This is a genomic window from Streptococcus sp. 21.1 (assembly GCF_016648635.1).
Taxonomy (GTDB): domain Bacteria; phylum Bacillota; class Bacilli; order Lactobacillales; family Streptococcaceae; genus Streptococcus.
The window spans coordinates 1-57,671 of the sequence record NZ_JACLQL010000009.1 but is presented as its reverse complement, the minus strand read 5'-3'; the positions used below and the strand labels follow the sequence as shown (position 1 = coordinate 57,671).

Genomic DNA, 57,671 nt, shown 5'->3' with positions numbered 1-57,671 from the left:
CTTAGCCATGACTCCCTTAGATGTAGAACAGATGGACTTATTAGAGCATTTTCAAAAGGGGATTACACAGGTTGATGCTTATGTTAAAGAGTTGTCTGAACTCAACAAAACGAGTTTGACGAAAACCTTGACGCTTGAAGACATTTCGGTTAGGGAATTTATTGAAGACATTTACGATCAAACCTTGTCACTAGCTCAAACCAAACAAATCAATGTAGCATTTGACAAGAAGGAGATTAAGAAAGCAATCATAGGCCATTGGGACAGGTCCTTGTTGAATCGAGCTTTTATGAATATTGTTTCAAATGCCGTAGAGCATACACCCAGTGGCAGTCAGTTGCTCCTGACCGCTAGGGTAGAAGAAGATGAATTCAAGTTTATCTGCCTTGATTCTGGTTCTGGATTTTCCCTTGAATCTCTTGAAAAGGCTACTCAGCTCTTTTATCAAGAGGATAAAAGCAGACAGAGCCGCAATCATAGTGGTCTTGGTCTGACTATTGCTAATGATATTATTCGCTTACACCATGGTGGTCTTGCTCTTTCGAATGACGATAACACGCATGGTGCTAAAGTGACTATCACTTTACCCCTTTAAATACAGATGACTCCTAGTCGCCAGATGAGGAGTTTTTTGCTATACTACTAAGAGTAAAAATGTAGAAAGATTTGTGGGGACAGGATTTTATCTTGTTCCCGAAGAGGTATTAGTGTCATGTCTCAATCAAAAGCAGATTATATTAACGTGATTGGAGCTGGATTGGCCGGCTCTGAAGCAGCTTATCAGATTGCTAAACGTGGTATTCCGGTAAAACTATATGAAATGCGTGGAATCAAAGCAACACCTCAGCATAAGACAACAAACTTTGCAGAATTGGTTTGCTCTAACTCTTTCCGTGGAGATAGTTTGACCAATGCTGTAGGGCTTCTTAAAGAAGAAATGCGTCGTTTGGACTCTATCATTATGCGTAATGGAGAAGCTCATCGTGTACCAGCTGGTGGTGCCATGGCGGTTGACCGTGAAGGTTATGCAGAAGCAGTGACAGCTGAAATTGAGAACAATCCATTAATTGAAGTTATCCGTGAAGAAATCACAGAAATTCCTGATGATGCCATTACAGTTATTGCTTCAGGTCCTTTGACTTCTGATGCTTTAGCTGAAAAAATTCACAAGCTTAACGGTGGAGATGGTTTCTATTTCTATGATGCCGCTGCACCGATTGTTGATAAAGCGACTATCGACATGAACAAAGTCTACCTTAAGTCACGCTATGACAAGGGTGAAGCAGCTTACCTAAACTGTCCAATGACCAAGGAAGAGTTCATGGCCTTCCACGAGGCCTTGACAACAGCTGAAGAAGCTCCTTTGAATTCTTTTGAAAAAGAAAAGTATTTCGAGGGCTGTATGCCTATCGAGGTTATGGCTAAACGTGGTATCAAGACAATGCTCTATGGTCCTATGAAACCAGTTGGTTTGGAGTATCCTGAAGATTACAAAGGGCCACGTGATGGTGACTTCAAGACCCCTTATGCGGTTGTTCAGCTTCGTCAGGACAATGCAGCTGGTAGCCTCTATAATATCGTTGGTTTCCAAACCCACCTTAAATGGGGAGAGCAAAAGCGTGTCTTCCAAATGATTCCAGGTCTTGAAAATGCAGAATTTGTACGTTACGGGGTTATGCACCGCAACTCTTACATGGATTCGCCAAACTTGCTTAAACAGACCTTCCAATCAAAATCAACCCCTAACTTGTTCTTTGCGGGACAAATGACTGGTGTTGAAGGTTATGTTGAATCGGCTGCCTCAGGTTTGGTTGCCGGCATCAATGCTGCCCGTCTCTTTAAGGGCGAAGATGAACTTATCTTCCCTCAAACAACAGCTATCGGGAGTCTTCCATATTATGTGACTCACGCTGAAAGTAAACATTTTCAACCAATGAATGTTAACTTTGGTATTATCAAAGAGTTGGAAGGGCCACGTATTCGTGACAAGAAAGAGCGCTATGAAAAAATTGCTGAGCGAGCTCTTAAAGATTTACAACCTTTTATTCAAGCTTAGACAACATTAAAATCCCTTACCGAATACGGCAAGGGATTTTAATGTTTAAAAGTATTCAATTAACCAAAGAATTTCTTAGCGATTTCTTGACCTTGTTTGATTTTAGTCCATTGTTGTGGTGTTGCCAACTCATTACCTGAGTCACATGAGGCGAAACCACATTGGTGAGAGAGGAAGAGACGTTCTTTTGGAAGGATTTGACTCGCTTTTTCAAGCAAATCGAGGACACGCTCTTCGTCATCAAGGTCAGTAGTTTTAGAAGACAAAAGTCCTAGTACAACTTCAGCTTTGCTGTCTTTGAGGGCTTCGAGAGCTTTGATATCACCAGCGGTGTCGCTATCCCACTCAAGGAAGAAACGGTCATAGTGTTGCTCTGCCAAGAACTTCTTAGCGATGGCTTCGTAAGTTCCTTCGGCAGCAGAACGGCTTTCATAGTTACCACGACAGTTGTGTGTCCAAACCGTTAAACCAAGTTCGTGAGCATAGTCTACAACCTCGTTATTGATAGCTACAAACTCATCAGCCAATTCTGCTAAATCAGAATTACCTTCCGCAAAGAAACTTGCAGGGTTTGATGGGTCAAAAAGTTCCCAGAGACAGTCATCAAATTGAACAATTTTTCCACCGACAGCCTTGTATTCTTCCAAGAATTCTTTATAGGCATTAATGATACCTTTTTTGAGGTCTTCATTTGTTTCGTAGACTTGTCCAGGACCAGCCAAACGGTCAAAGATAGCAAGTTCAGTGTAGGCATGAGCAGGTCCCCAGATAGTTTGTTTGGTATCTTCATCACCAGCTTCAGCTTTTACCAATTTGTAAATATCTAGGTAATGGTGGTTCTTACCTGAGAGCGGCTCAGTGATGCGAATACCGATATCTTTACGTGTTTCATATTGACCACCATCATGGTCTTTAAAAGTGTAGCCATGCTCAGCAATGTAGCGTTCAATTCCTTTAAATCCCCAGACAAAGTCTAAATGCCACATAGAACGTCCAAACTCACCATCAGTAAGGATGTCAATACCGTTAGCTTTTTGGTCAGCCACAATTTGCTTAATATCTGCAGTTTCAGTTTCTTGATAACCAGGAAGGGCATCATAGAAAGGATACTGGATGTCGTCACGTTGCTCGATTTCGTCCTTATATTTACGGAGATCTGCAGGACGAAGAAGAGAACCTACTAATTGGAATTTAGATTTTGTCATTGTATTTACCTCGAAATGTCTATTTATGTCTATAGTACTTCTTATCTAGACTAATGAAAAATAGTTAATTTTTTGCTGAGGTTATAGTTTTAGGCTATATATACTTTATCTCTGCAAAATGATGCTTCCTATGGTAAAATGGAAAAAAACGATGAAGGTTGAGAACATGCAAAAAACATTCTTTATTATTAAACCAGATGCTGTTAAACGCCATCTAATTGGTCAAGTGCTTGATCGTATCGAACGTCGTGGTTTCATTATTGAACGAATGGAAATGCTGATGCTTGACGAAGAACGTCTTAAAGAACATTATGCTCAATTGGTTGATAAACCATTTTTCCCTAGTATTTCTGAATTCATGATGAGTGGCCCAGCAGTTATTGGTATTATGTCTGGCCCAGGTGTTATCAAGTCATGGCGTGATATGATGGGAGCAACTAATCCTGGGGATGCTACTCCAGGAACGATTCGTGGAGACTTTGCAACTGCACCAGATGGGGACATGGTTCCGAATATTGTTCATGGTTCTGATTCAGAAGAATCTGCGGCTCGAGAAATTCAGATTTGGTTTGGTGAGTAAGATGGATTTAGTAAAGATTCAATCTGATTTAGCTAAGGGTGGACTGTTAATTGATGTCAGAAGTCCAGAAGAGTATGCAGAAGGTCATGTTAAGAATGCCCTCTTGATTCCTCATACACAATTTTTTTCTGCTGAGATTCCAGCTGAAAAAGACGCTTCAATTTACCTCTATTGTAAAATGGGGCCTCGTGCAGAATTTGCTGCATCAGTTCTTAAAGAGCGAGGTTATACTAAGGTGACTAACTTGGGTGGCTTGGACGATATGGAAGCACTAGGTTTTGAATTTGAAGAATAATAGGAATAAGGTCACCCAAGGGTGGTCTTATTTGTTTTCAGAAAAGTTTGATAATTACTTGACAACGTTTTCATAAAGGAGTAGAATTTTTATTGAGTTAAGACAAAGCCTATGAAAATGACTTTGCCAGAACTTGACTAACTTAGCGTATTCCAATTGAGATAAGGCTGGGTATTAAGCCAGTGACTCTAATTGGTAGAGGAGGATTTCGTATGTCAAAAGTTGCTATTGTTACAGGTGCAGGTCAAGGTATTGGTTTTGCGATTGCAAAACGTTTGGTTGAAGATGGTTTTAAAGTCGGAGTATTGGACTACAACGCTGAAACTGCAGAAAAAGCGGTTGCTGAATTGTCAGCAGACAAAGCATTTGCGGTTGTAGCTGATGTATCTAAACAAGCTGAAGTAGCAGCTGCTTTCCAAAAAGTTGTTGATCACTTTGGTGACTTGAATGTTGTTGTTAATAATGCCGGTGTGGCACCAACAACACCACTTGATACTATTACTGAAGAACAGTTCCAACGTACATTTAACATCAATGTCGGTGGTGTTATCTGGGGTGCTCAAGCTGCACAAGCACAATTTAAAGCACTCGGTCATGGTGGTAAAATCATCAATGCAACTTCTCAAGCTGGTGTCGTTGGTAACCCTAACTTGACTGTATACGGTGGTACTAAATTCGCTGTGCGTGGTATTACTCAAACTTTGGCGCGTGACTTGGCTGAATCAGGTATCACTGTTAATGCTTATGCACCAGGTATCGTTAAGACTCCAATGATGTTTGACATTGCTCACGAAGTTGGTAAAAATGCTGGTAAAGATGATGAATGGGGTATGCAAACTTTTGCTAAAGATATTACTCTCAAACGTTTGTCAGAACCTGAAGATGTGGCAGCAGCAGTTAGCTTCTTGGCTGGACCTGACTCAAACTACATCACAGGTCAAACAATCATCGTTGATGGTGGTATGCAATTCCATTAATATTAAAAAGGAGAGCGGAAGACTCTCTTTTTTTTTTTGCTTGATAAAACATAATGTTTCTGATAATATAATTGTGATTAATTACGCTTTAAAAGGAGCCTTTCTATGTCAGATATTTTACACTATATTATAGAGCACCCATTTTTTAGTCTCATTCTATTGGGAATTGTTGTACTAGCCTTCGGTTTAGCTCCATTTTCAAGTAGTTCTACAGAAAACAAGCGCTCGGCAATTATTAATAAGCACTACAACGATACTTTTAAGAAATAAGAAGGAGTAAATGCGGTCAGAAAGCAGATATTAGAGATAGGCAAAAGCTTGTCTTTTTTGTATAATAGAAGGTAACGATTAGTTTTTTTATAGTCACAAGTAAGAACTAGGAAAGATAAAAATGCCAAATATTGAAGAATTAAAACAACGACAGGAGAAGATTCGTAACTTCTCTATTATTGCCCATATTGACCACGGTAAATCAACCCTTGCTGACCGTATTTTGGAAAAGACTGAGACAGTATCAAGTCGTGAGATGCAGGCGCAACTCCTTGATAGTATGGACCTCGAGCGTGAACGTGGTATCACTATCAAACTCAATGCCATTGAGCTTAACTATACAGCTAAAGATGGCGAAACATATATTTTCCACCTTATTGACACACCAGGACACGTGGACTTTACTTATGAAGTGTCACGTTCTCTTGCTGCCTGTGAGGGTGCAATCTTGGTGGTGGATGCTGCTCAAGGGATTGAAGCGCAAACACTTGCCAATGTTTACTTGGCCCTAGATAATGACTTGGAAATCTTACCAGTTATCAATAAAATCGACCTTCCAGCCGCAGATCCTGAACGTGTACGTACAGAGGTTGAAGATGTTATCGGACTAGATGCCTCAGAAGCTGTGCTTGCATCAGCTAAAGCTGGTATCGGTATCGAAGAGATTCTCGAACAAATTGTTGAGAAAGTTCCTGCACCTCAAGGTGAAGTCGAAGCGCCTCTCCAAGCCCTTATCTTTGACTCTGTTTATGATGCCTACCGTGGGGTTATCCTCCAAGTGCGTGTGGTTAACGGAATGGTTAAACCAGGCGATAAGATTCAAATGATGTCTAATGGCAAGACCTTTGATGTTACTGAGGTTGGTATCTTCACGCCTAAAGCTGTTGGCCGTGACTACCTTGCGACAGGTGATGTTGGTTATATCGCGGCCTCAATCAAGACTGTTGCGGATACCCGTGTCGGTGATACAGTAACACTTGCGGATAATCCAGCAGCAGAGCCACTCCATGGCTATAAGCAAATGAATCCAATGGTCTTCGCTGGTCTTTATCCAATTGAGTCTAATAAATACAATGACTTGCGTGAAGCTCTTGAAAAGCTCCAATTGAATGATGCCAGTCTTCAATTTGAGCCTGAAACGTCTCAAGCCCTTGGTTTCGGTTTCCGTTGTGGTTTCTTGGGTCTTCTTCACATGGATGTTATCCAAGAACGTTTGGAACGTGAGTTTAACATTGATCTCATCATGACAGCACCATCGGTAGTTTACCATGTTAACACTACTGACGGTGAGATGCTTGAAGTATCTAACCCATCTGAATTCCCAGATCCTACACGTATTGATGCCATCGAAGAGCCTTATGTTAAAGCTCAAATCATGGTTCCTCAAGAGTATGTTGGTGCGGTTATGGAGTTGGCACAACGTAAACGTGGTGATTTTGAAACCATGGAATACATTGATGATAATCGTGTGAACGTTATCTATCAAATTCCACTTGCTGAAATTGTCTTTGATTTCTTTGATAAATTGAAATCATCTACACGTGGTTATGCAAGCTTTGACTATGAATTGTCAGAATACCGCCGTTCACAATTGGTGAAAATGGATATTCTCCTTAATGGTGACAAGGTCGATGCCCTTAGCTTCATCGTTCATAAGGAATTTGCCTACGAGCGTGGAAAACTTATCGTTGATAAGCTTAAGAAAATCATTCCACGTCAACAATTCGAAGTGCCTATCCAAGCGGCTATCGGTCAAAAAATTGTTGCCCGTACAGATATCAAAGCCCTTCGTAAAAACGTCTTGGCTAAGTGTTACGGTGGTGACGTTTCACGTAAACGTAAACTCCTCGAAAAACAAAAAGCCGGTAAGAAACGTATGAAAGCTATCGGTTCGGTTGAAGTACCACAAGAAGCCTTCTTATCAGTACTTTCAATGGACGAAGATGAGAAATAAGAGTAATAGTCAGAATGTGATGTTCTGGCTATTTTTGTAATAAAAGTTATGATAAAGATGATTTTAAAATTCCCCTTCTCAAAGCGTGGAAGGATTTATACTGCGACTATACTAATGCTTTTCTTTTTAGGGAATATATATACAAAGCACAAATTTCATGAAAAAGCTGTAGAAGAGTTACAGATGGCTCTAAAAGCTGATAAAGTAACTTCCAATGAGATTTTTGGTAGACGTCAACAATATGTTGCAATTAGTCATGAAGAACCCACTTACTATAATTCTGAAGATAATGTAGCTACTGAGATGATTGGTAGAAATCATTTTGTTCGCTATTACGACACCATGAGTAGTCTCCATCAAGCTCATTTGGTAGTTTATGATATCAACAAAAATTTTGAAAAGAAAATTATTAATTTGACCCCATATTTGAAGAAAATAAAAGATTTTAAAGATATTAAGGAGTTGGCTGTGTCTTTAAGATCGATTGATGGTTATGATTATGTTTTCTTGGAGAATTCTCAAAACGATAAGCAATTTGCTTACAATTTAGATACGAATCAATTTTTAACTATAGACCTACCAGATTATTCTTACAGTAAGGAGGAAATGCTTTATTTTGGTGATAAGAGTTCTGCTCGTAATCAGATGAATGATAGCAACATGTGGGGATATTTAAAGAGAGAAGGAAACTTGGATGAGCTTTTAAGGAAGTCACCAGCCCCAGAGGACAGCTATTTATCTGCTCAGCTAAACCTAATTATAGAAATTGATAATGTAGACATTTCCAAAGAGGAGAATCAGATTAATCTATTTAATGACAATCCCGAAGTCAAACATATTTACGAAGAAGCTGTAAATCAGACAGCAACAAATGGTAATACCTTAAAGAAATTTAAACTATTGACCCGTCAAGGCAAGGAAGGAGATTTCCCAGCTGGTCCAACTGAACCAGTGAAAAGGAAAGAACCTGATAAACCAAGCGAACCAAAGAAAGTTCCAGAATTTAATGTTTTTCCTGATTCTATTTTTCCTGTTAAAACTTTAAGTTTCAGTGAGATTCTGAACAAAAAGGCTCAACAAGATTATCAGAAAGACTATCGAGCTTACGAAAAAGCACGTCAAAAAGTTCAAAAGGATTACGATAGGGAATATAAAGCCTATAAAAAGAAATTGGCTCAATATGAGTCCTATAGAGATAGAGAGTACGACAAACAATCACAAATCTATTTTTCTCCTGAAGAGCAGACCAATGATATTTTACATTGGTTGGGAACAAATGGAGAGCAAGCAATTGTAATTTCTGTAGAGGACGGTGCTGGTATTAGGAAGGAAATTCATTCTTTTGCTGATATTAAGGAGTGGGTAGATAAACATGATTACGATAACACTATAAAATCGGACTTTAGAGATTATAAAGAAGCTAAATAAGGATTCATGGGCTTTTAGTCTTATCAAGAAACCCATTACAAGCATTTTTCTCAGCTTTAGGCTATAATAGATAAAAAGGAATCTTGGGAGGGCCACTATGGATATCATGAGTTTTATTCCCAGTCAGCGACAGGCTATTTTGGAGCGTTTTCAGCAAGTGGAGGCCTTGGGATTAGGCGCAGTTCGTATTGAATTGAAGGTTGCTAATCCTGTTGGCATCATCTATGAGTGCTTTATTTTGGCAGGGGAGAATTATTTTTCTGATCAAGCAGTGGTATCCTTCCGCATTCTCTATGAAAAGGACTTGGAACGCATTTCTTTGGATGTCGTAGATATCCCTGGTCGCTCAAGCTTGTCTAATTATCTCCAGTTAATAGAGATTTTTGAAGGCTTGCAAAATTATCTTAATCGAGAGTTTGCTAAGGTAAAAAATTCATGAACATCTGATAGTAATCGGGTGTTTCTTTTTGCGATGGAAGTTCAAAATTTCACAATCTTTTTTTCACAAGATTGTCTGAAAACTGTGCTATAATGATAACAGAATTGTGAAGTGATAAAAGTTTGTGAAAAAACGAGCAGACTTTGACACTTTGTGACTTATACTTGAAAGGAAAATTGGCTCTATCATTTTAGGGCCAGAAGGACTGTGTTCATGTCAGAAGAAAAGCAATTGTATGGTGCGGATTTAGTGGTTGATAGTTTGATCAACCATGATGTTGATTATGTCTTTGGGATTCCAGGTGCAAAAATCGATAGGGTTTTTGATACTTTGGAAGATAAGGGACCTGAATTGATTGTTGCCCGTCATGAGCAAAATGCTGCTTTTATGGCTCAAGGTGTTGGACGTATCACAGGGAAACCCGGTGTAGTATTGGTAACATCTGGTCCAGGTGTCTCAAATTTGGCTACTGGTTTGGTAACAGCGACAGATGAAGGAGATCCTGTTCTTGCTATTGGTGGTCAGGTTAAGCGTGCAGATCTTTTGAAACGTGCCCATCAATCAATGAATAACGTTGCTATGCTTGAACCGATTACCAAGTATGCTGCTGAAGTACATGATGCTAATACACTTTCTGAAACGGTTGCTAATGCCTATCGCCATGCTAAGTCAGGGAAACCGGGTGCAAGCTTTATTTCAATTCCTCAAGACGTGACTGATGCTCCGGTCAGTGTTAAGGCTATCAAGCCTATGACGGATCCAAAACTTGGTTCAGCATCTGTTTCTGATATTAACTATCTCGCACAGGCGATAAAAAATGCCGTATTGCCAGTCTTACTTTTAGGGAACGGCGCTTCATCAGAAGCTGTAACTTACTCTATTCGCCAGATTTTGAAACATGTTAAATTACCAGTTGTTGAAACTTTCCAAGGTGCTGGTATCGTGTCACGTGACCTTGAAGAGGATACTTTCTTTGGTCGTGTAGGTCTTTTCCGTAACCAACCGGGGGACATGTTGCTTAAGAAGTCGGACTTGATTATTGCCATTGGTTATGACCCAATTGAGTATGAAGCACGTAACTGGAATGCTGAAATTTCAGCACGTATTATCGTAATTGATGTTGAACCTGCTGAGGTGGATACTTACTTCCAGCCAGAACGTGAATTGATTGGCAATGTAGAAGCAACCTTAGACTTGCTCTTGCCAGCTATTCAAGGCTACAAATTACCTGAAGGATCAGTTGAGTATCTTAAAGGGTTAAAAAATACAGTCGTTGAAGATGTTAAATTTGAGCGTCAGCCCGAAGAAGGTACCGTACATCCACTCGATTTAATTGAAGTTTTACAAGAACAAACAGATGATGATATGACAGTTACCGTTGACGTTGGTAGTCACTATATCTGGATGGCTCGTTATTTCAAATCTTATGAACCACGTCATTTGCTTTTCTCAAATGGGATGCAAACTTTAGGGGTTGCTCTTCCGTGGGCCATCTCTGCAGCTTTGGTTCGTCCTAAGACAAAAGTCATTTCTGTTTCTGGTGACGGTGGTTTCCTCTTCTCAGCACAAGAATTGGAGACAGCAGTTCGATTGAAATTGCCAATTGTTCATATTATCTGGAACGATGGCCATTACAATATGGTGGAATTCCAGGAAGAAATGAAGTACGGTCGATCATCTGGGGTTGACTTTGGTCCTGTAGATTTTGTAAAATATGCTGAGAGCTTTGGAGCGAAAGGTTATCGTGCAACAAGTAAAGAGGAGTTTTCTAGCTTACTCCAAGAAGCCTTGGCTCAAGCTGTAGATGGACCAGTCCTTATTGATGTTCCAATCGACTATAAAGATAATATTAAACTCGGCGAAACTATTTTGCCAGATGAATTTTACTAAAAAGAGGGTGTAGACATGTCTGAAGCCATAAAATTATTTCAATATAATACTTTGGGAGCCTTGATGGCTGGGCTTTATGGAGGTACTTTAACAGTTGGTGAATTGTTGGAGCATGGAGACTTGGGTCTTGGAACATTAGATTCTATTGATGGGGAGTTGATTGTTCTTGATGGTAAAGCCTATCAAGCTAAAGGCTCTGAAGGTAAAGTCGAAGTGGTAGAAGTTTCTCCAGATGAAAAAGTTCCCTATGCAGCAGTCGTACCTCACCAAGCTGAAGTTATCTTCCGTCAACGTTATGAAATGACTGATAAAGAACTTGAGGATCGTATTGAATCTTACTATGATGGGGTTAATCTCTTCCGTTCTATCAAAATTAAGGGTCATTTTAAACACATGCACGTGCGCATGATTCCTAAATCAAATGCGGATATTAAGTTTGCTGATGTTGCCACTCGCCAACCTGAGTACGAGGTAGATGATATTTCAGGTACCATCGTTGGTATTTGGACGCCAGAAATGTTTCACGGTGTGAGTGTTGCTGGTTATCACCTTCATTTTATTTCAGACGACTTGACATTCGGTGGTCACGTTATGGACTTTGTTATTGAAAATGGTATTATCGAAGTTGGACCAGTTGACCAACTCGATCAACGTTTCCCAGTTCAAGACCGTCAGTATCTCTTTGCTAAATTCAATGTCGATGAGATGCGTGAAGATATTACCAAGGCTGAATAAAATATTTTAAAGATATCAATCGATTATAGTTAGAACTTTCCTAGATGATTAGGAAAGTTTTTTTGTTTTTATAATTATTTCGATATCGAAATAGTTGACAGATGTAACGAACAGTGATACAATGACTGTAATGTTTCGATATAGAAATAAAAAGGAGACAAAAATGGATAAGATGACAGGAGGCTACCAAGCTTTACAGATACGCTTGTTGAACGGGCGTATCTTTCAAAAACTCTTGAGCAAGGAACCAGATGCTCAATACCGTAGTGAACAGGGGAAAATTTTAACAGTCTTATGGCAAAAAGAGCAAGGAAGGGCAACTGCAACTGATATTGCTCTAGCGACGGGACTAGCTAATAACACATTGACTAGCATGATAAAGAAGTTGGTCGAGCAAGGCTTGGTTAAGATTGAACAGAGTGACCAGGACAAGCGCAAGAAGTTTGTAGTCTTGACGGAATTAGGTTGGGCGCAAAAAGAAATTGGAGATCGCGTCAGTCAGGAACTGGGAGAGATATTCTACCAAGGCTTTTCGGATAACGAAATCCAAGAATTTGAGGAGTATCAAGAGCGTATAATCTCAAATCTAAAAGCTAAAGAGAAAGAACTTTAAAAAAATAGGGAGTACCTTATGAAAGCAGTTGTTGTGAGCAGTCCAGGTGGACCAGAGGTATTAGAAGTTGTCGAACGACAAAAACCAATTTTGAAGGCCGGTTGGACCTTGGTGAAAATTCAAGGATTTGGCATCAATCACAGTGAAATTTTTACCCGTCAGGGTTTATCGCCGTCAGTTCAATTTCCTCGTGTGTTAGGAATTGAGTGTGTCGGTCTTGTGGAACAAACGACACGACCGGATTTGAAGATTGGACAGCAAATCATTTCCATTATGGGGGAGATGGGGCGAGCTTTTGATGGAGGTTATGCAGAGTATACACTTCTCCCAAATGAGCAAATTTATCCAATCAAGACAGAACTTGATTTGGAAAGCTTGATTGCCCTTCCTGAGACATATTACACAGCTTTTGGTGCTTTTCTTAATCTCAAGATTGAGGAGAAAGATTGCGTGTTAGTTCGCGGGGCAACTAGTGGTGTAGGAATTGCCTTTGCTAGACTGCTTAAAGGAAAATTTCCTGAGATTCACTTGGTAGGAACTAGCCGAAATTTAGCTAAGGAAGACCAATTGAAGGCGGTCGGATTTGATCAGGTGATTTTGGAGAAGGATGGCGTCTTGCAAAGTGAGGAGTCTTTCACAAAAATTCTAGATCTAGTGGGACCTCGCCATATCAAAGATAGTATCCATCACTTAAGTGAAGGAGGAATTATCTGCTCTTGTGGTCAATTAGGTAGCCAGTGGACCTTGGCTGATTTTGATCCAATTGTTGAATTGTCGAAGAATGTTTATTTAACGACCTTTTATTCGGGGAATGTTTCAAATGAAAAGCTCCAAGAGTTGATTGATTTTGTGGAATTGTATCAAGTGGATGTCCGGCCTGAGAAGGTTTATAGGCTAGAAGAGATACAAGAAGCGCACACCTATCTTGAAAGTAGCCAGTCATTTGGGAAAGTAATTGTGAAAATTGAGGAATAATATGATTGAATATAAAAATGTAGTCCTGCGCTACACGGATACAGACATTTTAAAAGATGTCAATCTCTGTATTGAAGATGGAGAATTTATGGTCCTTGTGGGACCTTCAGGGTCTGGAAAAACCACCATGCTCAAGATGATCAATCGTCTTTTGGAGCCGACAGATGGCAATATTTATATGGATGGAAAACGCATCAAGGACTATGATGAACGAGGGTTACGTCTTTCTACTGGTTATGTTTTGCAGGCCATTGCCCTCTTTCCAAATCTAACTGTCGCTGAGAATATTGCTTTAATTCCAGAGATGAAAGGGTGGACTAAAAGCCAAATAGCCTCTAAAACTGAAGAACTCTTGGATAAGGTAGGTATGCCTGCTGCAGAGTATGCAAATCGCAAGCCAAGTGAGTTATCTGGTGGGGAGCAACAACGGATTGGGATTGTGCGGGCCATCATTTCAGAGCCAAAGATTCTATTGATGGACGAGCCCTTTTCAGCCTTGGATGCCATTTCCCGCAAACAGCTACAGGCTCTTACCAAAGACTTGCACAAAGAATTTGGTATGACGACTATTTTCGTGACTCATGATACAGACGAAGCCTTGAAATTAGGCGATCGGATTGCGGTGCTACAAGAAGGAGAGATTGTGCAGGTGGCGGATTCTGATACCATTCTAGCCCAACCGGCCAACGACTTTGTTGCGAATTTATTTGGAGGTGCTCACCATGTCTAAACTACTTGCAACCTTTCAAGAACGTTTTGGAGACTGGCTCACTGCGCTGGGGCAACATTTGCAACTGTCCTTACTAACCTTGCTCCTTGCGATTTTTCTGGCGGTCCCTCTGGCTATTTATTTAAGTAGTCGCAAGAGAGCGAGCAACTGGGTTTTACAGGTAGCTGGAATCTTCCAGACCATTCCTTCCATGGCCCTTTTGGGGCTATTCATTCCCATCATGGGAATTGGAACACTTCCGGCCTTGACAGCTCTCGTCATCTATGCCATTTTCCCCATCCTTCAAAATACCATCACTGGTTTGCAAGGGATTGACCCAAGTCTAGAAGAAGCAGGGGTCGCCTTTGGGATGTCAAAGTTGGAGCGCTTGAAGAAGTTTGAGATTCCCTTGGCCATGCCCGTCATCATGTCTGGGATTCGGACAGCAGCTGTGATGATTATCGGGACGGCTACCCTAGCTGCCTTGATTGGAGCAGGGGGACTCGGTTCCTTTATCCTTCTAGGGATTGACCGCAATAATGCCAGTCTGATTTTGATCGGTGCCCTGTCTTCAGCCTTCTTGGCCATCGCCTTTAACCTTCTTCTCAAATGGATGGAAAAGGCCAAATTGCGGACCATCTTTGCGGCTTTTGCGGTAATGGTTATCGGATTGGGAGTATCTTATACACCAAGTTTTCTTCCCAAACCGGAAAAAGAAAACCTGGTCATTGCTGGGAAGTTAGGTCCTGAACCGGAAATTCTAGCCAATATGTACAAGATTTTGATTGAAGAAAACACAGACATGACAGTGACTGTTAAACCAAATTTTGGCAAGACCACTTTCCTCTATGAAGCTCTGAAAAAAGGGGATATTGCTATCTATCCAGAGTTTACAGGGACCGTGACCGAAAGTCTCCTCAAGCCGGCGCCGCAAGTCGACCATGATCCAGAAGCAGTCTATCAAGCGGCTCGAGATGGGATCAAGAAACAAGACAACCTGGCCTTGCTCAAACCCATGGCTTATCAGAATACCTATGCTGTCGCGGTGCCTAAGAAAATTGCCCAAGAGTATGGTCTCAAGACCATTTCAGATTTGAAAAAGGTGGAAGGACAACTCAAGGCAGGATTTACCTTGGAGTTTAATGATCGAGAGGATGGGAACAAGGGCTTGCAGAAAGTCTATGGTCTTAATCTACAAGTATCCACCATGGAGCCAGCCCTTCGCTACCAGGCTATCCAGTCTGGTGAAATCCAGATAACAGATGCCTACTCAACGGATGCCGAGCTTGCTCGCTATGACCTTGTGGCCCTAGAGGATGACAAACAACTCTTCCCACCTTATCAAGGAGCACCCCTCATGAAAGAAGCTCTTCTTAAGAAACATTCAGAATTGGAAGGCATTCTAAACAAGTTATCTGGTAAAATCACAGCAGAGCAAATGAGCCAGATGAACTACCAAGTGGGAGTAGCAGGTAAACCGGCTGCCCAAGTCGCACATGATTTCTTGGTAAAAGAAGGTGTTATCAAGAAATAATGAAAAATTTGCACAAAAAGTAACTTTTTCAATTAACTTTTTTAGTTACTATTTGTCTGTTTTCTATCTTATTTTCAGATATAATAAAGATAACAAATTAAGGAGCCCTTCATGTCAATTAGTCAATATACCATCCCACAATTTATCGTTGATGCTTTTACAGATACCGTTTTTAAAGGGAACCCAGCTGCTGTTTGTCTTCTGGACGAATGGTTGTCGGATAATACCTTACAGAATATTGCCAAAGAAAACAATCTCTCTGAGACAGCTTTTACGGTTAAAAGGAACGGCTATTACGATTTACGTTGGTTTACTCCCGGTGGAGAAATCGATTTGTGTGGTCATGCTACTTTAGCAACTGCCTTCGTTCTCTTTCAATTTATAGAAGTGGATGTTGATAGTCTAACCTTTGCAACTCAGAGTGGGGAGCTTTTGGTAACCAAAAGAGGAGAGCTATATGAGCTGAATTTCCCAGTTTACTCGATGCACCAGGTTCCAGTAACAAGTGAGATGGAAGAAGCAATCGGTGTCCGTCCTCTTGAAGCGTGGCTTGGAAGAGATCTAGTGTGTATCCTCCCTCATGAAAATCATGTCATTGCTGCGACTCCAGATTTCGATAAAGTTAAAGCATTAGATGGCTTACTCCTAAATATCACAGCTAAAGGTAAAAACTATGATACCGTTACACGTAGTTTTGCACCAAAATTATCAATCATGGAAGATCCAGTTTGTGGTTCTGGGCATTGTCATGTCATTCCCTTATGGGCTAAAAAGTTAGGACAAGAAGAATTTAGAGCTTATCAAGCCTCTAAGAGAAGTGGTCATCTTATTTGCCGACTAGAAGGCGATAGGCTTTATCTTGCGGGAAAAGCTGCCCTCTATAGCCGTGGCGAGATTTATGTGACAGACTAGATGTTGTCTAGTATAAGCAATAACGATTAAAGTCATTATAGAAACAAAAGATGTCTAGCTGAGCTAGGCATTTTAAATTTTCCAAATTTTTTTGAAGAATTTTCAGAAAAGACTTGACAATTTCGAAAAATAGCGTATGATAAGACTATGAACTTTAAAAATAGTAATTTTACTATATTAACTCATGTCGACTACAGTTGGTATTGTGAAAAGACTAAATAGTTCTATTAACTATTCTATAGAGCGTTGCGTCCGAAAGTCATTCCTGACACGGCTCTTTAAAAACAAAAGGAGAAGATTATGAAAACAGAACCGATTCATCGTACCAGTATGTGGAAATTTAAGTTAAGTGCTTCCACCATGACTTTGATTCCCGCTGCCGTGGGGATTAACTATGTTGCCAAAGCCTTGGCGGAGGGGTTAAAGTTGCCCGTTTGGCTGGGGTCTTTGGGAACCTTTCTTGCCAGCATGTTGGCTGGGCCGGTTGCCGGTGCCATCAGTGGTTTCATCAACAACGTGATCTATGGGCTGACCTTATCGCCAATTTCAACCGTGTATGCGATTACCAGCATCGGAATTGGGATTGCTGTCGGAGTTTTGCACGCCAATGGGTGGTTCTCGTCAGCGCGACGAGTATTTGTTTCTGCTATTATTATTGCCATCGTTTCAGCTGTCATTTCAACGCCACTCAACGTCATCTTTTGGGGTGGTCAGACCGGTATCGCTTGGGGTGACTCATTGTTTGCGGTAATGGTCGCCAATCATGCACCAGTGTGGCTGGCCTCATTTACCGATGAGTTTGTCTTGGATATTTTGGATAAAGTCTGCGTGGCCTACCTGGCATTCTTCATCTATCGTCAGCTGCCGAAGCGGATGGTGCACTTCTTTAGCGGTGATAAATGATGACTGCTCAAACATTGATTTCTGGAGCGCCACGGGTCAAGCTCAAGTGGTACCAGGTGATCGATCCGATTACTAAGCTCTTGTTCATCTTGGACATGACGTTGTTGAGCTTTGCCAGTATGAATTTATTGCTTCAGGCCGGATTAATTCTTGTCGCAACATTGCTATTGTTATTTTCCAAATTGAGTTCTACCATCTTTAAGGCGCTAGGATTCAGCCTGTTTCTGATTTGTACCATGCTGATCATCCAAGGGTTATTTTACAGTCGGAATCAAACTGTGCTGTTTTCTGTGCTTGGGGTGTCGTTCTACAAAGAAGGCCTGATTTATGCCACCACTCTGGGTTGTCGAGTATTGGTGATTATTTTGACCAGTGGCTTTTTTATGGTGACCACGAGTATTTCAGAAAACGCGGCCTATTTGGAACTGTCCGGATTATCTTATAAAACCGTCTACGTTCTGATGTCGGTGTGTTATATTTTGCCGGAAATGATGCGCAATATGCGGAAAATCCAGCAGGCACAAAAAGTTCGCGGAACCAATCCGCAAAAAACGTTGATTCAGAAATTAAAGTCAGTCCTGCCGGTTCTAATTCCATTGGTGATTAAGACCTTGGATCAATCGATGGCGCGGTCGATTTCGCTCCAACTGAGAGGTTTTGATAATCCCAACCGGACTGTCAGAACCTCCCAGCGCGTGTATCGCCTGTCGCGGACGCTGCACATTGGTCTGACTGGATTGGCAATTTTATTGATTGGGTGGAAGATATGGAAGAAGATAAACGGATTGTAATTGAAAATTTGACCACCCGTTATCCGGGTACTGAGCAACCACAACTGCGTCAGATTAACGCGGAGGTTCATACCGGCCAGGTGGTTGGGATTATCGGGAATAGCCACTCCGGCAAATCGACTTTGTGCCGTGTGCTGGCAGGGGTCATTCCCAAAATTGTGTCTGCTGAGATTGAGGGCGACTGGCACATGTTTGGCCAGCGAGTGTCCGACAATTGGCCCGTTTATAATGCCATGAATGGAGTTGTACTGCAAAATCCAGCTGGCCAACTAAGCGGGTTGGCAGACACGGTTGCCGATGAAATCGCCTTTGACTTGATTAATCAGGGAATGGCTGAAGGACTGATTCAAAAACGGGTTGAAGAAGTTGCCACGCAAATGGGGCTGATTGAACAGCTGAATTTGCGTCCCGAGAGCCTTTCCGGTGGTCAGATCCAGCGGTTGGCAATTGCCACGGCAATTGTGTCTAATCCGGCTGTTTTGATTATGGATGATCCGACCAGTCAGATGGATCCCCTTGGCCGCCGGCAATTTTTCCAATGGCTAGCCCAAGTCAAAGAGACGACTGTCTTCATTGTCACCAGTGAAATTGACGATTTGTGCGAAGTCGCCGACGTTGTGTGGGTGCTGCACGAGGGTCAAATGGTAGCCCAGGGCAGGCCGGGTGAGGTGTTTAATCATTTGGCAGCTGACTGGCAGATTCCAGCCCCGACAATCCAGCAACTTGCTCAAAAAATGGATTGGCACTTGGCTGATGGCCGGTATCCGGTGAATGGCGCTGATCTGAAGGAGGCTCGTTATGCCCACAATTGAACTGAACCACTTGACGTTCACTTATCCGGAACGGTCCTTTAGCTTGGATGTTGAAGATAAACACTTCGCCGATCCGATGGTGGCGATTGTCGGCCAAAATGGTGCCGGCAAATCAACGCTCTTCAAATTGTTGACGGGCTTGCTGACACCACAAACCGGTGTGATTAAGATCGATGGAGAAAATTTTAATGATCTTAAACCAGTCGAAAAGTTACTGAAGGTTGGGATTACTTTTCAGAATCCTGACGATCAGCTTTTCAACCCGACCGTTCAACGAGAGGTGGAGTGGAGTGTCGCGCAGGTCATGGATGACCACGACACGATTACGAGGCGGGCTTTAGTGGCTCTAAAAAGAGTTGGCTTGGATGATAAAGCAGCTGAAAGTCCATATGACCTGTCATTGTCGGAACGCAAGCTGTTGAGCGTTGCCACAGTTTTGGCAGTGGATCCGGCGATTTATTTATTTGATGAGCCGATGATGTCGCTTGATTGGGAAAGCCGGCGCAAGTTGACCGCAATTTTCCATCAGTTGGCTGATTCGGGCCACCAAGTTGTGACCATCACCCATGACATGGATTGGGTCGCCGCCGAGTTTGAGTCGGTGTATGTTATGGAACACGGGAAGTTTGGCTTCGCCGGCAGTCCACGGGAATTGTTCAGCGATCACGAACTTGTCCAGCGAGTGGGATTACTACCACCGCGGATTATGGACATAGCGGAGTCGCTGGGTGATTCACAGACATATTTATCGGTTAATGATTATTGCCAGAAAAATCGAGATGTATAGAAAAAGTCACCTCTGCGGGTTTTCCAGGTTGAAGGATTAACTTCAGCTTCTGGCAAGAACTCACGGTTCTTTTCTACCATTTGTCAAGTCTATCAAGGCTTTAAGTAAAAAAAAGAGATAAGACAGTATCTATTCTGAGGTTACTGTCTTAATTTTAACACTTTTTGATCTATCAAGCCCAGTTCAAAAAAGAACAGCAGGAATTTGTTGCCCGTAAGTTGGATACCGTGGGATGGACCAAGTACCTCTCAATTAGTGTATTTTGGTGGCTAGCTTTTGGTCTTATTTACCAGTCAATTGGAGCTAATCGTCCTTATCGTGATTCTATTACTGATGCGACAAACGGTGTTGATCAGCTCTTGATGACAGCTGTTTACCGTGAACAATGGATTTTTTGGGCTGCTACTAATGTTTTCTCTATCTACCTCTGGTGGGGAGAAAGCCTTCAAATTCAAGGGAAATACTTCATTTATCTTATCAACAGTCTAGTTGGTTGGTACCAATGGAGCAAGGCGGCAAAGAAAGCTTAATACTTATGTTTATCAATTAATAAGAGGATTCCATAGGGTCCTCTTTTTGTTTTTTAACAGTGAAGCACAAGTCTTGCTTTTCTTTTTATTTATGGTATACTTGTTCTTGCACCAGATACAAGTTATCTAAAGGAGTTTATATGGATACAAAATTTTCAGTAGCCTTACATATCCTAACCATGATTAGTGAAAGCAAGGAAACCCTAAGCTCTCAAGCATTAGCTATTAGTGTTGGGACTAACGCGAGTTACATTCGAAAGGTAATCGCCTTATTGAAAAATGCTGGACTAATCCAGTCTCAGCAAGGAAAAACAGGCTATCAACTCAGTAAGTCCCCAAAGGAAGTGACCTTACTTGAAATTTATTTTGCAACACAAGAAGTCAGCCACATCAGCCTATTTCCTGTTCATCAAAATAGCAATCCGGATTGCCCAGTAGGGAAACATATTCAAGCTGCCGTTTCACCACTATTTGCTAGTGCTGAAGCTCAACTTGAGAAGGAACTAGCTCACCAAACCTTAGAAGATGTCATTAATAATCTTTATAAAGAGGCCAAACAAAAACGAAACTGATTTGCATGCAGATCAGTTTTAAAAAGACTAGACTTGTATCTCAATCGGATACAACAGAAATTAGAAAAGAGAAGACAATGAAAGCCGCACAACATACATCATACAACAAAAAGAATATCACACTGAACATCACAGAAGTCGCTACACCAAGTATCACAGACAAAGAAGTTTTGGTCAAAGTCACCGTTGCTGGTGTTAATCCTCTGGATAATATGATTTCCAGAGGAGAAGTCAAGATGATCGTCCCTTACAAACTCCCACAAACTGCGGGAAATGAAGTGGTCGGTATCATTGAAGAGACCGGTAAACAAGTCAAAAATCTCAAAGTCGGAGACCGAGTTTTTGGACGTCTCCCACTCGACCACATCGGTGCCTTTGCAGAATACGTAGCTGTCGATAGTCAGGCTCTAGCCAAGGTTCCAGACTATCTGTCAGACGAGGAAGCCGCTGCTGTGCCTTTGACTGCCTTAACCATTATGCAAGCCCTAGAACTCATGGGCGCTCAATCTAGCAAAACCATCTTTATCTCTGGTGGTACAGGCGGTGTCGGTGGCATGGCCATTCCGATTGCTAAGGGTAAAGGTTTGAAGGTCATTACCAATGGGGCTGGAGATAGCGCTGAGCGTGTATTGAAGCTAGGAGCAGATCGTTTTATCGATTACAAAACAGAGGATTATACAAAAACTGTTAGCCAGGTTGATTATGTCCTCGATACCCTTGGTGGCGCTAAGACTGAAAAACAAATGTCTATCATGAAAAAAGGTGGTCAGCTTGTGTCCCTCCGTGCGATGCCAAATGGTGACTTTGCCAAACGCATGAACCTGCCAAAATGGAAACAGATCCTACTTGGACTAGCCGGTCGCAAATTTGATAAGATGGCGGACAAATACGGCGTTCACTACCATTTTATCTTTGTAGAAAGCAATGGCGCTCAATTACAAGAGGTAGCTGACCTCTTTAGCAGATTGGAAATCAAGCCATCTATCGATACAGTCTATCCATTTGAAGAAGTGAATAGCGCCTTAGACAAGGTCGCTAATGGTCGCTCACGTGGAAAAACAGTCCTCAGCTTTAAGAAATAAAAAGGAAAAGACAATGTCATATCTTACAACTAAAACTCAATACATCACTGTCCAAGGAAACAAAATTGCCTATCGCGAACTCAGTAAAGGCAAATCAAAACTGCCTCTTCTGATGCTGGTCCATCTGGCAGCAACCCTCGACAACTGGGATCCAAAACTCTTGGACTTGATTGCTGAAAAACACCATGTGATTGTGGTCGACCTACCTGGTGTCGGAGCCAGTCAAGGTAAAGTGGCGCCAACCATTCCTGGAATGGCTGAGCAGACAATTGCCGTTATAGAAGCCCTTGGTTACGATAAGATTAATCTTCTTGGCCTTTCTATGGGGGGTATGATTGCCCAAGAAATCATCCGAAACAAGCCTGATTTGGTCAACCGTCTCATTTTAGCAGGAACAGGACCTCGAGGAGGAAAAGAGGTCGATAAGGTCACAGGGAAAACCTTTAACTATATGTTTAAAGCTGGACTCGAGCGCATCGATCCTAAACGCTATATCTTCTATAACCATGATGAACAAGGAAAAATCGAAGCCTTGAAAGTTCTCGGACGAATGGGAATGCGAACCAAAGAATTTGCGGACAAAGACATGAGTGTGCCTGGTTTCTTGACTCAACTCAAAGCTATTAAACGTTGGGGGAAAGATTCTCAAGACGACCTAACATTTATCACCCAACCAACCTTAATCGTCAACGGCGACCAGGATATGCAGGTTCCAACGGAAAATTCTTATGATATGCATGAGAAAATAAAAGATAGTAAGCTCATCATCTATCCAAATGCTGGTCACGGTTCGATCTTCCAATATGCAGAAGAGTTTTCGAAAGAACTCATTGCTTTCTTGGAGGACTAATATGGTCAAAACCATTCTAATAACAGGTGCTACGGATGGTATTGGTAAACATTTGGCAAAGAAACTGACTAGTGAAGGCCATCATGTCATCCTTCATGGTCGCAATCCTCAAAAACTTGAGTTGGCGCTTCGAGAGGTTCGGGCCGTTTCCCTGAGAGGAAGAGTTTCAAGCTACTTGGCAGATTTTTCAAAATTAGATGAGGTTTATCGATTTGCGGAGGAAATCAAGCGTGACTTTCAAAGGATCGGTGTCTTGTTTAACAATGCAGGACTGTATGCAGGAAAAGAACGAAAAGTGAGTGCTGAAAATGTCGAATTGACTTTTATGTTATCCGTTATGGTTCCTTATATTTTAACAACTGAGCTAAGCCCCTTGTTAGAAAAATCGGCTGACGGCCGTGTCATTAATACCTCTTCCTATATGCATCATTTTGCCAAGGTCAAGGATTTGGACTTTGGTTTTGAGAAAGAATACAATCCAGGATTAGCTTATAATAATTCCAAGCTCTATACCATCTGGATGACACGTTATTTGGCAAGAGATTTATTTTTAAAAGGTTCAAATATCACTATTAATGCCTACCATCCCGGCTTGATTTCAACCAACTTAGGGAATAATTCTAGTGATGAAAAGACGAAAAAGTCTCTCTTTGGACGCCTGATGAAATCTCTCTCAAAAGATCTAGATCAGGGAATCGAAACAGGTTATTATCTCACCTTATCAGAAGAAGTCAGGGGCTTGACTGGCTACTACTTTGATGAAAAGAAAGTCAAGTCTGTATCTGAAAAAGGCTACACAATTGAAAAAGCACGGAAATTAATGGATTACTGCCAAGAAAAGGTCAAAATGTTTAAAGAAAAGCAGGATTTTTAATTCCTTATTGATTTCGTAAATACAAAAAACTCAAGTTTTATCAATGAAAACTTGAGTTTTTCTTATATGAGGGCTAACAAAATGGTAAGAATCAGGGCGATGCCAATCCGAATGACATGGTGGGCTGGATTGAAGTTTTCTTTGTGCTTGCCATTCCAATAGGCTCCGTAGCAAATCAACCCACAACCAATCAGCCAAATGAATAAAGCAACAATCGGCAAAAGGAAGTAGAGGATGAGAGAGAAGGTCGCAAGGACACTTCCGATGAGGAGAAATGTATTTCCTAGAGTGTGATTCCCTTTTTTAACTTCAGTAAGAGAAGCCAATAAGTGAAGAAGAGCAAAAGCAAGGGATAAGAAGACTGTGATGATGCTAAAGATTAGATAAAGTGACATAGATGTTTCCTTTCTAAGATATGATTGTCTGAGTGCTATTTTTTATGACTGATTTTATTAAGAATCATAAATGATACTAGAAGATTTAAAACGATAACCAGTAAAGTCAAAAAAGAGTAACCATAGAGTTTGACTGAAATTTCAATTTTTAGAAATGCGATGGAGAACAAGCTCGTAAAAATGCCCGTTAACAAGCCAGGAACATATTTTCGAAGGACAATTGTCTGAATCAGATGTCCGAAAATATGGTAGATATAAGCAATTACAATGGTTGCGTAAATAGTATAGTTGCTAAACTGGTAGCTAAGAAAAAGTGATAGAAGCAGGATCAGAAACTGCTCCAAGACAATGGCATTGAAAGTAAAAGGAGTGTAATAAGAAAGGAATCGAATATCTGGAAACTGTGCTGATAGTTTTTTGACAAAGGAGGGCATCCATATGATTTCCTCAAGTTCGTGAAGCATGAATAAGGCTGGAAAGAGAAAATAAAATTGAGTGAGGGTCATAAAAAAACTTCTTTCTAGTTTGAACCAACTTTCAGTATCTCCAAATAAAACTGGACAACTTCCTGCTCGCTATAGGACTTGCCTTTTTTCAACCACCAGCTGAGGGTTTCAATGAAATGGCTGACGACCAGATGCTTGAGATAGGAGTGAGGAATGTTGGGGTGTGATTGAATCAGTTCGTCGGCTACCATTGGATAGACGTCATGTTCCAGTTCTTTTCGCAGCTGCCGGATAAAATAATCGTTTTTTGAAAGCAAGAGACTGGTTACATGGTCTTGATTTTTCTTGAAATGCTGAAATATATGGGCCAAGTAGTCTTGTGGAGAGAGGTATTGAGCGCGCTCAAACAAATGGTGAAAGAGCTTTTGGCAGAGCTCATCCAGTAGTAACTCTTTGCTCTCATAATGGCTGTAAAAGGTCGAACGCCCTACATCAGCCAGGTCAATAATCTCCTGAACGGTGATGGCCTCATAATCGTTTTGGTTAAGTAAGTGCAAGAAAGCTTGATAGATAGCTTTTCTAGTCTTGGTAATGCGACGATCTTGTGCAGTCATATGGACACTATGAACAAACTGTTCAGTAACGTACACAGCGAACGGTTTGCCCCTATCCTTTCTGTTGATAGTATTGGATAATAGATAATGAACATGATGTTCATGAATCTATTATAACAAAGGAAGTAATATAATGAAGACAAAATATGCGGTTTGGTTGGCTTTTTTATTAAATCTAAGCTTTGCCATTGTTGAATTTATTGCGGGTGGAATTTTTGGTTCTAGTGCAGTTCTCGCTGATTCGGTCCATGACTTTGGAGATGCAATCGCCATTGGCATCTCAGCTTTTCTAGAGAGCATTTCCAATCGGAAAGAAGACAGCCATTACACCTTGGGCTACAAGCGTTTTAGCCTTTTAGGTGCCATGGTGACCGCTGTGATTCTGATGACAGGGTCTGGCATGGTGATTTTAGAAAATGTAAGCAAGCTTTTCCACCCACAACCCGTCAATGAAGAAGGTCTTCTCTGGCTTGGAATCATTGCCATCAGTGTCAATGTGCTGGCGAGTCTGGTCATTCGCAAGGGGCAAACCAAGAATGAATCCATTCTCAGCCTGCACTTTTTGGAAGACACCTTGGGTTGGTTGGCCGTCATCTTGATGGCCATTGTTCTCCGATTTACTGACTGGTATATCCTGGATCCGCTCCTGTCCCTTGCCATTTCCTTCTTTATTCTATCAAAAGCCATTCCACGTTTTTGGAGCACGCTCAAGATTTTCCTGGATGCTGTACCAGAAGGGGTGAACATCCAGAAGATAAAGACGGATTTGGCTGAATTGGACAATGTCGCTAGTATCAATCAGCTCAATCTCTGGACCATGGACGGCTTAGAGAAGAATGCTATTGTCCATGTTTGTCTGGAGCATGTCAAGCATATGGAGGTCTGTAAAGAGTCTATCCGCACCTTGTTTAAAGACTGTGGCTTTCAAAATGTCACCATCGAAGTGGATGAAGACCTAGCAACTCACCGCGCCCACAAGCGAAATATCGAAGAGCTGGAAGCAGAAAGTGAGCAGCAAAACCATCATTAAGGTTTGTTTTTAAACTCTTAAAGTCTACCTTTAAGAGTTATTTTGATACTAAGTTCCCTAAAGTAAGCCTTTTCATGCTAAAATAGAATAAACGTGAAACAAGGAGTATTTATGAGTAAGAGAGCTGTGTTGATGATGACCTTTGGGTCACCAGAAGAGATTACCTATGAAGGAGTAGCGGAATTTTTCACGAATATCCGACGTGGTATTCGTCCTGAACCACATGAAATTCAGACTTTATATGACAATTACGTACGAATTGGCGGAACTCCACTTCAAAGGATAACTAGAGAAGAAGTGGATCTGGTTGCTTCTGCTCTTGGAGAACACGCATCAGTATACTTTGCTAATAAATTTTCCCGCCCTTTTATCACTGATGTAATCAAAGAGATGGAGAATGACGGAATTGAAGAATGTTTGTGCTTGATTTTAGAGCCTCATTATTCTTACTATTCTGTCATGGGATATGAGAAATTTTTAGAAAGTGAGCAGATTAGGTTTCAAATTATCAAGGACTGGTACCGTGAACACGACCTACTCTACTATTGGGCTGATGAGATTCGAAATATTTTAGATCAAATTAGAGATGACAGCTATAAGGTGATTTTTTCAGCTCATAGTGTCCCAGTTTTGGCCCTTGATTTTGGTGATCCTTATATAGATCAGATTTATGACAATACTCGCTTGATTGTGGAAATTTTAGGCCTTGAAGAAGACCAGTATAACAATACATGGCAGAGTGAAAGTGATATTGGTATCCCTTGGATTAAACCTGATGTCTTAGAATACCTTCATGATGAGAAGGAGCACCCTGACCACTATATTTTTGTCCCGATAGCTTTTATTAGTGAGCATATTGAGGTTCTTTTTGATAATGATGTGGAGTGTAAGGAGCTTTGTCATGAGCTTGGTGTGACCTATCACCGTCCTCCTATGCCAAATAGCGATACTCGTTTGATTAAAGCCCTTCTTTCAACCATTCAGTCTCATATAGACGGTGACTATCGTTACTATCATCCTCAACTAGAGACTTTTGATGAGTTGGAAGCTCCTTCAAACATAGGACAGATTTTAGAAGAGGAAGAAGATATTCAGATGCCTGATTTCGTCAAAAAATTGATTGCTAAAAAAGGTCGAGAGAATGTCAAGATGCCATATCTAGTTAAGAAAATGCTTGAAAAGAAGTATGGGAAAAAATATGATTAAGTAACTAAATATGACCGTAATAGGGAGTGTTTGATGTGAGCGATTTCTTGTTAAAAAGTATATACTATCAGTAGCGAAAGAATAGAGGTTATTAAATGAGATCAGCAGTTTATACCAAAGCTGGGCAGGTTGGTCTAGCAGAAATTAATCGCCCGCAAATCGTGGCAGCAGATGATGCCATTATCAAGATAGTACGTACTTGCGTTTGTGGATCGGACCTTTGGAGTTACCGTAATCCGGAAATGGAAGAAGGACATAGAAATAGCGGTCATGAGGCTATCGGAATTGTCGAAGAAGTTGGTGAGGAAGTTACTACAGTAAAACCAGGTGACTTTGTCATTGCCCCTTTCACACATGGTTGTGGACAGTGTGATGCCTGTCGTTCTGGTTTTGACGGCTCTTGTGACAACCACCCAGGTAATAACTGGTCTGGGGGCGTGCAGGCTGAGTATATCCGTTTCCACTTTGCCAACTGGGCCCTAGTCAAAATTCCTGGGCAACCTTCAGATTATAGTGAAGGCATGCTCAAGTCCCTTTTGACACTGGCTGATGTCATGCCGACGGGTTACCATGCGGCGCGTGTGGCTAATGTGCAAAAAGGTGACAAGGTGGTCGTTATCGGAGATGGGGCTGTTGGTCAATGTGCTGTCATCGCGGCTAAGATGCGTGGTGCTTCACAAATTGTCCTTATGAGTCGTCACGAAGATCGTCAAAAAATGGCTTTGGAGTCAGGAGCGACAGCAGTTGTTGCTGAACGTGGCGAAAAAGGTATTGCCAAAGTCCGTGAAATCCTCGGGGGAGGAGCAGATGCAGCTCTCGAATGTGTCGGTACAGAAGCGGCAGTAGATCAAGCTCTTGGAGTCCTTCATAATGGTGGCCGTATGGGATTTGTTGGTGTTCCACACTATGAAAATCGTGCCATTGGATCAACCTTTGGACAAAATACAATGATTGGTGGCGGACCAGCCTCTGTCACAACCTATGATAAACAAGTTTTGTTAAAAGCTGTTCTTGATGGTGACATCAATCCAGGCCGAGTCTTTACGACAAGTTATAAATTGGAAGATATTAATCAAGCCTATAAAGATATGGATGAACGCAAGTCTATTAAATCTATGATTGTGATAGAGTAACGAATTAAGTCAATCACTTTTGATTGCGGAAAAGAATTTTATAATTGGAAATCTATTCCGAATGCACATGACATTGATATTTTCTTTGCGGATCCAGGATGTCCTCAGCAACGAGGTCTCATTGAACATTCTAATGGCTTATTAAGACGAAATGGACTACCTAAACAAATGGATCTTACGAATATTTCTCAAAATTATTTATCAGCTACAGCTGATAAAAGAAATAGACTTCCTAGGAAGTCTTTGAATTATCAAACACCATACCAAGTTTTTCTGAGTTACATGAAAAATCTAACTTAATTTGACAATTTAGGGAGATAAAAATAGGGAGTGGAAAAAGCCCAATCAGACAGATCTTCAAAGGAAGATTTGTTTTTTTTTTTTTAACTTTGGGTTGACAAATGTAAACCTTAGGAGTAGAATAACATTGTAAGGTTTACAAATGTAGATTTAGAAAGGAGAGGTCATGCAAATTTCCAATGCGGAATGGCGCATCATGAAGATTATCTGGATGGAAGGCAAGCAGACCAGCACGGATTTGATCGCCGTCTTGTCCGAGCGCTTTGACTGGTCGAAGTCGACCATCAAGACCCTCTTGCTCCGCTTGGTGGAAAAGGGGTGCTTGACTAGAGAAAAAACAGGCAAAGCCTTTGTTTACTCGGCATTGTTGACGCAGGACCAGAGTTTAGACTTGGTGGTTGAGGAGGTGAAAGACAAGGTTTGCTCAAAAAGAATTGTCCAGGTGCTTGAAAACTTGATTCAGGAGAGTGACTTTACGCTTGCAGATCTTAATCAGCTGCAGCAGGTCCTGGAAGAAAAGAAAGCAGAGGCTGTCGAAACAGTCCCTTGCAATTGTATGTAGTAGAAAGAAGGAAATTTCATGTTTGGATTGTTAATTAGTATTGTTTGTTTACTTGGGGTTGCTTTTATTGCTTGGTGGTTCTTTGCAGAGCATGAAAAGGTAAGCGGCCACGCTCGTCAGAAATTAGGTTATCAAGAAATTGAAGTCGAAGTCATGGGGGGCTATTCGCCTGAAACCATTGTCCTGAAAAAGAATGTTCCAGCCCGGATCATCTTTAATCGCAAGGATCCATCTTCATGTCTGGCTCAAGTGATCTTTCCAGATTTTGGCGTTCATGAAGATTTGCCTTTAGGTGAAAAACATGTCATTGAAATTACGCCAGAAAAAGCGGGCGAATATGGGTATTCATGTGGAATGAACATGATGCATGGTCAAATGATTGTGGAATAAAGGAGTTAGGTATGGTAGAAAAACAAAAAGCAGTTGTGGAAAACGGAGTGCAAAAGATCCGTATTACAGCAGAAAAGGGCTATAGTCCCAAAGAATTTCAACTTCAAAAAGGGATCCCTGCTGAAATCACCTTCCATCGGGTCAATCCTTCCGGCTGTTACAAGGAAATTTTGTTTGAAGATCAGGGAATTTTAGAGCCTTTGGAAGTCGGTGTGGATAAGGTGATATCCTTTACCCCGACAGAAACAGGGGACTTTGAGTTTTCATGTGGAATGAAGATGCAAAAGGGTTCCTACACGGTTGTGGAAAAACGCCGTCGTGTCTTAAGTTTACGGGGTCGCTTTTGGATTACTAGTATCTTTACCCTTCCTTTATTGATCTTGATGATCGGGATGTGGGCAGGATTTGTATCCCATCCAGTCAGTCGCTGGGGAACTTTTCTAGCGACAACGCCGATCATGTTGGTAGCAGGAGTACCTTTTATCAAGAGTGCCTGGGCCTCATTTAAGAAGCACCATTCCAATATGGATACCTTGGTAGCTCTTGGAACCCTGGTAGCCTATGTCTATAGTGTATTTGCCCTTTTTACTGGTCAGCCAGTATACTTTGAGGCTGCGGGTTTTATCATCTTCTTTATCCTCTTAGGGCAAATCTTTGAAGAACGGATGCGTAACAATGCCTCCGAGGCTGTGGAAAAATTGTTGGATTTGCAGGCAAAAACGGCTCAAGTTCTCCGTGATGGGAACTATGTCGAGGTGGCGGCAGAAGATATCCAAATTGGTGACTTGATTCGGGTCCGTCCTGGGGAAAAGATCGCAGTTGATGGGACGATTGTAGAAGGAAGTACGACCATTGATGAGTCGATGGTGACAGGTGAAAGCTTGCCTGTAGAAAAATCAGTTGGTGATGCAGTTATCGGCTCCACTATCAACAGCAATGGGACCATTCTCTTTAAGGCTGAAAAAGTCGGTAGTGAGACCCTCTTATCTCAAATTGTGGACTTTGTCAAAATGGCCCAATCCAGTCGTGCTCCCATTCAAGATTTGACGGATAAGATTTCAGGTATCTTTGTTCCAGTGGTGACGATTTTGGCCATTGCGACTTTCTGGGTTTGGTCCGTGCTTCTGGGCGCGTCGCTTCAAGAGGCCATGCTCTATGCAGTCTCTGTCCTCATTATTGCCTGTCCTTGTGCCCTTGGTTTAGCAACCCCAACAGCCCTGATGGTCGGAACCGGCCGTAGTGCCAAGATGGGGGTTCTGATTAAAAATGGAACAGTTCTTCAAGAAGTGCAAAAGATTCAAACCGTTGTGTTTGATAAGACAGGGACTATTACTATTGGTCAACCACTTGTAACCGATGTTGTAGGAGATGAAGCGCGTGTCTTGACACTGGCTGCTAGTCTTGAAACTTTTTCAGAACATCCACTAGCCCAAGCGGTGTTATCCCAAGCAGAAGAAAAAGGTTTGGTGTTATCCCCTGTGGAAAACTTCCAAGCGATTGAAGGAAAAGGGGTCCAAGGTCAGATCGACCAGCAGTTGGTGACCTTGGGAAATGGTAAACTTCATGACGGGACAGCGATGGATCCGGAGCTTGAAAAACGGATGGTAGAGTTGCAAGAGCAGGCCAAAACAGTGATCAGTTTGTCTGTGGATGGGCAAGTGATTGGCTTGATTGCCATTCAAGATGCTCCGAAGGCCAGCTCAAAAGAAGCGATCAAAAAGCTCAAAGAACGGGGCTTGAAAACGGTCATGTTAACGGGGGATAATGAACGGGTGGCCCAAGCTATTGCTAAGCAAGTGGGAATTGACACCGTCATTGCTGATGTCCTTCCTCAAGAAAAAGCTAACGCCATTCAAAAACTGCAAGAAGCTAGCAAGGTCGCGTTTGTTGGAGATGGGATCAATGATGCTCCAGCTCTCTCGATCGCGGATGTGGGGATCGCTATGGGATCTGGAACGGATATTGCGATCGAGTCCGGTGGCATCGTGCTCACGCAAAATGATTTGCTTGGCGTTGTGCGCGCCTTTGACATGAGTCAAAAGACCTTCCGCAGGATCTTACTCAATCTCTTCTGGGCCTCTATCTACAATATCCTTGGGCTTCCAATTGCTGCTGGAGTCTTTGTAGGACTGGGATTGACCCTCAATCCAGAACTAGCAGGTCTTGCCATGGCCCTTAGTTCTTTGTCTGTTTTGACTAGCTCTCTGCTTCTCAATGTTGCGAAAATTGATTAAATGAAATAAAAAGAAAGTGAGACAGAAATCGGTAATTCGTTAGAATTCGATTTCGTCGTCTCACCTCCGAACAGTTGAGTAGGGCTGTAAAAGCTAATGAAATTAGCGTAGTAGAGCCTACTCAACCACTGCGTCTTGCTCAACAATCCAAAAACAATTAAGAGGCTAGGACTTTTGTCCCAGCCTCTTTTTGTTCGATTTCCTACAGCTACAAGTCTTAGAGGTGCATGTAAATTATAACAAAATATCCTATTCTACTATAGTTTGTGAAAATTTCTCAAATTCAGCATCTGTTATGTAATAGGAATTGAGCATCTCTGAGCAGATTCTTATACATGTGACTCTCTTTGTGATAAATTAGTACTTTAATCGTTTTCATGAGAATAGTCAGAATAAATTTATTTTCAAGACGAGCTTAACATTGATGATTTCCAAGAGCTCAACCAAAACCCAATGTACAACGGTATCGCTGTTTACAACAAACGTGTCGATTACACAGAACAATTGCCAAAAGTGATTAACGAAGCTTGCCGTGCTGCTGTTTCTAAAAAAGATCCAGCTGTCGTTGAAATTCCAGTAAATTTCGGTTTCCAAGAAATCGACGAAAACTCATACTACGGATCAGGTTCTTACGAACGTCGCTTCGTCGCTCCTGCTTTGAACAAAGTGGAAATCAACAAAGCTGTTGAAATCTTGAACAATGCGGAACGCCCAGTGATCTATGCTGGTTTCGGTGGAGTTGGTGCTGGTGATATCATCACTGAATTGTCACGCATGATTAAAGCGCCAATCATCACAACTGGTAAAAACTTTGAAGTTTTCGAATGGAACTACGAAGGGTTGACAGGTTCTGCATACCGTGTTGGTTGGAAACCAGCCAACGAAGTGGTCTTTGAAGCAGACACAGTTCTCTTCCTTGGTTCAAACTTCCCATTTGCAGAACTTTACGATAAGTTGGATGTGATTCCATTTAAAGAGATGAATCGTTTCATCAAAGAAAATATGTAAGATGAACTAGCTCAAAATTAGTATTGCTAGTAAAAGAGTTTAGGAACATCTTGCTCTTTTATAAAGCAAATCGGAAAGGTAATTATGAAGAAAAAAACTCTTATTTTCAGTCTTTTAGCAACGCTTGGTCTTGTTTGTGTAGGTGGTTGGTATTTTATTTCCCAAAACCAAACGCAGGCCGTAAAAGCAGAAGCAAGAAAAACATTTATTCAATCAAGTCGTCCGACCATTTTTTTCCATGGTTGGGGCTCAAGCAGTCGTGCGGAAAGACATATGGCCAATGCAGCAAAAGACGCTGGTGTGACTAAAACTATCATTGATGCCAAGGTGGATAAGGATGGGCAAGTTACTCTGGACGGCTCTATTCCCAAAGGTGCCATCAATCCTATTGTCCTAGTCAATTTTGACAATAATCGAGGTGCTAGCACTCAGGACCAGGGCGACTATGCCTACGCTGTCGTCAAAGCTCTCCAAGATAACTACGCAATTACTGAGATGAATATGGTTGGTCACTCATACGGCAATATGGCCATCGTCTACTATATGCTCCAACACGGCAGTGATACCAGTCTGCCTAAACTAGTCAAGCAGGTGGATATCGCCGGACACTTTAACGGGATCATCGGCATGAATGAACCGGAAAATAACTCTCTAGATGGCGAAGGAAAGCCAACTAGCATGACCGAGTCATATGAAGAGCTCTTGTCTCTTGGAGACAACTATCCTCAAGGACAAGTTGAAGTCCTCAACATCTATGGCAATACAGGTAAAGAGAGTGATGAGCGCGTGACCAATCTATCCAGTCAATCCCTAGCCTATCTGCTTAAAGGTCATGTCAAATCCTACCAAGAAAAGGAAATCACAGGTCCTAACGGCCAACACAGTAAACTCCATGAAACAGCTTTGGTTGATAAGCCTTTGATTGCTTTCTTGTGGGGGAAATGAGTTGATAAGAATACAAAAGATTCTAGTAGAAGCTGTCTACTAGATTTTTTTAATACAATGATTGGGTTGGCAAAGAAGAGAAGTAAAAGAACGAATCCAATTTTATCTGACATTTCATGTAAAGAATGTTAAAATAAAGATAAGATAATGTAATCGTTTACATTAATTGAGTAATGTTATACATATATTCAGAAAATGGATTTTAACAGTCGCTTGTTTTTCTTTTGTTTACTCTAGTTTATAGGGGGTAGTGCTATGAAAAAGAAAATCAATCATTGTTTACTTTTGTTTCTCATAATATTTACAGCCTTGTTTTTGATGGGGTTCAGAAAGATGAAGTCTAGTGATTATAACAAGGTCAGAGGGGTTATTGTCGAGAACTGTAATAAAGTAGGTCTGCATGGTAAGGTTACTATTACTAAATTGTATTGGACAGCCTTAGAAATACCAACTTACCACGTGACTTATACCTATTCTGAGAAAACTTACGATGACCAGAAAGTAGTTTTAGAGCAGAATACGGCTATTTATGAAGACAGGTCAAGTGACTCTTATGGCAATGTTCCAGAATATAAGGAATCGTTTTTGAAGCAGAAATCTGTCCAAAAGGTTGAAAAGAAAATTGAAAAACAATTGAAGAAACAAAAACTCGGTCTTCCTATTAGTTCATTTAGTTTTCTATCTAACTTCAGTCATGATGAAAAGGAGAAAAATCTGGATACCTTAGCCTCAGACAATCTCAAAGAAGGTAAGAAGGACTTTGCAGGTTACTATCAAATTCCATACCAAACCTTGATTGATAAAGAGTTGATTGAGATGGTCATTTATATCGATGAAAAGACAACAGTCAAATCACAAGATATGAAAGAAGCTGCTAAAAAGTTGGATGCCAGGGACCTTCCAAATGGTGAATATAGTTTTTATCAATCTAATTTTGAAGATGGACCAAATAATTCAGTCGATTACAATTTTAAAGTTAAAGACGGGAAAGTCGTTTTTTATGAAGACGAGAATCTAGTATTAGAAGATGATGATTAAAGATGGAAGGTCGAAAAAATAACTAGGTTGAGGAATGATAAGTCTTAATTATATTTCTATCCCTAGTTATACACTATTGGAGGTAGTGCTATGAAAAAGAAAATCTATCGCATTCTATTCTTGATTCCCTTGCTGCTATCAGTTTTGGTTTTGAGCGGTTGCAAGGTGATGATGCCTAGTGATTACATAAAAATTAAGCGAATCATCATCGAAGATTGTAACAAAGTGGGTCTTCATGGCAAAGTTAACATCACTGACTTACATTGGACTCCACTAGAAAGTCCAACTTACTACGTATCTTATACCTATTCTGAGAACACCTACGATGGGCAAACAATTAAATTGGAAGAGAATAATAGGGCTATTCCTGAAAATAGGTCATCTGATTCTTATGACAGTATTCAATTTTTACACTATAAGGAATCGTTTTTGAAGCAGAAATCTGTCCAAAAAGTTGAGAAGAAAATTGAAAAACAATTGAAGAAACAAAAACTCGGTCTTCCTATTAGGTTTTTTAGTTTTCTATCTTATTCCAGTCATGATGAAAAGGGAAAAATATTGGATACTATTGCCTCCGAAAATCTTAAGGAAGGTAAGAAGGACTTTGCAGGCTACTATCAAATTCCATACCAAACCTTGATTGATCAAGAGTTGGTTTATATGACTATTTTTATTGATGATAATGCATCAGTCAAAGAACAAGATATGAAAGATGCGGCTAAAAAGTTAGATGCTAGTGATCTTCCGAATGGTAAATATAATTTCTTTTATTCCAATACCAAGGATGAAAATCAAGATTCAATCAGTTATTCTTTTAAAGTAAAAGATGGGAAAGTCGTTTTTTATGGGGATGAGAATCTAGTACTAGAAGATGATGATTAAAGGTGAGGAGATGAAGAAAAGTTATAAATTCTATTTATTTGTGATTATCAAGAATCTTCCTTCTCACGAGCCTTTAAAAAGTGGATAGGAGAGATTATTTCAGAGTATCGTGAATAGATTCTTAACATCAGAAGTTTTTGTCATAAACATTGGATGCTATCATCCAGTGTTTTTATTTTAAAAAAATTCAATATATCCTTGACAAGTGAGTAAACACTCACTAAGGAGGATGCATATGAAAACATTGCTACATTTACAAGATTTACAAAAATCTTTTGGTCAACAACTGGTGTTAAACCACGTTGGTTTTGAATTACAGTCTGGGGAAATCATTGGTCTAATCGGTCCTTCTGGTGCTGGTAAATCAACCATGATTAAAACTATGTTAGGAATGGAAAAGGCAGATAGTGGTATCGCTTTAGTCTTAGACCACACCATGCCTAATCGCCATATTCTGGGAGATATAGGCTATATGGCCCAGTCAGATGCTTTATATGATGCTTTGTCAGGACAAGAAAATCTGGAATTTTTCGGTCAGCTAAAAGGACTTTCCAAAAAAGACTTAACAACAGAAATTGCCCATGTGTCTCAGGTGGTAGATCTAACAGATCACTTAAATAAGGCTGTGTCTGGTTATTCCGGAGGGATGAAACGACGTTTGTCGCTGGCGATTGCACTTTTAGGAAATCCGCAACTTTTGATTTTGGACGAACCGACAGTTGGAATCGACCCCTCTCTTAGGAAGAAAATCTGGAAGGAATTAATCACGCTTAGAGACAATGGTGTAGGAATTCTGGTAACAACCCATGTCATGGATGAAGCAGAGCTGACAGATAAGGTCGGACTACTATTAGGTGGAAAAATCATTGCCTTTGATACACCATCCAAGCTAAAAGAATCTTATGGTGTTTCAAGTATTGAGGAAGTCTTTTTGAAAGCAGAAGGAGAATGAAATGAGAACCATTGCCATTGCAAAAAAAGTCGTCAAAGAATTGCTTCGTGACAAACGGACACTGGCCCTAATGTTTGTAGCACCAGTCTTTATCATGTGGTTGATGAACCTCATGTTTTCAGCAAGTACAACTGTAAATGTCAAGTTAGCGACACAAGATGTGCCAAGTAGTTTGGTAAGTAAGATGGACGACTTAGAACATGTCAGTGTCAAAACCTACAAAGACTTGGATCAAGCTAAAGAGGCTTTAAACGATGAAAAAGTAGATGCAGTTATCTCTTATAAGGATGGGGAATATCATGTAGCCTATGCCAATACAGATGCCTCTAAAACTTCGGTGACCCGACAAATATTACGCACCAGTATTGCCAGTGAAGGCACCAATCAATTATTAGCACGTGTGAAGCAATCCCTTCCACAATTACAACTAAAGGTAAAATCTCCTGAAATTAAGGAATCTTATGAATATGGTAACGAGGACACCGGCTTCTTTGCTAAAATGATTCCTGTTTTGCTTGGGTTCGTCGTTTTCTTCTTTGTCTTTTTGATTTCAGGGATGGCACTCTTGAAAGAACGTACTAGCGGAACCCTAGATCGTTTGTTGGCAACCCCAGTCAAACGTTCGGAAATTGTTTACGGCTATATGTTGTCTTACGGCCTTATTGCCATACTGCAGACAGGAGTAGTCGTTCTAGCAGCCATCTGGTTGTTGAACATTGAAGTTGTCGGAAGCCTGTTAAATGTTATAATAGTTAATGTGGTACTGGCTCTGGTGGCACTAGCCTTCGGAATTCTCTTGTCTACCTTGGCAAAATCAGAATTTCAGATGATGCAATTTATTCCTCTTGTGATTATGCCGCAACTCTTTTTCTCAGGAATCATTCCACTTGATTCAATGGGAGACTGGGCAAAAACTCTAGGGAAATTCTTGCCTTTGACCTACTCAGGTGATGCGATGAGTCAGATTATTCTTTACGGACGTGGACTTGGAGATATTTTACCAAATATTGGTGTTCTACTAGTCTTCCTTGTCGCTTTGACAGTTCTCAATATTGTCGGCTTGCGTCGTTACCGTAAAGTATAAAATATAAATATACGAGGATGAAAATGAGTGAGAGTGTTTTTGAGTCGTTTGAAGCTTATCTAAAGGGTGCAGACTATCCCAAGGGAAAGAAAAAAATCATGCAGGCGGCGGTCGATTTGATTTCTACTAAGAGTTACAATGGAACCTCCACCTTACAAATTGCTAAACATGCGGGACTTAGCCAAGCAACGCTCTTCAAGTATTTCAAGACCAAAGAAGATTTATTAACGGCTATTTTGCACCCTGTTGTTCCAGGACTTTTCGGTCGTTTTTTTGAAGAACTTTTAGCCTTAGAAACGACTGAAGAAAAGGTGCATTATCTGGTCCAAAATCGTATGGCCTATCTCAAAACGAATCGCGCTTTGATGAAAATTATTCTTCAGGAAATTTTTTCAAATAAGAAACTGAGAAAAGAACAACTTTATATTTGGAATACTCTTCAGGATAAATTATTAGTACTCCATAAGGAATTGATAGCAGATTCACGAGTGAATCCTGAAATCACGGTTCCTCAAATGGTTCGTATTTGTATAGGTCCCTTATTGGCCTACTTTGCCCAACTCTATATCGTTAGCGACAATAGTGACATAAGAGAAGAAGACTTAAATTTGTTGGAAAAACAGATTTTAGGTGGTTTGTGGAAATAAACGCCGACTGAAATGATATTTCTTAAAATAAAACACAAAAAGGACATGTTTCTGACTAAAGCAGATTTATGTCCTTTCTTTTCAGTTATGTACATTGTTTAATTGGTTTTTCTTTGTGATTCTTGGGAAGTAGTTCCTATGAAATCATATAATCAGTTTGAATTTTTGATATAATAATTCTTAAAATTTAGGAGGCAACAGATGATACATAAACATGAAATCCCAATTTTAGAGTTTGATGACAATCCTCAGGCTGTGATTATGCCGACCCATGAGGATTTAGACTTGAACTTGCCGGCTAGGTGCGTCTACGCCTTTTTAGAAGAAGAAATCGAACGCTATGCGAATGCTGTTGGCGCTGAAAAAGTTGGAGAGTTTGTCTCTGCGACCAAAAGTTATCCTATATTCGTTATGTCTTACAATGGGGAGGAGATTTGCTTGGCTCAAGCTCCAGTTGGTTCAGCTGCAGCTGCACAATTTCTTGATTGGTTGATTGGTTATGGCGTAAAACAAATCATTTCAACTGGAACTTGTGGCGTTTTGGTAAACATGAAGGAGAATGTTTTTTTGATTCCTACTAGAGCGTTGAGGGATGAAGGAGCGAGTTACCACTATGTAGCTCCATCCCGCTATATAGACATGAATAAACAAGCTCTGGAAGCTATTGAGAAAACTTTAAAACAAAAGAAAATCCCCTATGAAGAGGTCATGACATGGTCGACAGATGGTTTTTATAGAGAAACACCAGATAAGGTTTCCTATCGCATTGAAGAGGGCTGTAGTGTTGTAGAGATGGAATGTTCTGCACTTGCAGCAGTTGCTCAACTTCGAGGAGCTATTTGGGGATTGCTACTCTTTACGGCAGATTCCCTTGCAGATATTGACAATTACGATCAAAGAGCTTGGGGATCAGAGGCTTTTGATAAGGCTTTGGAGCTTTGTCTGGATATCATTGTTCAGATGTAATCTAGATTCAATAGAAAAAAAGCATGATTGTCTAGTCATGCTCTTTTCATGTATCAATTATTATTTCAAAATATCCCAAAGTTCTTGGGGAGTCTCAGTTACAAAATCTGGATTTTCTGCTAATAGGGTTTCGTTAGCCCCGAATCCCCAGGTCACCGCTATTGTTTTGATGCCAACTGTTTTTCCACCAATCAAATCAAACTTGGTATCACCAACAATGACGGACTGGTCTTTAGGGGCTTGATTTTCAGTAATGGCACGCTGCAAGACATCAGCCTTATGAAAAGCAGCAGGGGTAGATCCATAAATACCTTCAAAATATTCAGTAATACCAAGGTGTTGGCACATTTCTAGGGCAATGGGTTCATTTTTTGAAGTTGTGATAAAGATTTTCTTGTTAGGGTCTTTACTAAGTTGTTCAAGAACTTCCTTAATACCATCATAGAGGTGAGCTTCCAATTGTCCTTTGGTCTCATAATAGTCACGATAAATCTTGACAGCTTTGGCAGCACCTTCTTCACTAACCTCTTCTTTAAAGGTTACCTCGAGAGGTGGTCCCATAAAGGTACGAATTTTCTGATCACTAGGAACAGGAAGGCCTAGTCTTTCAAAAGTTTGAACAAAACCATTGTGAATACCCTCAGAACTATCAACGAGGGTACCATCTAGGTCGAAAAAAATATGTGTGAGTGTCATAGAATTCTCCAATATATTCTCTTTGGTTTATTATATCATGATAAAAACGGTTAAAGTGGTTAGGGCTATTTATCATTCTAAAGTTGACATGACTTTTTTATGTGTAACTGTTCGTTCTTGCTTATTTCCAAGTGCCTTGATGCGGGCTTCTAGGAGAATAGGACGTCCTTGAATACTTCGCGTATAAATAAGATCATATTTTCCTAGACTTTTTTGTATATGTCGAAGGAAAGACTCTGCATCTGCCTTTCGCTTTTCAAACATACTTGGAACGGCAAAAAATTCAGTTTGGTCCTTCACTTTGTGACAAGCCTTTAAGATATAGCGTTGATTTTCGATAGGAGCGAAAAATTCAGTCATAGTCTGAGCAAAGATTTCTTTTTCCCTCATGCTAGCACCCTTGAGATAGATGGCGTTATAAATCGCTTGTTTACTGTCTTTTACCACTCTAGGAGCAGATTCTTTAGTCTCAATCTGACCTGAATCCAGCAGAGCTTGATGGATAGCTTTGCCAAAAATTTCCAAACGTTTATAGGGGCTCTTATAGATAAAATATCTTCCCCAAAAGATAGCCAGTACAAGTAGCACAAGTAAGAATATAGGTAGGCTTTGATCAAACGGCTTCCCAACAATCAGATATCTTCCCAAATCAATAATAAAAAAAGTGGCAGCAAGGGCTTGGGAAATAAGAAAGGCCTTCATCCAATCATTAAGGTATACCAACGGTAGAAATTGTTTGTCGACCTCAACTTGGTTGACCACTTCCATTTCTTCGTATAGCGGGAGGGCTTGTTGCCAACGGTCTTTAAGCTCCTGACGTTTTTGAGATAGTGTAATGGCATTTTGATTAAGTTTTTCTAAACCCTTTCGGCTAAAAGTTATTTGATTGAGGTCAAGGCGATCAATACCAGATTCGATAGTAGGCTCTTGATAATGGAGGCCCAGAAACTGTGTCATACGCCGATCTAACAAATCTAAGTCAGGACTAAGTGCATACAACTGCAGCTCTAATGTCTCATCGTATTTTTCTTCCTCATCTTGAAAATCAAACCATCTCCTAGGTGATAAATTAATAGAAACCAAATGCCAGATATTACTCGTTTTATTAGGATTGTCTGGCCAGACACGGATGGCACGGCCTCGCATCTGATTACTTAGCATGAAGCTTCCAACAAAACTAGCTAAAATAAGGGAGTTAACACAAGGGGCATCCCAACCTTCGCCCAATAAAGACTTGGTCCCAATAATCACCTGAATATGTCCTTCTTGGAAAAGTTGGGTAAGGGCAGTCACTAAATCATGGTGAGAACCAGAAACACTCACCTTAAGATAGTCTTCTTGACTCAACTGTCCAATAACATCATAGGATAAACGAGAATTAGGAATGAGTCGCTCTAGATGTTCTTTAGCTGAAGTTGGAATAACCACTAAACTTCCTGTCAATACAGCCACAGGCACGGTCCAGGACTGTTCAATTATTTCTCTACGAATAGATTCAAAGTAAGAGAGCACACCTAGTTGTGTAAATTGTGCACTGTTATCGCCTAGATGAATTTGAAAATCCTTACGTATAAAGTCTGTCAAAACAAGTTGACGGAGATTATCTCCTAGAGACTGGTATTCTGCCTTAAAAATATCTCTAACAGCATTGAGTTTTCCCAATGATTGATTAAGCAGGACATCTTGCTTCTTATTCCGGATAAGTTTAACTTGATTTCTCTCGATAAGACCATTTGCTTTCAAATCACTCTTTAGCTGATTAAAGGCTTCCTCGGTAAATCCATACCAATTTGGGACCTGGAAAATCACGCCATTAAGCAAGGTTTCAAACCACTCAAGCGTAAAAGTTGGCAAGGTTTTTGCAGAGAGAAGTTCTTGAAAACGTTGAGGAAAAGGCAATTCTTTAGACCGTAAGAAAATCAGGGTAGCGGAAAGGTATTTAGGATTAGCCAATAGGTCATCATAGCCAATTTGGCCACTTAGTGCTGGACTAGACTGAATAGTGTTCGAAAAGTTTATATCTTTAGATAATTTAGTTAGAAAGTTAAGTTTCTGCTTATCAAACCGGTCTAATTGTGCACGTTCTTCCTTTGTTGGAAAGGCGAAGTAGACATAGTCCTGATGGGGACAGAGCGTCCCTTCCTTAACCAGTTCAGGCACTGTAATTTCTTCATCAATCTCACCACACATGCTTATATAACGTTCCCAAAGTGCAGGTTCTCCCTCGTATGGGGGTGTTGCTGTCAAAGAGATCATCTTTATATTTGGAAAAGCTTTATGAAAACTCTCTAAACTCTTCCACCATTCATTTCTTAAATGATGGCATTCATCCAGACAAAGAGTCCCTAAATCTTGGTCCCCAAAAGTTTTTCGAATATCGAAACCTTGAAAATCGAAATGCTCTTGTTGTGACTCATCATCTGTGTCCTCAATAAGACTATCGCCCACGACTTGGTTCATAGCACTGTGCAGTGCCTGATAGGTCGCAACCGTAATCATTTTAGGCCTTTTTAAATCCTGTGAAATGAGTTGTTCTACAAGATTGTCATCACTTAAAAAAGCTTGTTTAATCCGATCTACCCATTGTTGACGGATGGTAACTGTCGGAACTAAAATTAAAGTTGGATTACCAAAACGCTGTATAAATTCAATTCCTAAGGTTGTTTTACCAGAACCAGGAGCAGCCACCAAGTGAATCTTTCCATCATTCATAAAGCTTTCGGCTTTATCGAGAACACGCTGTTGGTACTGTCGCCATTGTCCCTTAAATGAAAGCTGATTTAACATAATTTCCCTCCAATGTTACTTATCATTATAACATAGATTAATTTTCCAAAATATTGCTCTACCTATGGAACATTCAAAACAATCTATTATTAAAATCAGTAATATTACAGAATCAACTATTCTTTGCTTAAACTAACAAGTAGTGATTGACATTAAAGAAGTTTTAAGATAACTTTAAAGTAACGATTTAATCCGATCTTATCGAGGAGTTGCCATGAAAAAAATAAATCTTCTTTATTTATTAGCCATTCTGGCCATCATATCTGGTCTTTTACTATATTACTTGCCAGACATGACGTCTGGACATAATGCAGAGTCAAATAATACAAGCCAAACTTTTAAGGAGAAGACGATTGTTCATGATTTTGGTACGACAGAGTTGAAAAAAGCTCCAAAACGTATTGTTATCCTCGACAACCTCTATGGTGAAATCTTGGATCCTCTCCATATCACTCCTGTAGGTGCAACAACTGGCCAAGCTGATAGTCAAGAATTTTCAACCCTCTTTAAGAAACAATACAAGGATGCCAAGGTGGTTTCAGTTGGTTGGCAGGGAAGTCCAGATTTGGATAAGATTGCTGAGTTAAAACCTGATTTAATCCTTATGACTGGCGAGCAGGAAAACCTCTACGAGGAGCTGTCTGAAATTGCACCAACTGTTGGCTACCAGATCAACACTGATGAAAATTGGGACTATCACGAAACCTCATTAAAGGTAGCAGAAATCTTCGACAAACGTGATGAGATGAAGAAGGACCTGGATAGAGTGGATGCTAGGGAGGCTGTTTTCGCAGAGAATGTCAAAGCTAAGTTTGGCAATCAAAAACTCATGTATCTGCGCGTGACAGACAATGACATCCGTTATTACGCTTACGGGCATTTTGGTTATCTTTATGATACTTATCATTTCAATCGTGCTGAAACCTTCAATCCAGATGATATGTTCCAAGTTATCGATCCAGATAAACTAAAAGACATTAATCCGGACCTACTGATTGTTCAAGCAGATTCTCAAGAGCTCCTAGAAAACAAACTTAAAAATAACCCTGTCTGGAGTAGCTTAAAGGCAGTTCAAAATAACAAGGTAATTTATGCTGATTACTCAACCTACATGCTGGGCTTTGGGATTGTCTCCCAAAAGGCCATAATGAAACAGATCTCTGATGAATGGGGATTAAATTAAACTAAAAACGACCGTGATGGTCGTTTTTTCTATGTTCAAAAGTAGTCTAACTGATAAACAAGTGTCGAATATGTTTCCTCAAGGCAAAATAGAGCTGAATGGTCATGGGAATCCAAATCAAGGGCTCGCATAGGATAACACCAAGGTAGCCCATAGAAGGAATAACCAAAAGAACAAAGAGAATTTTTCCAAAAAGCTCAATGAAACTAGAGGTTAAAGGTGTCAGTTTCTTACCTAGACCTTGTAGGCAATTTCTAAAAATAAAGAGCATACCTAGAATAGGATAAAAGAGAGAACTGATACGGAGGTAGCGACTGGCATTGTCAATAATCACAGCATTTTCAGAACCAGAGATAAGACCAGCCAAGAAGGGACTTGCTATATAGAGAAGGGCACAAGCAATGACAGACCAGGTGATAGAAACAAGACTTGATTGTTTTAAGCCAGCTACTATACGTTTAAACTGTTTGGCCCCGAAATTCTGAGAGGTAAAGGTTGTCACCCCAGCAGCAAGTGAGGTCAAAGGGAGAACTGCGAAAGACATAATGCGTCTTGCCGCGACTTGGGCACTGATGATAAGAGGTCCAAAGCCGTTAATGGCATATTGTAAGGTCACAGTCCCAATCGAAACAATAGAATTCATAAGTCCCATGGCCATCCCTTGTCCAAAGAGGTCCAAATAAAGGCTTGAATCAAGAACAAAGTCTGACTTGCTTGGTAGAAGGAAGGTAACTTTTTTCTTAATATAGTAAAGACAGAGAATTGCCGAAAGCCCTTGTGAGATGATAGTAGCTAAACCCGCAGATTGAACACCAAGATGAAGTTGTGTAATAAAGAAAAGGTCTAAAACGATATTGACTAGTGCTGAAAAAATCAGAAAATAGAGGGCGGTAAGACTATCCCCAACAGCCCTTAAAAGCCCGGCGCAAAGATTATATCCTAAGCTTACCCCAACACAAGACACAATCATAGAAATATACTGGTAAGATTGCCCGATAATAGAAGCAGGCGTTCCTAAAAATCTAAGCAAAGGATAGAGACCAAAATGTCCTAGAATCATAACCAAGGCACTTAAGCCTAACCCGATGACAACTGTGGCCGCCACAGACTGACGAAGTTTCCTATAGTCTTGAGCACCATAGTAACGTGCAATAACAACGCCCATACCATTTCCAACGCCAAGAGCAAAGCCGATAACCAAATCAAAAATAGCAGAAGAAGCTCCTACAGCAGCCAAGGCATCTGGACCTAGAAAACGACCCACAATCATGACATCAGCAGTATTGTAGAGTTGCTGGAAAATATTGGATATCAGAATTGGTAGAGCAAAGATTAAAAGAGACCTCAGAATTGGGCCTCGTAAAAGATCAACTGACGCATTTTTCATAGACTTATTATAGCAAGATTGTAATTGTGAAACAATGTTAAAAAGCCATCCTAGGATGGCTTTTGCATATTTTTTAGATAGCGGCTAAGCATTTGTGTCATATGGTTGTAGCCTGCCGCAATCATTGGAATTTGTAAGTAAATATAAGGTAGGGTGTACTGGCTCTTAGTCTCTGATATGAGGTGAAAGAGGATACCACCGAAGAGATAGAGGAAGGCATAGAGGCCTAGTGTTGCTCCATCTCCCATTCGTTTATAAGTGAAAGCATAGTAGAACGCACCACCAAGATATAGGACTAGGAGATAGCCTTGCATATAGGTCACAAAAAAGAGATGCAGGGTCCCATCGTGATAGATAGAGGTCGCAAACCTATTCCACAAAGGCTGAAACTTGTCTTTACTTGGACCGTTCCAGATGGACTGGAAGCTTCCCTCTGTCCAGGAGCTGATAAACTTGGTTCTGAAAAACCAACTGGCCTCATCGGGATGTGCTAGGAGGTATTGAACACGCTTATCAAAAAGATGATTGGCGCTTTTTTCAATCTTTTCGATATTGCCCTTTTTCTTAGCATAAATGTCACGGACATAGCCGGTATACCATCCTGGCATTCGTTTAGAATCGGGTTTGTCCTGTAAGCCCATGGCCAACCAAGCAATCTGAGGTGTTCCAGGAATTTTTTGATGAGTGGTAATCTCATAGTAACTGGTTGTCGCCTTATGCAAGGTCATAGGAAAGGCAAAGAAAGCCAAAACCAAAAGTAAATAGCGGTAACGTTTCTCTCTGAGTGTCATTAGTATCAAAATACCAGATAATGCAATAATGAGAATAATATTATTGCTCCTTACCCAGTAAGCCAATGATAGCATAACCACCGAAAGAATCGCATTCCTAGCCTTACCACGTTTTAAGTAACGTAGAAAGAAGAGAATGGCAAAACTAGAAAAAAACAAACCATACATAAGTCCATAGGCAAACATAATGTTGAAAACTAGAGGTAAAAAACCAAAGCTCATGATGACAGCCAAACGACTGACTAACGGTTTCGTAAACAGTTCATCCGTGATTTTCCATGTCGCATAGTTCATACCAATGACCATGCCAAGATTCAATACATAGAAAACCGAGATGACCGGCAAAGGAATCAGATAGAGAACCAAGCGTTCAAAACTAAGCAATCCTAACTGATGAGGATAGCGGTAGAAGTAGGCTCCTGGTTTAATTAAGGAGAAGTTGCCAGCATTAAACTGGACCGCCCCTTTAAAGACAGTACCTGCATCGTCTCGACCAGCAAAACTAGTCAGAAAAATCAAAAGTAGGCCAAAAATCATAAAGCAAACGGAAAAAAAGATGAAAATCTGCTTTGTTGTCAGTTCCTTTAAGATTTTGCGCCAGAAAAGTGTCAAAAGCAGAATGACACCACCTGAAACATAAACATACCAAGGAACGCTACTAATCTCTGCCCACTCAAAGTATCCAGTCATCATGGTCGTGCGAATGAGCAAAGCAGTCACAAATAATATGCCGAAGACTAAGAGCCCCACAGAGCGCCCTAACCATTCTAAAACAGAACTCGTATATGACATAAGAGCCTTCATACTGAAAGTCTCCTTTAATATTGGTAATTACCCTTATAGTTTAGCATAGTCGTCGGAAAAATGTAATGAAAACTAGAAGAAATAGGGGCGCTTACAAGAAATATACAAGTTATTGATTAAGGTTAGTAATAGTCAGTGATTTAAAAATGAAAAAGACCGAATAACGGTCTTAATTTTGAAGGCAAAACTTCGATAAATGCTGGCTCCAAATACCTTCTAGTGCTTTTAATTGATATAAACTTAGCTTTCTTTAAAAGGGATGCCAGTCTTATTTAAAACAGAAACAGCACTTAAAATTTTATTCTTGTCAATGGCTGAAGCATTAGAGTTGTCTAAAGCCTCGAAGGCTTCTAAAAAATGAATACAATCTCTTGCAATCTCAAGTCCCTTGGGATTGTTTTGTCGTAAGAAATTCATGGCTTGATAAAACTTAAAATTAAGTTTTTCAGTATAGAGATGGTTGTAAGAAGGGGATTTAAGGATGTTTTCTAATCCAGCGATTAATTTATTGGCATCCTTGAAATAGGCCTTTCTCGAAAAATAGCCAATCATATGAATCAAAATAGCGATATCTTCTTTTTTGGAGGATAGAAAACTTTTTTTATTGTTAGCCATAGCATCTAAAATCTTGCCAGAACGATACTTGACCATTTCATAAGGGCAATCAGCTAATATATAGCTAAGTACTGAATACTCAAAAATCCCCCATGTATCAATACGATTTAAATAGTTTAAAACAATTTCTAATTCGTCATCCGTAAGTTTGGAGGTTAGGCTCAGTGTTTGAAAATAACTTTGGTAGGATAGTTTATAGACAGTTTCGAGAATGGGATTATCTGAATAATCACCTTCAAAAGAAGATTCGACTAATTTAAAGCCATCATAATAATGACCATTGTTAATCTTGACTAAAATTTCGTCCGATAAAGACAGTTCTTTTAAGATAGACTCCCCATTGTAGTAGCGGAAGAAGTCATTCCAAGTGGCCCCTATACGGATGAGGAGACGGCCAAAGTTATTAAGACTAATACCAGATTTTCCATGCTCAAAAACCCCAAGCATTTGAGGAGAAATAATATTCCCAGCAGCTTCTTTTAAACTGTATCCCCGATCTAAACGCAATTGCCTGAAGGCTTGACCATAGCAAGAACGATTTTCCATAACTTAAATTTCCTTTTAAATCTTCTAAGTCTATTATATACCAAAAATCTGCAATTCTTAATAAGAAAAAAATATTTTCAAAAAAATATCTATATTCTTAGAATCTAGTAATATGAAAATATTTTTGCTTTTTTAAGTTTGATTCTGAGGAATTAGTTATAATAATTCTAAAAGTTTAAAAGTATATGCTGTGAATTATTTGATAATATCAGTATACTCTAACGAAAGCTATTGTCACACGATATATCATAGCTTCATTTTGGGTAACAATGAGGTGAAAGAGTTCTGAGATAATCTGTCTTCACCTCAATCTGGTTATTAGGAGAAATCATTATGGAAAAGCAAGAATGGTTTGAGTACTTCGAAGCAGTCAATGGTAGAAAGCCCACTCTAGAAGAATTCAGTAAAGTCAAGGCATCAGGATTTTTTGAAAAAAAGAAATCATCAGAAAAAGAGGAAAACATAACGCATCCTCAACAAGAGACGCCTTTATCTCCAAAACAAGTAAGAGAAAACTGGGTGAAGAATTTTGAATTAAATCATGGACGTAAGCCTAGCTTCGAAGAGTTTTTTGAAGGAGTTGAAGCACTGAAACAGCCAGCTACAAATCCTGTACATCAGACTGTAAGTACTCAACCTATCAATACAGGCGTTAATCAGACAAACTTTGGTTTTAGTCATCAAGTTGATCAGTCCATTGCCAATAACCAATCCCAATGTGGTGTCAATTCAAATCCACAAATGAATCCATTCTGCAGTGGACCAATATCACCTTCACAAGATACACCTCAATGGTCTGGGACAAGTCAGTCAAATCCTTATTTTACAAGGCCATCAAGTCCTTATTCTCAGACTAACTATACTAATACAGGACAAACAGCACCTCTAAATACTTATGCGATGACGGACTCATTCTGGTCTAATATCACCACCAAACATAAGTCTTTGTTGGCTCTTATGCTGATTGCTAATCTCTTCTTTGTCTTTTACGGTTTGAAGCCGGCAGAGGGTACAAATGCTAACGGTTATATCTATGAATCGGGAAGTGTTTTTCTACCTACAAAATACAGTACTGATTATTATGGCTCCAGCAACCTCGACACGACCAGAGAATTCTATAAACAGGTTAATAAAAATGTCGCTAATGAGCGCTATAAAAATTTATTGCCAATGGGGATTTCTGTTTTTGTTATGGGAGTCGCTGCCTTTGTGTTGCATGAGGATCAAGACTTCCAAACCAGAGTTTATGTGACCTATCTCAAGAAAGGGGAAAAATAAATGTACTACGAAACTTGGATTGGAATGATAGTGTCTTTGGTGCTTTTTCCTATTTTCTATTTTTATGCGGTCAGACCTGCAGATACACGATTTAATAATGCTTTGATTGAGCAAGGCGTCATTAAACATCGTGATCCACAATTATTCATGCAACAAACCCATTCTTTTTATTCAAGGAAAATCACATCTTTAAATGCTATTTCAAAGAAATTGGTAGAGCAGCCCTTTATCCTGCCCAAAACACCTTGCGGTCCCTTTCAAAACACTACAAAAGTTGAGCAAGAAATTTATCCTGACCTTATTATTATCACCGTTAAAAATGTGAGTAGAAAAGCCATTTTCTCGTTAAAAAGTTTAGGTGAATATAATGGCGAATACGTCTATGAATTTTCATTGGAAACGTTGAAGAAACGAGGTTTTAAAGAGACAGCCTTTGTTTACAATTTCATTTTGACTCGTATAGAAACTATTTTAAAGCAACTAGATGATAATGTTGAGGTCGAACGTAAGGTAATCGACTATACATCTTCAAGAAAGTAGGATAATATGGAAATTTCATTTTTTTTAATTTTTGTAGCTATCGTAGTGGGTATTTATTTTGTAATGCACTTGATAGAGGTTGGTGTTTTCAAAGTTAAGGATAGTATTGAAGATAGTATGATGAATGCCACTGCACATCGCAAACAAGAGGAGCAGCACTCCGACAGACGTGAAAAACTTTAAGGTAATTTATAAAAATTAGCTACACTGTCGTGAAGATAGGAATAGGTTGTTTGGTATTGGTATATAAAAGATTTGAATTAATATGAGTATTGTGAAAATTTAGAAAGGTTGTTTTAGTGTTATGAGTAAAAGAGATGATTGGATCGATTATTTTGAACTGCTTCATGGACGAAAACCAAATGCTGAAGAGTATATGGAGGCAAAAGAGGCAGGAAAGTTTGAAAGTGTTCCAGACGATACTGGTCAAAGTGTTCAAGGGCAAACTTCGCCTCAAGCTGCTCCAAGCGTAGAGCAGTATGATGTAGCAGAGACATCTGGTTTTGACGATTGGTTTGCATCAGAACACTTGCATGAGCAAACAAACATAGTAGGAGAAGGTCCTAAACAGGATTATCAGGAAGCAACAACTCCAAACTATTATAATACGCAGACAAACATGGGAGGAGAAGGTCCTAGTACTAAACAAGATTATCAAGGAGAAGCAATTCCCAATTATTACAATACTTCAAAAGATCAATACGCCTCACCTTATCTTGTTGACCAACGTGGGCAAAAGATTACCTTTGGAAGAGCGCTTGCTGATTATTTCAGAGGTTACTGGTCTTTTAATGGCTTTACGTCACGAAAAGGTTATTGGTCAGTCGTATTCTTTAATTTAGTGGCTTGGGTAAGTTTTTACGCTATTCTCAGCTTTTTACTCATAAGTAAGACTAATATCTACCTGCTTGATTATTTGTTTTTTAATCCCTTATTAGGTCTTTCGATTTATAGTATTCTTTGGTTACCCTATTTGGTTCTAATATTGCCAGGATTGACGCTTAGTACGAGAAGAATGAGAGATGCAGGGTTACGTGGACGAGGAATTTTTGTACTTTATCTCTTTACTTTGGTTCCTTTTGTAAATATTATTAGTTCGATCTTTTCACTCTATGCGCTTTGTCAGAAGTCAGATCATTTCCTTCAAAATGGTGAGTCATTCTTCTATAGAAATCGTGCTCAGTCACCAGCACTGCCTAATTTAGAATTCCCTCAAAGAAAATCATTGGGAGGCTTTTTTGGAGGTTGTTTAATCTTTTTAGGGATTGTTATGCCTCTCATTTTGGTACTTAATGTCAATAATTTCAATAACAACAACGACTATTCTCATGACAGCTCTTACTATGATGGCCAAACAGTTGATTTGTCTCAATACGAAGTTAGTTTGAACGTTGATGGTGAAAATGGCTCGGGGGTTGCCAGTGTACATATCGATGCGACCCCAAGTGTATCAGGTAGTAGTAGTGAGATAAAGGAATTTTTGGAAAATCCCCAAATTACCGTTTCTAAGGAAACTGGCCTCTCAGACGGGGATACTGTTGATGTTGAGATAACCCTAGATGAAGACAAGGCCAGCGAACTGGGCTTAACAGTTACAGGGACTTCCTATCATTATTTCGTTGTCTCAAATTTAGGCTCTGATGGTAATGCATCTTCGAAAACCTCATCAAACAATTCTTCAAGCATCTCTTCTTCACAAAATACTTCTAGTGAGCAAGATACCAAGAAGAATATTGAGACATTTATGACTAACTTTAGAAGTGACATCAATCGTACCATCAAAGAATCTTCAGATTATGTTTATTCATACTTTGAGTCTAAAGATAACGCTACTTATAAGAGTATTATTGACATCTACTTGCAAAATCCTGACCACTATGATCACTTTGAATCAAAGACTGATAATATCTATGACATTAAAGAAAATGGTGATCAGGTCACCTTTACCATAGATTTTACGACGACGACTTACTTTACAGACGGTAAGGCTCCGGCAACATCATCAAAAACCCGTCATTATGTTTGTAAAAAGCACGGTTCGTCATTTTATATCATTAGCTTTGATAACCTTTAATACGTGAACATATCAGGAAATCCTATGAAAAAGAAATTGTTTAATGGGTTAGTAGCAAGTCTTATCCTTCTTTTAACAGTTCAACCACTTGCTTCCCCTTTTATATCCCCAAATGGTCTTGTTTTTGCTAATAACATCACTAAATCAGAGACCTCCTCTTCCCAAAAATCACCTAATCTAACTCCCTTATCCAATAAGAATACGCAAATAGATAGTAAGAAAGAAAAAAATCTTAAAAAAGTTCTGACACAACCTTTAATGTCATTAGGTTCTTCACTATCCTCATCGGAAAAAGCGGATACCAAGCGACTGTTGGGTGATACGAATATCGCTGAAGACCAGGTGATAGCCGTTGATGGTAAGACCATTGCCAAATACTTAGACGATGTTGATACCAATTCCAAGGTTTATTCAAGTGCTTATATTAAACCATTGTCCGAAGGTTCTGGTGTTCAGGTTGAGATTGTGACACCAACAAAAATTACCAAAGTTTCCTCAACAACATATCAAAATGCAGCTATTACATCTGGCGTATCTGATGTTCTTATCCGCATTGCTTCAGTCAATGAAGTAAGTGGGGAGGGAGCCTTAGCTGGTGTCTATGCTCTGCTTGACAAGGTTGGCTTTTCGGTAGACAAAAAAACTATCAAAACCAGTCAAGACGAAATTGGTCTGATTGATAAAATCAAGGAAGAATCTCACCTCTCAGACGATGATGCCAATAAATTTTTAGCTGAACTCAAGAAGCAGATTATTAAAAAGGTAACTGACAAAGAAAAGATTGACGATAGTTGGTTACAAGATATATTAAAGAAGGCCTGTGACGGCTACGGCATAACACTAAGTGATGGCTTAAAATCAGATATCATTACCTGGTTGAAAGAATTTTCTTATACAGATACCGCAAAATCTAAACAAAGTGTGAATCAATTAGATCAAAGTTTGCTGACCTCTGATTGGTCAGAAGTCTTGTCTAAGTTGGACAAAGTCTTAAGTAGAGATGAGATCCTTGCCCTAGACAAACAGGACTATAGTGAGAAAAATGGGTATCATGAGATTATAGCCGCCCTATATAATAAACTTTTAAAAGCTATTCAAGATAAGGATTTAAAGCAGGTTAAGCTTATCTATACTAATAGTTTTGCGGTTGAACATCTCCTAGGCTCACCATCAACTAAAGAAAAGGAAGCTTTAAACTATATTCGGATGCTCTGTTATTATTTCATCGCATCAGTGGAAGATAACAAACTCGAAGATGCCCTACAATCGGATGATAAACCAGCTTGGCTGGTCTCTGATAACACTAAAGATAATCTATTAGCAAGTCTGAAACGTTATCAGAATATCGGTCAGAATCCTAGTCTTCAAGAATTGCTCATTCGTATCGCCATTGCGACGGGCTATTCTTATGAAGCCTTTCTCTACAAGGATATAAGACAAGAAGGGCATGTCATCAAACTAACAATTGTTTGTCCTTGTTTGAAAAATGATTGCCAACTCTATGTGGTTTATAACCTCAAAACAGGTGTCTGTCTCTTGAAAGATGGAAAAGATTCAACTAGAACGAAACTTTATGATTTTAAAAAGGCTTATGATGTTGATCTTGAAGATAAACATCAGCCCCTAGTGGATGACCTTGAAAACTTTAAACTTTCTCAAAAGGATTCAAACATCTTTAAAGGAACGAACATAAACGAAACAGCTCATTCAGCTTACAAGGAAATCGTGAAGGATTATGTCTTGAAAGTCAGTGATCCCAATTACCAACAAGGCTCAGGTGTCGATTACGATCCCGTAATGGTCCTAAAAAATCAAAATAATAACAAGGTCAACTATTTGGTAACCGACTTAAATGATGATGGCGTTGATGAATTACTGATTGGTAGTCAAGATAACTACGTCTACGTCGTCTACACATTTGACGGTAAGAACGCTGTCAATCTCTTTAATAATAAAATTCCGTTCGGTCTCCGACCTGGTCTTACGATTTTTAAAGACGGAACCTTGCAAGTTCACTGGGGTTCCAGCGCCTATATTTCATCTGAAATGACTTACCGTATCAATTATTCACGAACGGGACTAGATAAGCTTCTTGATTATACTGTTTATTCCCCAAGCGAATCAACGAAAGTTTCTGAGGTAACATATAGTGTTGACGGTCATAGTTATGACGAAGATGAATTTTGGTCTAAGTATGAGGCTTTCAAACCATATGTGATTCAAGAGTCCGATGGTGACACCGAACCTGCTGAGAAAGCAGACTTTCAATTGATAGAGGCCACACTTAAAGAAACCACACCTTCTTCAGATTCATAAAAACAAGGGCTTAAGTCTGTCACCTTAAGTCAATGACCTGAAATAAATATTTGTCACACATAAAGCACAAAAATGTCCTTAATGAGTGACTGCAAACCTATAGGAGTGAGATAGAATGATTGATTCTGTCTCACTCCTTTTTATGATGTCATGTTTAAGTAATGACTTCCTTCTTAGACAAGAATAATCAAAAAACCACCAGATATTTGAACTGGTGGTAGTGAGACGAACAATTTACTTCATCCGCATACTATCAATTTTTTCTTCAGTCGGTGTGACACGTAAGGTCTTTTGTCCCGTATAAGTTACAAATCCAGGTTTACCGGCTGTTGGTTTGTTGAGTTTCTTAACATCAATCATATCGACTTGAACCAAGTTTGACAGACGGGCCTTAGAGTAGTAGGCTGCCAATTCAGCCGCATCTGTCTTTACCTCGTCAGTTGGGTTAAGATTGTCCTTGATAACCACGTGACTACCTGGGATATCCTTGGCGTGGAACCAGAGCTCACCCTTTTTAGCCATCTTGAAGGTCAACTCCTCATTTTGCAGGTTGTTACGACCAACCATGATAATGGTCTTACCATCAGAAGCTAGATATTGTTCAGGTTTCTTACGTTTGTGGCGCTTGTCAGTTGAACGACGCTTCATAAAGCCAGCCTGAACAAGCTCCTCACGAATATCCTCGATTTCATCCATGTTGGCTTGAGAAAGACTGAACTCCACACTCTCCAAATAATCAATAGTCTGCTTGGTTTCCTCAATCAAACCAGTCAAGTGCTTAACAGCTTCCTTGAGCTTCTGGTATTTCTTGAAGTAACGCTGAGCGTTCTGGTTAGGCGTTAGAGCCACATTTAGAGGAATAGTAATCTTTTCACCAGTGTAGTAGTTGTCTAGCTCGACACTATCCTTGTCATTTGGAACCATGCTGAGGTAGGTGGTCAAAAGCTCACCTTTTTGACGGAACTCCTCAGCATTTTCAGTCGCGGCAAGCTCTTTTTCCTGTTTGACAAGCTTTTTCTTGTTTTTTTCCAGCTCATTTTGCACTCGGTGGATCAAATCACTCGCTTGTTGAGCCACACGGTCACGCGCCGCCTTGTCCAAGTAGTAGTAGTCCAATAGGGCTGATAAGGTCTCAAATTCAGGTTGGTCCTGACTATCAGAGAATCTTACAGCTGAAAATGCTTTTGCCGTTAAGTTTGGCTCTACTTCACGATTGAAGAAGGCACGGAAATTCTTGAGTTTATCAGTCTCAAGTAAGGTTGATAATTCATTGGCCGTGTCACGCCCCAAACCTTGGAAAAGTTTTTGAAGGTTTCTAGCTGACAAATCTTCAGTCTGTAGGATCTCAAAGAGTTTTTCATCTGGAATGTCGAAAGGATTCTTGGCGTCCGTCTTAGGAGGAGCGATATAGGTAGAACCAGGCAGAATAGTTCGGTAACTATTTTGTGAGAAACCAACGTGCTTGATAGACTCAATGATTTTGCTCTCGTTTTTGTCAATTAGGATAATATTGGAGTGTTTCCCCATAATTTCCATGACCAGAGTAACCTTGACGCTGTCACCGATTTCGTTTTTGTTTGATACGGAAATCTCCAGAACACGATCATTTTCTAGCTGCTGGATATCCTCGATAACCGCTCCCTGAAGGTATTTCCGCATAATCATGGTATAGGTGTTTGGATTCTGTGGATTTGGCAATTCAGCCTTGGTCGTCTGAATACGCCCAAAGACCGGATGAGCCGAAAGCAGAAGCTTGTAATTCTGACGATTGTTACGAATGGTCAGGACCAACTCACGTTCAAAAGGCTGATTAACTTTCTGGATACGCCCGTAAAGCACCTGCTCACGTAACTCAGCCGTCATATGGTGAAGAAAAAAGCCGTCAAAAGACATGGTGTACTTCCTTTCTTGTTATTGATAATGGTTGTTATTTTAGTTGTGATAAAGCATAAAACGCCTATCCATTATAGCATAATGGGAGTAGAAATGCTTGAGGAGGAGGGTTAAATCTTAAGGCTTGCAAGGTTTATACTGATAAATTAGGGCCGGTTTTCATGTTATAATTAATGTCAACTCAGTTTCTATTCAGCTAAATAGTCCTTATATTGGAGTGGTAGGTTTTCCATCAAAAATTTTTTCTATATTATTTTTTAGAATTTAAGCAAAGTGGTAGGAAGATAATTTTTTGTTTTAATAAAAAGATTTTCATAATTATATTTGTTGTTAGTATTAAGAAACAAATATAGTAACATTATCATTCAAAATGAAAAAGAGGTGCTTCTTTTGTTCGAACAATTTCTAGTTTATTCACCAGTAATCATCATAGTACTATACTTAATTTTGAAGTCTTGTTTGTTTAGGTTTTCAATCTTCATAGATGAACAAATATCTAGTGGTAAAATTAAAAAAATTTCTCATTTATTATTTTTGTTTATTGTAAGTTATATCTATTGGATATCAAATCAGTATAAAATTTTGTTTGTTCAACTTGATAAAAAAGAATTAGATTTAGTAGCTTTATATTCTCTTATTTTAACAATTTGGGCAAGTTATGGAGTTTATATTGGTTTCCTACAATTTATGGTTGGTTATAATAATAAAGAAAATGGAGCTTACTTAGGGTACCAAAAAATGGATTTCTTAACAAAGAGGAATGCTTGGTACCATCTAACAAATAGTTGGGAATTTTTTTGCTCTTTATTAGTTACAATCATTATTCCTATCCTGTTTAAGATTAATCCAAATACAAATATCAATTATCAGTATATTTGGCAGGCAATAATTGGATTTCTATTGATTTTGTTTATTTTTCTTTTGAAATTTAGTTTGAAGGTTGCGCAAATAACTATATTTATTAATAAAAAGACTGATGTAGGTTTAAAAGAAGTTATAGAGTCAGATATTAAAAATAGATATAACAAATATTTAGATAGTTTAGTCAAGAAAAAATTTCACTCTAAAGCTATAGAAAGTTATTTTAAACAAGTCAAAATAGAATTATCTAACATTGAAAATAAAAAAGACAAGTTTTTATTTTTAAATATTATTT

At 39.8% G+C, this 57,671-nt stretch carries 53 protein-coding genes and 4 pseudogenes (1 of these 57 running past the window's edge); 47 read left to right on the top strand and 10 right to left on the bottom strand.

The genetic code is table 11. The features are described from left to right. Both H7U01_RS07580 and trmFO read left to right on the top strand, forming a co-directional pair. A protein-coding gene (locus H7U01_RS07580; RefSeq protein ID WP_064524352.1) for a sensor histidine kinase crosses the window boundary here: on the top strand, positions 1-595 show its 3' portion. The gene continues 782 nt to the left of window position 1, outside the view; the window shows 595 of its 1,377 coding nt (coding positions 783-1,377); the start codon falls outside the window, past its left edge; the stop codon is at positions 593-595. A gap of 117 nt (positions 596-712) precedes the next feature. After that, a complete protein-coding gene (gene trmFO, locus H7U01_RS07575) occupies positions 713-2,056 on the top strand; it encodes a methylenetetrahydrofolate--tRNA-(uracil(54)-C(5))-methyltransferase (FADH(2)-oxidizing) TrmFO (RefSeq protein WP_064524357.1) in 1,344 nt (447 codons plus the stop codon). Between the two features lie 59 nt (positions 2,057-2,115). Here the strand turns inward: trmFO and H7U01_RS07570 are convergent, their stop codons facing one another. Continuing rightward, positions 2,116-3,261, bottom strand: coding sequence for a cobalamin-independent methionine synthase II family protein (locus H7U01_RS07570; RefSeq protein ID WP_064524358.1), 1,146 nt, complete (start codon positions 3,259-3,261; stop codon positions 2,116-2,118). A 166-nt stretch (positions 3,262-3,427) separates the two neighbouring features. Between H7U01_RS07570 and ndk the strand changes: the two genes are divergently transcribed. The 23 genes and pseudogenes from ndk to H7U01_RS07455 all read left to right on the top strand — a co-directional run bounded on the left by ndk (position 3,428) and on the right by H7U01_RS07455 (position 23,773). Beyond that, the gene (ndk, locus tag H7U01_RS07565; RefSeq protein WP_171963624.1) at positions 3,428-3,841 is read left to right on the top strand and encodes a nucleoside-diphosphate kinase; all 414 of its coding nucleotides are present in this window, start codon (positions 3,428-3,430) and stop codon (positions 3,839-3,841) included. Position 3,842: 1 nt separating this feature from the next. After that, positions 3,843-4,136: a rhodanese-like domain-containing protein gene (locus tag H7U01_RS07560; protein WP_064524361.1), complete on the top strand. Its 294-nt coding sequence runs from the start codon at positions 3,843-3,845 to the stop codon at positions 4,134-4,136. Between the two features lie 212 nt (positions 4,137-4,348). Further along, positions 4,349-5,113: a (S)-acetoin forming diacetyl reductase gene (locus H7U01_RS07555; protein ID WP_060972977.1), complete on the top strand. Its 765-nt coding sequence runs from the start codon at positions 4,349-4,351 to the stop codon at positions 5,111-5,113. Positions 5,114-5,218: 105 nt separating this feature from the next. Then, complete coding sequence (locus tag H7U01_RS07550; protein WP_002891050.1) at positions 5,219-5,383, top strand: hypothetical protein; 165 nt, start codon at positions 5,219-5,221, stop codon at positions 5,381-5,383. 121 nt (positions 5,384-5,504) lie between these two features. Then, positions 5,505-7,337 carry a translation elongation factor 4 gene (gene lepA / locus H7U01_RS07545; RefSeq protein WP_002891049.1) on the top strand — a complete coding sequence of 611 codons (1,833 nt, stop codon included), beginning with the start codon at positions 5,505-5,507 and terminating at the stop codon, positions 7,335-7,337. Between the two features lie 48 nt (positions 7,338-7,385). Beyond that, positions 7,386-8,765, top strand: coding sequence for a hypothetical protein (locus H7U01_RS07540; RefSeq protein ID WP_064524362.1), 1,380 nt, complete (start codon positions 7,386-7,388; stop codon positions 8,763-8,765). A 97-nt stretch (positions 8,766-8,862) separates the two neighbouring features. Then, on the top strand, positions 8,863-9,204 hold the full coding sequence (locus tag H7U01_RS07535; RefSeq protein ID WP_064524365.1) for a hypothetical protein: 342 nt from the start codon (positions 8,863-8,865) through the stop codon (positions 9,202-9,204). Between the two features lie 213 nt (positions 9,205-9,417). After that, positions 9,418-11,094: an acetolactate synthase AlsS gene (gene alsS / locus H7U01_RS07530; RefSeq protein WP_064524367.1), complete on the top strand. Its 1,677-nt coding sequence runs from the start codon at positions 9,418-9,420 to the stop codon at positions 11,092-11,094. Between the two features lie 15 nt (positions 11,095-11,109). Beyond that, entirely contained in the window at positions 11,110-11,829 is a 720-nt protein-coding gene (gene budA / locus H7U01_RS07525) for an acetolactate decarboxylase (protein WP_002891043.1), read from the top strand. Positions 11,830-11,992: 163 nt separating this feature from the next. Then, positions 11,993-12,442 carry a MarR family winged helix-turn-helix transcriptional regulator gene (locus H7U01_RS07520; RefSeq protein ID WP_037599958.1) on the top strand — a complete coding sequence of 150 codons (450 nt, stop codon included), beginning with the start codon at positions 11,993-11,995 and terminating at the stop codon, positions 12,440-12,442. An 18-nt stretch (positions 12,443-12,460) separates the two neighbouring features. Beyond that, positions 12,461-13,417 (top strand): zinc-binding dehydrogenase, encoded by a 957-nt coding sequence (locus H7U01_RS07515; protein WP_201041382.1) that lies wholly within the window; start codon positions 12,461-12,463, stop codon positions 13,415-13,417. 1 nt (position 13,418) lies between these two features. Then, positions 13,419-14,147 (top strand): ABC transporter ATP-binding protein, encoded by a 729-nt coding sequence (locus H7U01_RS07510; RefSeq protein WP_201041381.1) that lies wholly within the window; start codon positions 13,419-13,421, stop codon positions 14,145-14,147. Further along, positions 14,140-15,660 (top strand): ABC transporter permease/substrate-binding protein, encoded by a 1,521-nt coding sequence (locus tag H7U01_RS07505; protein ID WP_201041380.1) that lies wholly within the window; start codon positions 14,140-14,142, stop codon positions 15,658-15,660. The genes H7U01_RS07510 and H7U01_RS07505 overlap by 8 nt, the downstream gene beginning before the upstream one ends. Positions 15,661-15,771: 111 nt before the next feature. Beyond that, complete coding sequence (locus H7U01_RS07500) at positions 15,772-16,572, top strand: PhzF family phenazine biosynthesis protein (protein WP_201041379.1); 801 nt, start codon at positions 15,772-15,774, stop codon at positions 16,570-16,572. Between the two features lie 300 nt (positions 16,573-16,872). Then, positions 16,873-17,475 (top strand): hypothetical protein, encoded by a 603-nt coding sequence (locus tag H7U01_RS07495; protein WP_064524371.1) that lies wholly within the window; start codon positions 16,873-16,875, stop codon positions 17,473-17,475. Further along, positions 17,475-18,266: an energy-coupling factor transporter transmembrane component T gene (locus H7U01_RS07490; RefSeq protein WP_201041378.1), complete on the top strand. Its 792-nt coding sequence runs from the start codon at positions 17,475-17,477 to the stop codon at positions 18,264-18,266. Before H7U01_RS07495 ends, H7U01_RS07490 begins: the two co-directional genes overlap by 1 nt. Then, positions 18,242-19,078: an ABC transporter ATP-binding protein gene (locus H7U01_RS07485; RefSeq protein WP_201041377.1), complete on the top strand. Its 837-nt coding sequence runs from the start codon at positions 18,242-18,244 to the stop codon at positions 19,076-19,078. Before H7U01_RS07490 ends, H7U01_RS07485 begins: the two co-directional genes overlap by 25 nt. Then, positions 19,065-19,865 carry an energy-coupling factor ABC transporter ATP-binding protein gene (locus H7U01_RS07480; protein WP_201041376.1) on the top strand — a complete coding sequence of 267 codons (801 nt, stop codon included), beginning with the start codon at positions 19,065-19,067 and terminating at the stop codon, positions 19,863-19,865. The genes H7U01_RS07485 and H7U01_RS07480 overlap by 14 nt, the downstream gene beginning before the upstream one ends. 167 nt (positions 19,866-20,032) lie before the next feature. Continuing rightward, positions 20,033-20,395, top strand: a pseudogene (pnuC, locus tag H7U01_RS07475) (nicotinamide riboside transporter PnuC); the annotation flags it as partial. Between the two features lie 140 nt (positions 20,396-20,535). Further along, entirely contained in the window at positions 20,536-20,967 is a 432-nt protein-coding gene (locus H7U01_RS07470) for an Rrf2 family transcriptional regulator (RefSeq protein ID WP_073689364.1), read from the top strand. A 77-nt stretch (positions 20,968-21,044) separates the two neighbouring features. Then, complete coding sequence (locus H7U01_RS07465; protein ID WP_073689363.1) at positions 21,045-22,049, top strand: NADP-dependent oxidoreductase; 1,005 nt, start codon at positions 21,045-21,047, stop codon at positions 22,047-22,049. Positions 22,050-22,062: 13 nt separating this feature from the next. Continuing rightward, complete coding sequence (locus H7U01_RS07460) at positions 22,063-22,899, top strand: alpha/beta fold hydrolase (RefSeq protein WP_073689362.1); 837 nt, start codon at positions 22,063-22,065, stop codon at positions 22,897-22,899. A 1-nt stretch (position 22,900) separates the two neighbouring features. Beyond that, positions 22,901-23,773, top strand: a complete 873-nt coding sequence (locus H7U01_RS07455; protein WP_201041375.1) for an SDR family NAD(P)-dependent oxidoreductase — start codon at positions 22,901-22,903, stop codon at positions 23,771-23,773. A 62-nt stretch (positions 23,774-23,835) separates the two neighbouring features. Here the strand turns inward: H7U01_RS07455 and H7U01_RS07450 are convergent, their stop codons facing one another. The 3 genes from H7U01_RS07450 to H7U01_RS07440 are packed head-to-tail and all read right to left on the bottom strand — an operon-like array spanning position 23,836 to position 25,228. Then, positions 23,836-24,168: a glucuronide permease gene (locus H7U01_RS07450; RefSeq protein ID WP_073689360.1), complete on the bottom strand. Its 333-nt coding sequence runs from the start codon at positions 24,166-24,168 to the stop codon at positions 23,836-23,838. A gap of 35 nt (positions 24,169-24,203) precedes the next feature. Then, positions 24,204-24,674, bottom strand: coding sequence for an HXXEE domain-containing protein (locus H7U01_RS07445; protein WP_073689359.1), 471 nt, complete (start codon positions 24,672-24,674; stop codon positions 24,204-24,206). 14 nt (positions 24,675-24,688) lie between these two features. Next, positions 24,689-25,228 carry a TetR/AcrR family transcriptional regulator gene (locus tag H7U01_RS07440; RefSeq protein WP_155197869.1) on the bottom strand — a complete coding sequence of 180 codons (540 nt, stop codon included), beginning with the start codon at positions 25,226-25,228 and terminating at the stop codon, positions 24,689-24,691. Positions 25,229-25,361: 133 nt separating this feature from the next. Between H7U01_RS07440 and H7U01_RS07435 the strand changes: the two genes are divergently transcribed. From H7U01_RS07435 to H7U01_RS07355, 15 genes and pseudogenes are all read left to right on the top strand, one after another. Further along, entirely contained in the window at positions 25,362-26,258 is an 897-nt protein-coding gene (locus H7U01_RS07435) for a cation diffusion facilitator family transporter (RefSeq protein WP_201041374.1), read from the top strand. Between the two features lie 111 nt (positions 26,259-26,369). Beyond that, on the top strand, positions 26,370-27,464 hold the full coding sequence (gene hemH / locus H7U01_RS07430) for a ferrochelatase (RefSeq protein ID WP_201041373.1): 1,095 nt from the start codon (positions 26,370-26,372) through the stop codon (positions 27,462-27,464). 95 nt (positions 27,465-27,559) lie between these two features. Continuing rightward, entirely contained in the window at positions 27,560-28,597 is a 1,038-nt protein-coding gene (locus H7U01_RS07425; protein ID WP_073689355.1) for an alcohol dehydrogenase catalytic domain-containing protein, read from the top strand. A 6-nt stretch (positions 28,598-28,603) separates the two neighbouring features. Then, positions 28,604-28,897: pseudogene (locus H7U01_RS07420) on the top strand (IS30 family transposase); the annotation flags it as partial. A 166-nt stretch (positions 28,898-29,063) separates the two neighbouring features. Next, positions 29,064-29,459, top strand: coding sequence for a CopY/TcrY family copper transport repressor (locus H7U01_RS07415; protein ID WP_037597830.1), 396 nt, complete (start codon positions 29,064-29,066; stop codon positions 29,457-29,459). A gap of 18 nt (positions 29,460-29,477) precedes the next feature. Next, positions 29,478-29,849 (top strand): cupredoxin domain-containing protein, encoded by a 372-nt coding sequence (locus tag H7U01_RS07410; protein WP_073689354.1) that lies wholly within the window; start codon positions 29,478-29,480, stop codon positions 29,847-29,849. Between the two features lie 11 nt (positions 29,850-29,860). After that, positions 29,861-32,083 (top strand): heavy metal translocating P-type ATPase, encoded by a 2,223-nt coding sequence (locus tag H7U01_RS07405; protein WP_201036298.1) that lies wholly within the window; start codon positions 29,861-29,863, stop codon positions 32,081-32,083. A 408-nt stretch (positions 32,084-32,491) separates the two neighbouring features. Then, positions 32,492-33,079, top strand: a pseudogene (locus H7U01_RS07400) (pyruvate oxidase); the annotation flags it as partial. 96 nt (positions 33,080-33,175) lie between these two features. Continuing rightward, positions 33,176-34,036: an alpha/beta hydrolase gene (locus H7U01_RS07395; RefSeq protein WP_201041372.1), complete on the top strand. Its 861-nt coding sequence runs from the start codon at positions 33,176-33,178 to the stop codon at positions 34,034-34,036. 255 nt (positions 34,037-34,291) lie between these two features. Next, entirely contained in the window at positions 34,292-35,074 is a 783-nt protein-coding gene (locus tag H7U01_RS10015) for a hypothetical protein (protein WP_105257729.1), read from the top strand. Positions 35,075-35,164: 90 nt separating this feature from the next. Then, entirely contained in the window at positions 35,165-35,956 is a 792-nt protein-coding gene (locus tag H7U01_RS10010) for a hypothetical protein (RefSeq protein ID WP_225791433.1), read from the top strand. A gap of 235 nt (positions 35,957-36,191) precedes the next feature. Continuing rightward, the gene (locus H7U01_RS07370; protein ID WP_151404638.1) at positions 36,192-36,908 is read left to right on the top strand and encodes an ABC transporter ATP-binding protein; all 717 of its coding nucleotides are present in this window, start codon (positions 36,192-36,194) and stop codon (positions 36,906-36,908) included. 1 nt (position 36,909) lies between these two features. Then, positions 36,910-37,992: an ABC transporter permease gene (locus tag H7U01_RS07365; RefSeq protein WP_080612008.1), complete on the top strand. Its 1,083-nt coding sequence runs from the start codon at positions 36,910-36,912 to the stop codon at positions 37,990-37,992. Between the two features lie 23 nt (positions 37,993-38,015). Further along, entirely contained in the window at positions 38,016-38,639 is a 624-nt protein-coding gene (locus H7U01_RS07360) for a TetR/AcrR family transcriptional regulator (protein WP_037599905.1), read from the top strand. 201 nt (positions 38,640-38,840) lie between these two features. Then, positions 38,841-39,605: a nucleoside phosphorylase gene (locus tag H7U01_RS07355; protein ID WP_155197865.1), complete on the top strand. Its 765-nt coding sequence runs from the start codon at positions 38,841-38,843 to the stop codon at positions 39,603-39,605. A gap of 60 nt (positions 39,606-39,665) precedes the next feature. On the opposite strand, the gene H7U01_RS07350 is transcribed toward H7U01_RS07355, so the two are convergent. Beyond that, a complete protein-coding gene (locus H7U01_RS07350) occupies positions 39,666-40,301 on the bottom strand; it encodes an HAD hydrolase-like protein (protein ID WP_073689347.1) in 636 nt (211 codons plus the stop codon). Positions 40,302-40,373: 72 nt separating this feature from the next. Continuing rightward, complete coding sequence (locus H7U01_RS07345) at positions 40,374-43,088, bottom strand: DEAD/DEAH box helicase family protein (RefSeq protein WP_201041371.1); 2,715 nt, start codon at positions 43,086-43,088, stop codon at positions 40,374-40,376. Positions 43,089-43,302: 214 nt separating this feature from the next. Here H7U01_RS07345 and H7U01_RS07340 point away from each other — a divergent pair, with 214 nt between their 5' ends. Then, positions 43,303-44,271, top strand: coding sequence for an ABC transporter substrate-binding protein (locus H7U01_RS07340; RefSeq protein ID WP_073688361.1), 969 nt, complete (start codon positions 43,303-43,305; stop codon positions 44,269-44,271). Between the two features lie 46 nt (positions 44,272-44,317). Here H7U01_RS07340 and H7U01_RS07335 read toward each other — a convergent pair whose 3' ends face one another. From H7U01_RS07335 to H7U01_RS07325, 3 genes are all read right to left on the bottom strand, one after another. After that, positions 44,318-45,658: an MATE family efflux transporter gene (locus H7U01_RS07335; RefSeq protein ID WP_073688362.1), complete on the bottom strand. Its 1,341-nt coding sequence runs from the start codon at positions 45,656-45,658 to the stop codon at positions 44,318-44,320. Between the two features lie 50 nt (positions 45,659-45,708). Then, on the bottom strand, positions 45,709-47,253 hold the full coding sequence (locus H7U01_RS07330; RefSeq protein WP_201041370.1) for a hypothetical protein: 1,545 nt from the start codon (positions 47,251-47,253) through the stop codon (positions 45,709-45,711). Positions 47,254-47,493: 240 nt separating this feature from the next. Further along, positions 47,494-48,414 (bottom strand): helix-turn-helix domain-containing protein, encoded by a 921-nt coding sequence (locus H7U01_RS07325; RefSeq protein ID WP_073688364.1) that lies wholly within the window; start codon positions 48,412-48,414, stop codon positions 47,494-47,496. Positions 48,415-48,747: 333 nt separating this feature from the next. On the opposite strand from H7U01_RS07325, the gene H7U01_RS07320 reads away from it, so the two are divergent. From H7U01_RS07320 to H7U01_RS07300, 5 genes are all read left to right on the top strand, one after another. Further along, positions 48,748-49,692, top strand: coding sequence for a hypothetical protein (locus H7U01_RS07320; RefSeq protein WP_073688365.1), 945 nt, complete (start codon positions 48,748-48,750; stop codon positions 49,690-49,692). Further along, positions 49,693-50,232 (top strand): hypothetical protein, encoded by a 540-nt coding sequence (locus H7U01_RS07315; protein ID WP_073688366.1) that lies wholly within the window; start codon positions 49,693-49,695, stop codon positions 50,230-50,232. A 6-nt stretch (positions 50,233-50,238) separates the two neighbouring features. Further along, positions 50,239-50,415, top strand: a complete 177-nt coding sequence (locus H7U01_RS07310; RefSeq protein WP_201041369.1) for a hypothetical protein — start codon at positions 50,239-50,241, stop codon at positions 50,413-50,415. Positions 50,416-50,536: 121 nt separating this feature from the next. Next, positions 50,537-52,306, top strand: a complete 1,770-nt coding sequence (locus tag H7U01_RS07305) for a DUF805 domain-containing protein (RefSeq protein WP_201041368.1) — start codon at positions 50,537-50,539, stop codon at positions 52,304-52,306. Between the two features lie 24 nt (positions 52,307-52,330). Beyond that, positions 52,331-54,622, top strand: a complete 2,292-nt coding sequence (locus H7U01_RS07300) for a DUF1002 domain-containing protein (protein WP_201041367.1) — start codon at positions 52,331-52,333, stop codon at positions 54,620-54,622. A 234-nt stretch (positions 54,623-54,856) separates the two neighbouring features. Here the strand turns inward: H7U01_RS07300 and H7U01_RS07295 are convergent, their stop codons facing one another. Further along, a complete protein-coding gene (locus H7U01_RS07295) occupies positions 54,857-56,515 on the bottom strand; it encodes an NFACT family protein (protein WP_201041366.1) in 1,659 nt (552 codons plus the stop codon). A gap of 381 nt (positions 56,516-56,896) precedes the next feature. Here H7U01_RS07295 and H7U01_RS07290 point away from each other — a divergent pair. After that, positions 56,897-57,671: pseudogene (locus H7U01_RS07290) on the top strand (hypothetical protein); the annotation flags it as partial.

Coding starts and splice junctions, on each gene's coding strand:
- H7U01_RS07360 (WP_037599905.1), top strand. CDS start 38,016: ATGAGTGAGAGTGTTTTTGAGTCGTTTGAAGCTTATCTAAAGGGTGCA.
- H7U01_RS07485 (WP_201041377.1), top strand. CDS start 18,242: ATGGAAGAAGATAAACGGATTGTAATTGAAAATTTGACCACCCGTTAT.
- alsS (WP_064524367.1), top strand. CDS start 9,418: ATGTCAGAAGAAAAGCAATTGTATGGTGCGGATTTAGTGGTTGATAGT.
- H7U01_RS07425 (WP_073689355.1), top strand. CDS start 27,560: ATGAGATCAGCAGTTTATACCAAAGCTGGGCAGGTTGGTCTAGCAGAA.
- ndk (WP_171963624.1), top strand. CDS start 3,428: ATGCAAAAAACATTCTTTATTATTAAACCAGATGCTGTTAAACGCCAT.
- H7U01_RS07405 (WP_201036298.1), top strand. CDS start 29,861: ATGGTAGAAAAACAAAAAGCAGTTGTGGAAAACGGAGTGCAAAAGATC.
- H7U01_RS07480 (WP_201041376.1), top strand. CDS start 19,065: ATGCCCACAATTGAACTGAACCACTTGACGTTCACTTATCCGGAACGG.
- hemH (WP_201041373.1), top strand. CDS start 26,370: ATGAGTAAGAGAGCTGTGTTGATGATGACCTTTGGGTCACCAGAAGAG.
- H7U01_RS07520 (WP_037599958.1), top strand. CDS start 11,993: ATGGATAAGATGACAGGAGGCTACCAAGCTTTACAGATACGCTTGTTG.
- H7U01_RS07470 (WP_073689364.1), top strand. CDS start 20,536: ATGGATACAAAATTTTCAGTAGCCTTACATATCCTAACCATGATTAGT.
- H7U01_RS07450 (WP_073689360.1), bottom strand. CDS start 24,168: ATGTCACTTTATCTAATCTTTAGCATCATCACAGTCTTCTTATCCCTT.
- H7U01_RS07500 (WP_201041379.1), top strand. CDS start 15,772: ATGTCAATTAGTCAATATACCATCCCACAATTTATCGTTGATGCTTTT.
- H7U01_RS07535 (WP_064524365.1), top strand. CDS start 8,863: ATGGATATCATGAGTTTTATTCCCAGTCAGCGACAGGCTATTTTGGAG.
- H7U01_RS07505 (WP_201041380.1), top strand. CDS start 14,140: ATGTCTAAACTACTTGCAACCTTTCAAGAACGTTTTGGAGACTGGCTC.
- H7U01_RS07310 (WP_201041369.1), top strand. CDS start 50,239: ATGGAAATTTCATTTTTTTTAATTTTTGTAGCTATCGTAGTGGGTATT.
- H7U01_RS10015 (WP_105257729.1), top strand. CDS start 34,292: ATGAAAAAGAAAATCAATCATTGTTTACTTTTGTTTCTCATAATATTT.
- H7U01_RS07330 (WP_201041370.1), bottom strand. CDS start 47,253: ATGAAGGCTCTTATGTCATATACGAGTTCTGTTTTAGAATGGTTAGGG.
- H7U01_RS07440 (WP_155197869.1), bottom strand. CDS start 25,228: ATGACTGCACAAGATCGTCGCATTACCAAGACTAGAAAAGCTATCTAT.
- H7U01_RS07515 (WP_201041382.1), top strand. CDS start 12,461: ATGAAAGCAGTTGTTGTGAGCAGTCCAGGTGGACCAGAGGTATTAGAA.
- H7U01_RS07370 (WP_151404638.1), top strand. CDS start 36,192: ATGAAAACATTGCTACATTTACAAGATTTACAAAAATCTTTTGGTCAA.
- H7U01_RS07350 (WP_073689347.1), bottom strand. CDS start 40,301: ATGACACTCACACATATTTTTTTCGACCTAGATGGTACCCTCGTTGAT.
- H7U01_RS07345 (WP_201041371.1), bottom strand. CDS start 43,088: ATGTTAAATCAGCTTTCATTTAAGGGACAATGGCGACAGTACCAACAG.
- H7U01_RS07495 (WP_064524371.1), top strand. CDS start 16,873: ATGAAAACAGAACCGATTCATCGTACCAGTATGTGGAAATTTAAGTTA.
- H7U01_RS07560 (WP_064524361.1), top strand. CDS start 3,843: ATGGATTTAGTAAAGATTCAATCTGATTTAGCTAAGGGTGGACTGTTA.
- H7U01_RS07460 (WP_073689362.1), top strand. CDS start 22,063: ATGTCATATCTTACAACTAAAACTCAATACATCACTGTCCAAGGAAAC.
- H7U01_RS07335 (WP_073688362.1), bottom strand. CDS start 45,658: ATGAAAAATGCGTCAGTTGATCTTTTACGAGGCCCAATTCTGAGGTCT.
- H7U01_RS07455 (WP_201041375.1), top strand. CDS start 22,901: ATGGTCAAAACCATTCTAATAACAGGTGCTACGGATGGTATTGGTAAA.
- H7U01_RS07550 (WP_002891050.1), top strand. CDS start 5,219: ATGTCAGATATTTTACACTATATTATAGAGCACCCATTTTTTAGTCTC.
- H7U01_RS07490 (WP_201041378.1), top strand. CDS start 17,475: ATGACTGCTCAAACATTGATTTCTGGAGCGCCACGGGTCAAGCTCAAG.
- H7U01_RS07410 (WP_073689354.1), top strand. CDS start 29,478: ATGTTTGGATTGTTAATTAGTATTGTTTGTTTACTTGGGGTTGCTTTT.
- H7U01_RS07445 (WP_073689359.1), bottom strand. CDS start 24,674: ATGACCCTCACTCAATTTTATTTTCTCTTTCCAGCCTTATTCATGCTT.
- H7U01_RS07315 (WP_073688366.1), top strand. CDS start 49,693: ATGTACTACGAAACTTGGATTGGAATGATAGTGTCTTTGGTGCTTTTT.
- H7U01_RS07465 (WP_073689363.1), top strand. CDS start 21,045: ATGAAAGCCGCACAACATACATCATACAACAAAAAGAATATCACACTG.
- budA (WP_002891043.1), top strand. CDS start 11,110: ATGTCTGAAGCCATAAAATTATTTCAATATAATACTTTGGGAGCCTTG.
- H7U01_RS07320 (WP_073688365.1), top strand. CDS start 48,748: ATGGAAAAGCAAGAATGGTTTGAGTACTTCGAAGCAGTCAATGGTAGA.
- H7U01_RS07295 (WP_201041366.1), bottom strand. CDS start 56,515: ATGTCTTTTGACGGCTTTTTTCTTCACCATATGACGGCTGAGTTACGT.
- lepA (WP_002891049.1), top strand. CDS start 5,505: ATGCCAAATATTGAAGAATTAAAACAACGACAGGAGAAGATTCGTAAC.
- H7U01_RS07415 (WP_037597830.1), top strand. CDS start 29,064: ATGCAAATTTCCAATGCGGAATGGCGCATCATGAAGATTATCTGGATG.
- H7U01_RS10010 (WP_225791433.1), top strand. CDS start 35,165: ATGAAAAAGAAAATCTATCGCATTCTATTCTTGATTCCCTTGCTGCTA.
- H7U01_RS07325 (WP_073688364.1), bottom strand. CDS start 48,414: ATGGAAAATCGTTCTTGCTATGGTCAAGCCTTCAGGCAATTGCGTTTA.
- H7U01_RS07300 (WP_201041367.1), top strand. CDS start 52,331: ATGAAAAAGAAATTGTTTAATGGGTTAGTAGCAAGTCTTATCCTTCTT.
- H7U01_RS07305 (WP_201041368.1), top strand. CDS start 50,537: ATGAGTAAAAGAGATGATTGGATCGATTATTTTGAACTGCTTCATGGA.
- H7U01_RS07555 (WP_060972977.1), top strand. CDS start 4,349: ATGTCAAAAGTTGCTATTGTTACAGGTGCAGGTCAAGGTATTGGTTTT.
- H7U01_RS07540 (WP_064524362.1), top strand. CDS start 7,386: ATGATAAAGATGATTTTAAAATTCCCCTTCTCAAAGCGTGGAAGGATT.
- H7U01_RS07355 (WP_155197865.1), top strand. CDS start 38,841: ATGATACATAAACATGAAATCCCAATTTTAGAGTTTGATGACAATCCT.
- H7U01_RS07365 (WP_080612008.1), top strand. CDS start 36,910: ATGAGAACCATTGCCATTGCAAAAAAAGTCGTCAAAGAATTGCTTCGT.
- H7U01_RS07570 (WP_064524358.1), bottom strand. CDS start 3,261: ATGACAAAATCTAAATTCCAATTAGTAGGTTCTCTTCTTCGTCCTGCA.
- H7U01_RS07435 (WP_201041374.1), top strand. CDS start 25,362: ATGAAGACAAAATATGCGGTTTGGTTGGCTTTTTTATTAAATCTAAGC.
- H7U01_RS07340 (WP_073688361.1), top strand. CDS start 43,303: ATGAAAAAAATAAATCTTCTTTATTTATTAGCCATTCTGGCCATCATA.
- H7U01_RS07395 (WP_201041372.1), top strand. CDS start 33,176: ATGAAGAAAAAAACTCTTATTTTCAGTCTTTTAGCAACGCTTGGTCTT.
- H7U01_RS07510 (WP_201041381.1), top strand. CDS start 13,419: ATGATTGAATATAAAAATGTAGTCCTGCGCTACACGGATACAGACATT.
- trmFO (WP_064524357.1), top strand. CDS start 713: ATGTCTCAATCAAAAGCAGATTATATTAACGTGATTGGAGCTGGATTG.